31 protein-coding genes and 5 pseudogenes are annotated in these 46,594 nt (G+C 67.2%); 13 read left to right on the forward strand and 23 right to left on the reverse strand.

The genetic code is table 11. The features are described 5' to 3' along the window. Nucleotides 1-849 precede the first annotated feature (849 nt). Nucleotides 850-1,163: pseudogene (locus tag ABFX45_RS46685) on the reverse strand (IS982 family transposase); the annotation flags it as partial. 401 nt (nucleotides 1,164-1,564) lie between these two features. On the opposite strand from ABFX45_RS46685, the gene ABFX45_RS41840 reads away from it, so the two are divergent. After that, on the forward strand, nucleotides 1,565-2,158 hold the full coding sequence (locus tag ABFX45_RS41840) for a hypothetical protein (protein WP_346136505.1): 594 nt from the start codon (nucleotides 1,565-1,567) through the stop codon (nucleotides 2,156-2,158). 56 nt (nucleotides 2,159-2,214) lie between these two features. Beyond that, a complete protein-coding gene (locus ABFX45_RS41845) occupies nucleotides 2,215-4,419 on the forward strand; it encodes an MMPL family transporter (RefSeq protein ID WP_346136506.1) in 2,205 nt (734 codons plus the stop codon). 130 nt (nucleotides 4,420-4,549) lie between these two features. Here the strand turns inward: ABFX45_RS41845 and ABFX45_RS41850 are convergent. Both ABFX45_RS41850 and ABFX45_RS41855 read right to left on the reverse strand, forming a co-directional pair. Beyond that, nucleotides 4,550-5,086: pseudogene (locus ABFX45_RS41850) on the reverse strand (SDR family NAD(P)-dependent oxidoreductase); the annotation flags it as partial. After that, entirely contained in the window at nucleotides 5,083-12,429 is a 7,347-nt protein-coding gene (locus ABFX45_RS41855) for an SDR family NAD(P)-dependent oxidoreductase (RefSeq protein WP_346136508.1), read from the reverse strand. The pseudogene ABFX45_RS41850 and the gene ABFX45_RS41855, both read right to left, overlap by 4 nt. 151 nt (nucleotides 12,430-12,580) lie before the next feature. On the opposite strand from ABFX45_RS41855, the gene ABFX45_RS41860 reads away from it, so the two are divergent. From ABFX45_RS41860 to ABFX45_RS41870, 4 genes and pseudogenes are all read left to right on the forward strand, one after another. Continuing rightward, nucleotides 12,581-14,710: a hypothetical protein gene (locus ABFX45_RS41860; RefSeq protein WP_346136510.1), complete on the forward strand. Its 2,130-nt coding sequence runs from the start codon at nucleotides 12,581-12,583 to the stop codon at nucleotides 14,708-14,710. 200 nt (nucleotides 14,711-14,910) lie between these two features. Continuing rightward, nucleotides 14,911-15,294 (forward strand): AfsR/SARP family transcriptional regulator, encoded by a 384-nt coding sequence (locus ABFX45_RS41865; RefSeq protein ID WP_346136511.1) that lies wholly within the window; start codon nucleotides 14,911-14,913, stop codon nucleotides 15,292-15,294. Nucleotides 15,295-15,366: 72 nt separating this feature from the next. Then, a pseudogene (locus ABFX45_RS46690) lies at nucleotides 15,367-15,945 on the forward strand (transposase family protein); the annotation flags it as partial. A gap of 310 nt (nucleotides 15,946-16,255) precedes the next feature. Next, a complete protein-coding gene (locus ABFX45_RS41870) occupies nucleotides 16,256-17,275 on the forward strand; it encodes a hypothetical protein (RefSeq protein ID WP_346136512.1) in 1,020 nt (339 codons plus the stop codon). Between the two features lie 39 nt (nucleotides 17,276-17,314). On the opposite strand, the gene ABFX45_RS41875 is transcribed toward ABFX45_RS41870, so the two are convergent. The 7 genes from ABFX45_RS41875 to ABFX45_RS41905 form a co-directional block, all read right to left on the reverse strand. Further along, nucleotides 17,315-18,910: a GMC family oxidoreductase gene (locus ABFX45_RS41875; RefSeq protein ID WP_346136514.1), complete on the reverse strand. Its 1,596-nt coding sequence runs from the start codon at nucleotides 18,908-18,910 to the stop codon at nucleotides 17,315-17,317. A gap of 14 nt (nucleotides 18,911-18,924) precedes the next feature. Next, nucleotides 18,925-19,389, reverse strand: coding sequence for a type II toxin-antitoxin system RatA family toxin (locus ABFX45_RS41880; protein WP_346136516.1), 465 nt, complete (start codon nucleotides 19,387-19,389; stop codon nucleotides 18,925-18,927). After that, the gene (locus ABFX45_RS41885) at nucleotides 19,386-20,666 is read right to left on the reverse strand and encodes an aspartate aminotransferase family protein (RefSeq protein ID WP_346136518.1); all 1,281 of its coding nucleotides are present in this window, start codon (nucleotides 20,664-20,666) and stop codon (nucleotides 19,386-19,388) included. The genes ABFX45_RS41880 and ABFX45_RS41885 overlap by 4 nt, the downstream gene beginning before the upstream one ends. Further along, the gene (locus ABFX45_RS41890) at nucleotides 20,663-22,294 is read right to left on the reverse strand and encodes an aldehyde dehydrogenase family protein (protein ID WP_346136520.1); all 1,632 of its coding nucleotides are present in this window, start codon (nucleotides 22,292-22,294) and stop codon (nucleotides 20,663-20,665) included. The genes ABFX45_RS41885 and ABFX45_RS41890 overlap by 4 nt, the downstream gene beginning before the upstream one ends. Then, nucleotides 22,281-28,001: an SDR family oxidoreductase gene (locus ABFX45_RS41895; protein WP_346136522.1), complete on the reverse strand. Its 5,721-nt coding sequence runs from the start codon at nucleotides 27,999-28,001 to the stop codon at nucleotides 22,281-22,283. The genes ABFX45_RS41890 and ABFX45_RS41895 overlap by 14 nt, the downstream gene beginning before the upstream one ends. Continuing rightward, nucleotides 27,998-29,317 carry an acyltransferase domain-containing protein gene (locus tag ABFX45_RS41900; RefSeq protein WP_346136525.1) on the reverse strand — a complete coding sequence of 440 codons (1,320 nt, stop codon included), beginning with the start codon at nucleotides 29,315-29,317 and terminating at the stop codon, nucleotides 27,998-28,000. The genes ABFX45_RS41895 and ABFX45_RS41900 overlap by 4 nt, the downstream gene beginning before the upstream one ends. Nucleotides 29,318-29,457: 140 nt before the next feature. Then, nucleotides 29,458-29,646, reverse strand: a complete 189-nt coding sequence (locus ABFX45_RS41905; protein ID WP_346136527.1) for a ubiquitin family protein — start codon at nucleotides 29,644-29,646, stop codon at nucleotides 29,458-29,460. Nucleotides 29,647-30,217: 571 nt separating this feature from the next. Here ABFX45_RS41905 and ABFX45_RS41910 point away from each other — a divergent pair. Next, nucleotides 30,218-30,418: pseudogene (locus ABFX45_RS41910) on the forward strand (SDR family NAD(P)-dependent oxidoreductase); the annotation flags it as partial. A gap of 355 nt (nucleotides 30,419-30,773) precedes the next feature. Then, on the forward strand, nucleotides 30,774-31,058 hold the full coding sequence (locus ABFX45_RS41915; protein ID WP_346136529.1) for a hypothetical protein: 285 nt from the start codon (nucleotides 30,774-30,776) through the stop codon (nucleotides 31,056-31,058). 27 nt (nucleotides 31,059-31,085) lie between these two features. Here ABFX45_RS41915 and ABFX45_RS41920 read toward each other — a convergent pair whose 3' ends face one another. Further along, nucleotides 31,086-32,657 (reverse strand): hypothetical protein, encoded by a 1,572-nt coding sequence (locus tag ABFX45_RS41920; RefSeq protein WP_346136531.1) that lies wholly within the window; start codon nucleotides 32,655-32,657, stop codon nucleotides 31,086-31,088. A gap of 175 nt (nucleotides 32,658-32,832) precedes the next feature. On the opposite strand from ABFX45_RS41920, the gene ABFX45_RS41925 reads away from it, so the two are divergent. The 4 genes from ABFX45_RS41925 (at nucleotide 32,833) to ABFX45_RS41940 (ending at nucleotide 36,628) form a co-directional block, all read left to right on the forward strand. Further along, on the forward strand, nucleotides 32,833-34,212 hold the full coding sequence (locus ABFX45_RS41925; protein ID WP_346136533.1) for an NHL repeat-containing protein: 1,380 nt from the start codon (nucleotides 32,833-32,835) through the stop codon (nucleotides 34,210-34,212). Between the two features lie 488 nt (nucleotides 34,213-34,700). Next, nucleotides 34,701-35,108, forward strand: a complete 408-nt coding sequence (locus ABFX45_RS41930; RefSeq protein WP_346136534.1) for a hypothetical protein — start codon at nucleotides 34,701-34,703, stop codon at nucleotides 35,106-35,108. A 500-nt stretch (nucleotides 35,109-35,608) separates the two neighbouring features. After that, on the forward strand, nucleotides 35,609-36,019 hold the full coding sequence (locus tag ABFX45_RS41935; RefSeq protein ID WP_346136536.1) for a hypothetical protein: 411 nt from the start codon (nucleotides 35,609-35,611) through the stop codon (nucleotides 36,017-36,019). A 24-nt stretch (nucleotides 36,020-36,043) separates the two neighbouring features. Further along, complete coding sequence (locus tag ABFX45_RS41940; RefSeq protein ID WP_346136538.1) at nucleotides 36,044-36,628, forward strand: hypothetical protein; 585 nt, start codon at nucleotides 36,044-36,046, stop codon at nucleotides 36,626-36,628. 17 nt (nucleotides 36,629-36,645) lie between these two features. On the opposite strand, the gene ABFX45_RS41945 is transcribed toward ABFX45_RS41940, so the two are convergent. Continuing rightward, nucleotides 36,646-36,798 carry a hypothetical protein gene (locus ABFX45_RS41945; RefSeq protein ID WP_346136540.1) on the reverse strand — a complete coding sequence of 51 codons (153 nt, stop codon included), beginning with the start codon at nucleotides 36,796-36,798 and terminating at the stop codon, nucleotides 36,646-36,648. Between the two features lie 164 nt (nucleotides 36,799-36,962). Continuing rightward, a complete protein-coding gene (locus ABFX45_RS41950; RefSeq protein WP_346136542.1) occupies nucleotides 36,963-37,433 on the reverse strand; it encodes a hypothetical protein in 471 nt (156 codons plus the stop codon). A 472-nt stretch (nucleotides 37,434-37,905) separates the two neighbouring features. Between ABFX45_RS41950 and ABFX45_RS41955 the strand changes: the two genes are divergently transcribed. Then, complete coding sequence (locus tag ABFX45_RS41955) at nucleotides 37,906-38,382, forward strand: hypothetical protein (protein ID WP_346136544.1); 477 nt, start codon at nucleotides 37,906-37,908, stop codon at nucleotides 38,380-38,382. 94 nt (nucleotides 38,383-38,476) lie between these two features. Here ABFX45_RS41955 and ABFX45_RS41960 read toward each other — a convergent pair whose 3' ends face one another. The 10 genes and pseudogenes from ABFX45_RS41960 to ABFX45_RS42005 form a co-directional block, all read right to left on the reverse strand. Then, nucleotides 38,477-38,644 (reverse strand): hypothetical protein, encoded by a 168-nt coding sequence (locus ABFX45_RS41960; RefSeq protein WP_346136546.1) that lies wholly within the window; start codon nucleotides 38,642-38,644, stop codon nucleotides 38,477-38,479. Between the two features lie 61 nt (nucleotides 38,645-38,705). After that, nucleotides 38,706-38,864: a hypothetical protein gene (locus tag ABFX45_RS41965; protein WP_346136548.1), complete on the reverse strand. Its 159-nt coding sequence runs from the start codon at nucleotides 38,862-38,864 to the stop codon at nucleotides 38,706-38,708. A gap of 29 nt (nucleotides 38,865-38,893) precedes the next feature. Then, complete coding sequence (locus ABFX45_RS41970) at nucleotides 38,894-39,151, reverse strand: hypothetical protein (protein ID WP_346136550.1); 258 nt, start codon at nucleotides 39,149-39,151, stop codon at nucleotides 38,894-38,896. Further along, entirely contained in the window at nucleotides 39,148-40,149 is a 1,002-nt protein-coding gene (locus ABFX45_RS41975) for a YncE family protein (protein ID WP_346136552.1), read from the reverse strand. Before ABFX45_RS41975 ends, ABFX45_RS41970 begins: the two co-directional genes overlap by 4 nt. A 143-nt stretch (nucleotides 40,150-40,292) precedes the next feature. After that, a complete protein-coding gene (locus tag ABFX45_RS41980) occupies nucleotides 40,293-40,529 on the reverse strand; it encodes a hypothetical protein (RefSeq protein ID WP_346136554.1) in 237 nt (78 codons plus the stop codon). A 227-nt stretch (nucleotides 40,530-40,756) separates the two neighbouring features. Continuing rightward, nucleotides 40,757-41,338, reverse strand: coding sequence for a hypothetical protein (locus ABFX45_RS41985; RefSeq protein ID WP_346136556.1), 582 nt, complete (start codon nucleotides 41,336-41,338; stop codon nucleotides 40,757-40,759). Nucleotides 41,339-41,482: 144 nt separating this feature from the next. Then, a complete protein-coding gene (locus ABFX45_RS41990) occupies nucleotides 41,483-43,060 on the reverse strand; it encodes a cholesterol oxidase substrate-binding domain-containing protein (protein WP_346136558.1) in 1,578 nt (525 codons plus the stop codon). 385 nt (nucleotides 43,061-43,445) lie between these two features. Continuing rightward, nucleotides 43,446-44,678, reverse strand: coding sequence for an IS110 family RNA-guided transposase (locus ABFX45_RS41995; protein ID WP_346136562.1), 1,233 nt, complete (start codon nucleotides 44,676-44,678; stop codon nucleotides 43,446-43,448). Between the two features lie 358 nt (nucleotides 44,679-45,036). Then, nucleotides 45,037-45,797, reverse strand: a pseudogene (locus ABFX45_RS42000) (transposase); the annotation flags it as partial. Nucleotides 45,798-45,891: 94 nt separating this feature from the next. Beyond that, complete coding sequence (locus tag ABFX45_RS42005; RefSeq protein ID WP_346136560.1) at nucleotides 45,892-46,353, reverse strand: hypothetical protein; 462 nt, start codon at nucleotides 46,351-46,353, stop codon at nucleotides 45,892-45,894. Nucleotides 46,354-46,594: the final 241 nt, after the last annotated feature.

The following is a 46,594-nucleotide window of genomic DNA, read 5'->3' on the forward strand; positions in this document are numbered from 1 at the left end:
ATCCAGTCCTACCAGGACTCCCCGTCCTTCTTCTTCCAGGCCCTGCAACCCGTCGCGACGCACGGCCACGCGCTCCCGCGCACGTCAGGCGTTCAGCGCGAGAATCTCCGTTGGTGAGATCACCTCAATGGATGTTCACTCAATTCGAATAATCTCGTCCGAATCGTACCAGTATTCCTCGCCCTCCTTTGGGCCGAACGCCTCGGTGGAGGCATAGAAGTACTTTGAAAAAAGGACTATGTGACCCCCGGCGGAGCAACCGTTCTGCCACTCGCGACCCCATCTTCCCCCGTCCCGTTCCAGGTTGCACGCCCTCCCTTGTCCCCAGTCTGCCGGGGAGACGCCTGCCTTGCTGTCTATACACGACCCGTACGGCCAGACTTCGCCGGTGCGGAGGAAGACTTGATCCTTCCTGGGGTGCTGATACTTTTGCGCCCCGATCTTCAGCTTCGGTGTGACTTGACCGCTTTTGCATTCTGCTTGCGGAGCGTGCTGAGACGGCTCGGCAGCGCTGACCTGTGCTGAGACAAGCAACCCCATCAACACTGTTCCTGCGGCGGCAGCAGTGGCGACACGCTTTCGTTTCATAGAATTCACTACTCCTCGTTGGCCGGGCATCTGCATGCTGACTGGCATTCAAACCGGTTCCGTCAGGCGCGTCCAGGCACGTCGATCAAACGGGTGACGGTGATGGTTGTCACCCCGGTGTACCGTCGATGGTGACGTTTGTTAAGCCGAACCTCGTGTGTATCGGACTTTTGCCGATGATGCATCGCCGAGCGGCCAACCGTGTACGGCGCCAGAATCGATGCGGGTCCCATGAGCTGCTGTTTCGCTTGCGCACGGTGGTCCTGTCATGCTAGGCAATCGTGCTGTTTCGACTGAGCGGGCGCACTTGACCGGCGTCGAGTCGACCACCCAGATCGTATCGGTCCACAGATCGGGGTCGCTGGCGAGCAGCCGGATCACCTTCTTGAGTAGCGGGATTGCTGTGCGCAGCCGCTTGTTGCAGTCGGATTGCTGTGGCAGATAAGCGAAAGCGCCGGGCAGATGTCGGGGCGAGAACCGCAGCCGGCGGGCCTCGGAGCGGATACCGGCAACGCTGGGGCCACGGCGAGGGTGAGCAGCTCGGCGTCGGTCAACCGTGGTGGGCGCCCGGCTCGGGACCATTCTTGATCATTACGGGACAACCTTCAGGGTACCCAGCCGGACCTGATGGTCGCGAGAAAATAGCGGAAAGAAAACAAGATCGCCAGCTGAGAGGTCGAAATTCGAGCTGTTGAGCAGCGTTCGGAACCGGCTGGGCGACTCGCGTTGACGATTCGTCGGGTGCTGGTGAAGATTGCGAAACTGGTCGAGGCTGGAATCTGTGGCAGGGGTTGTGATGCGGGTTGACGCGGGGATGCGGGGTGAATTTTTCTTGCGTTCGTTACCTGGGACGGCGTGTGCGGGTTGAGTCTTTCTCCGGTTCTGGCTCCGGTGTCTTCATGCGTTCGGGTCCCTCCTTCGGTTCGTGATGGGCCGTCCATCGCGCGTGGTGAAGCGAAGTCAATGGGAGGAACAGATGGAAGCAAGACGGGGTTTCGAGCTTCGTTCGGGCAAGGGAGTGCTGTACGTGGCCGCCCTGGGGTTGCTGGTGTTTGCCGTCGGTGGCGTCGTGCAGGCGGTGATACCGCAGGGAGCGACGCCGGCGGCAAGCGCGCGGCCATCAGCCGACTCGGGCACGTGCACGTTCAACATCGCGTCCACGCAGGCGCAGGACCCCCAGGAACCCGGCAAGCCGATCAAGTACAAGGTGACTGGCGATACCACCTCGTGCAAGTCGACGGTCAACGGGTTCACCGGTGGAAGTTTCAGCGGCACGGGAACGCTTTCCTCGACTGAATGCGCCAAGATCGTCGGCAAGTACACGGCCACTTTCAAGAGCTCGTTCGGGAACAGCGCGATCTCCGGCGACTACAACGTCGTGCGGACGGGCGACGGCGGAGTGCTCGTAGGTGCCGGCACCGGCAAGGTGACCAGCGGGCCGGGCACCGGCATCTTCGGCAGCGGAGACGCCACCTCCGTCACGGGCATAGGCACGGCGTGCATCACGGCCGGCCCCGTCGGATCGACCAGCAACGGCAACGGTTCGGCCACGGCGAGCGACGGTAGCTGATCACGACAACGCCGGGGTGGGGCACAGATGTGCCCCACCCCTCCTGTGGAGGTGGCATGTTCGGACGGCTCGGTCTCGCCATCACCAGGCTTCGCCACGCTGTGCTGGCCGTCGCGCTGGGACTCGCGGTGCTCGGCGCACCGGGCGCGCTGAGCCTGCCCGAACGGCTCGCCCACGGTGGGTACCTGGCTGCGGATTCCGAGTCGGCCCAGGCGATCCAAGCGATCCGGGACCGAGTGGGAACCGGCGCCGTCGACGTGGTCGTGATCTACCGCCATTCGCGGCTCCACACCATCGACGACCCTGCATTCCGCGCTGGTGTGGAACGTTCGCTCGCCACCGCGCCTGCCGGGGTGATCACCTCGGCGATGTCCTACTGGACCACACAGAACCCAGGCCTGATCAGCGAGGACTTCCACGCCGCGGCCGTGGTCGTAATGCTCGCCGGCGCCGATGAAGACGCGCGGGCGGCGAGCTACCAACAACTGAGGGACGGCCTGGTCGCCGACGGCTTCGAGCTGTCCTACACCGGTCCGGTCGCAGTGCTGGAAGAAGTGGCTGAGCGCACCACCGCCGATGTCCACCGAGCGGGCCTGATCACCTTGCCGCTCATCATGCTGGTGCTCGTCGTGGTGTTCCGCGGTGTGGTGGCCGCGTTGCTACCGGTCCTTCTCGGCGGCCTCACCACAGTGGTCACCTTGGCGGTGCTGCGCTTGGTCACCGAGGTGACGGCAATCAACTTCGCGGTGCTGAACGCGATCGTGGCGATCGCACTGGCGGTGGGGACGGACGCCGCGCTGTTCGTGGTCAGCCGTTTCCGGGAGGAACTCCTTCGCCGGCCGAGCCCAGCGGCTGCGATCATGCCGACCATGACGACGGCCGGGCGAACGGTGTTCTGCTCGGGCATCGCGATCAGCGCGATCGTGTCGGCCAACCTGTTCTTCCCGTTGGGGTTTGTGCGCAGCCTGGGGATCGGCGCGGCTATCGCCGCCGCGGTGGGTGCCGTGCTCGCGGTCACCGTGCTGCCCGCGATGCTCGTGGTGCTCGGGCCGCGGGTCAACGCACTCGCTTTCGGCCGCAAGCGTGATGCCTTGTCGCTGGCGGAAGGAGGCCCGCGGTGGGCTCGGCTGGCGCGGGCGGTGATGCGCGATCCGCTGCCTTGCGCGGCCGTGGCGATCGCGGTACTGCTGCTGTTGGCGGTGCCGTTCTTCCACACCCGGTTCGCGACCGCGGACGAGACCGTGCTGCCGGAGAAGGCATCCGCCAGGATCGCGGCGACGCAGCTGCGAAGCGAGTTCGGTGTCGCCTCGATGAGTGCGATCCAGCTGACGACGACGTTCGCGAACCCTCTGGACGGTCCGGCGGGTGAACGCGATCTGGACCAGTGGCGGGGCCGGCTGCTGACGGTGCCGGGGGTCGAGACGGGCATGGTCGTGGCCACTCGCGACCGGACGGCGGTGATCTACCTCGCCGCTCCCGCCGGAGGCGACACGCGTGAGGTGATCCGCCGGTTGCGGGCGCTGCCCGCGCCGCCGGGTGGGGAGAACCTGGTGGGCGGCGAAGCCGCCATGTCCGTGGACACCATCGACCGGGCTTTCCAGCGCTTGGGCTGGGCGCTGCTGTACATCGCCGTGATGTCGTTCTTGCTGCTGGCGGTGGCGCTGCGGTCCATCGTGCTGCCGGTGAAAGCGCTCGTGGTGAACGCGCTGTCGCTGGGTGCGGCCTTCGGTGCCGTCACGTGGGTCTTCCAGGACGGCCATCTCGCCTGGCTGGTGGGCGCGACACCAGTCCCGCACATCGACCTGTTCCTCCCGGTGGTCCTGCTGACCATCGTCATCGCGCTGGCGACGGACTACGAGTTGTTCCTACTGTGCCGGGTGCGGGAGGAGTACGACGAATCCGGCGACAACGAGACCGCGGTGGCCGAGGGTGTGCGCCGGTCCGGACCGATCATCACCGCCGCGGCACTCGTCGTGTGCACCGTCGGCGTGGGTTTCCTGAGCAGCGATGTGCTGCTGCTGAAGGAGCTCTGTGTCGGAATGATCGTGGCGATCGTCCTGGACGCCACCGTGGTCAGGCTGATTCTGGTCCCTGCGGTGATGCGCCTCCTCGGTCGCGCGAACTGGTGGCTGCCCTCGTTCGCCGGGCGAGGGGTACCTCGTCGTACACACCGTGAGCCAGGTCGAACGAGTGACGGGCGCGAACAATGTGATCGACAGCGCCGGGAAACAGTCGTCCCAACCGGACAGCGGCGCCGCTGAACGCGGCGGTGCCGACGTCACGGGGCGGTCGCTTCGCGGTCAGCACCCTGAGCAGGGTCCTGACGACGTCCTCCACGCGTTCAGCGGGAACCTTGCCTTCCAACGTCACTCCGGCGCGACGGCTGGCCTCGTGGATGGGGGTGCGGACGTAGCCGGGGCACACCGTGGTGACCTTCAGCCGGTGTCCGTACTCGATGCGCAGGCAGTCCGCGTAGGCGCACATGCCTCGTTTGGCGACTGTGTAGGCGGAGGCGAAGGGCACGCTCACAAAGGCCAGGAACGAGGAAACGAAGACGACGCGGGGGGCGGGACACTTCAGCAGCTCGGGCAGAGCAGCGGCGGTGACCCGCCAGGCGCCGAGCAGGTTGACCTCGATCGTGCGCCGGACGGTGTCGTCGACCGGGCCACCGGCGTCACACGGCAGGCCGACGCCGGCGTTGTTGATCAGGACGTCCACGCCGCCGAGCCGGTCGATCGCCGTGGCCACGCCAGTGCGGACGGACTTGTCGTCGCTGACGTCGCAGGCGATGATGTCGCCGTTCGCGACTCGGCCCAGTTCGGCGACGTGTGCGCCTGCTTCGCGCAGTGCCGCCGTGGTGGCGGCGCCGAAGGCTCCGGCCGCGCCTGTGATGATCACCCGGCTGCCGTGCAGCGCCCGCTTGGTCATCCCGCCACCTCCAGGTTCGCCGACAACCGCTTCAGCACCAGTGCGGTCAGATCGGAGATGGTGGCGACCCCGATCATGTCGGGCGCCGCGAGCCGCACGTCGAGCCGGCGGCTGATGGCCGTGGCCAGTTCCACGGCCATCAGGGAGTCCATGCCGAGCTGATCGAGGCGGCGCGCCGGGTCCAGCCGGTTGCGCTTGGTCTGCAACACTCCGGCGATCAGGTCGATCATGACGGTGGTCACCGCCCCGGCAGCCTCGTCCTGGCCCATCGCCGTCAGGGTTGTGCGCAGGTCTTCGTACTGCGCGTCCTCGGTGTCGGTGCCGACGTGCGCGAGGGTGTCGAAACGCGGAGCGTCGAAGCCGGGGATCAGCTTGCGTGGCCGGCTGCGATCGTGGCGCCACACCATGGCGACGTCGACGCCGTCGACGAGTACGTCCTCCAGGTTGGCGAAGGCGTCGGACGGCGGCAGCGGATGGATGCCGAGACCTTCTAGCACTCTGGCGACCTCGGTGTCGCGGGCCAGCTGACCGACTTCTCCGATGGCGCCCCAGATCATCGCGGTGCCCGGATGTCCTGCCGCGCGTCGTTGCCGCACCAGCGCCTCGAGGAACAGGTTGCCCGCGGTGTAGCTGGTCTGGTTCAGGTGCCCGGTGTGCGCGTGGCCCGAGGAGTACACGACGAAGAAGTCGAGCGGGTGGCCGAGGGTCAGCACGTCGAGCACGCGCCCGCCCGCCATCTTGGGTGCCAGGCCGGTGCGGAATCGCTGCTCGGTCAGTTCGGCCAGGGGAGCGTCGTCCAGGACCATCGCGGAGTGGATCACACCGCGCAGCGGCCTTGTGCCCGTGTCGATGGCGTCGAACACGGCGCGCATGGCCGTGAGGTCGGCGATGTCCGCGGCGTGCACGGCCACCGTCACACCGGAGTCCGTCAACTCCGCGAGCAACCTGGACGCTTCCGGGGACGCCGCGCCCCGTCTTCCGACGAGGGTCAGGTGGCGGGCGCCGCGCTGAGCCAACCAGCGGGCCGTCGCCGCACCGAACCCGCCGAGACCACCGGCGACCAGGTAGGTGGCGTCGGCGTCGAGCGTGAACGGCCGGACCCGTTGTTCGACCGGGACGGGCTCGTCGAAGGTGACGATCACCTTGCCGATGTGCCGCGAGTGCTGGAGCAGCCGGAACGCCTCGCCGACCCGTGTGGCCGGATATGTGCGGTGCGGCAACGGCCGGTAGTCGCCTGCCCACACCCGCCGGACGACGTCCGAGAAGACCAGGCGGGCCAGCCGGGGTGTGCTGGTCGCCATGACGTCCAGGTTGACGGCGAACAGACTGATGTCGTTGCACAGGGCGCGAAGGAGCAGTCGCCGGTTCTCGTAAAGGTCGCGTTTGCCGAGCTCCACGAAGCGGCCACCCGGGCGCAGCAGTTCGAGTCCTCGGGAGATCGCCTCTCCGCTCAACGAGTTGAGCACGACGTCCACCCCTCGGCCGTCGGTGATCGCGGCGACCTCGTCCGCCCACCTCAGGGAGCGCGAGTCGAGAACGTGCCGGACACCCAGCAGCCGCAACAAATCCCGCTTCTCCGGGGTGCCCGCGGTCGCGATGACCTCGGCGCCGGCCAGCCGGGCGTGCTGCACCGCGGCGAGTCCCACGCCGCCCGCGGCGCCGTGGACGAGCACCACATCTCCCGCACCCAGCCGAGCCAGGTGCCCCAGTCCGTAGTGGACGGTCACGAACGCGACCGGGAGGGACGCCGCGGCGGAGAAGGACATCCCGTCTGGCATCCGTCCGGTCGAGGCGGCCTTGGTGACGGCGTGGGAACCGAATGCGGACGGCGCCAACGCGAAGACCCGGTCTCCAGCAGCGAAGCCCGTCACGTTTGAGCCCATCGCGGTGACCACACCCGCGCATTCCAGCCCCAAGGGTCCGGCCACGGTGCCGGCCATGGCTTCTGCCGGAAGGAGACCGGTGGACCACATGACGTCGCGATAGTTCAACGCGGCAGCGCGGACGGCGATCACGACCTCGTCCGGCGCCGGCACCGGCACGTCGGCTTCAGTCCAGTCGAGCCGATAGGACGGCCCCTGGTCCCGCAGGCGCAGCGAGTACGCCGCAGGGTTGACGCAGGTGGTCCGCTCCAGGTCCACCATGCGCGGGACGAACCGCCCCGACCTGGTGAGCACGATCTCGTCATCGGTCGCCGGGTCCAGCAACTCCGTGGCCAGACGCAGGACGTCGGACACCGGGTCTTCGCCACGCTCCAGGGAGATGCGGCGCACCACCAGCCGGGGCTGTTCGTTCGCGAGCGTGCGGGTCATTCCCCACACCGCCGCGTCCACGGGCGACGCCGGGGACTCCGGGCCCGGTTGCGCCCCTGAAGGCCTGGTCACCACCCACATCGTGACCTTGACGTCCTCCGGCACACGTGCGCAGGCGGCGGCGACCGAACGCAGCATCATGGCTCGCCGGGTCGTGAGGTCTGTCTCGGTGAGCCCGGAGACCTCGTCGAAGAGCACCGCAATTCCGAACGAGCGAGTACCGGCTGGCAGGTCCCACTCGTCGGGGATCGCCTCCGCCACGTTCGCGCCCAGCACATCGGCGAGGCGGTGTCCCTGAGCGGAGTCGGAGCCTGGCTCGGCCAGCACGATCCAGTGATCACCTCCGCGGCGCGCGGGCACCGGGAGCCGGACGGGTTCGGCCCGTGCCGGGCGCCGGGCGAGCATGACCCCGAAGTCTTCCGTGCCCGCCTCGGCGTCGACGACGTCAGCATATCCGCGCGCGGTGAGCAGGTCCGTCCAGCCGGTGCGGTTCAGCAGCGGTGAGGACGGTCGGAGGGCGGTGTCGGTGAACGCCCAGAAGTCGTCCAGGAGCCCGAACAACGGGGCGATCATCCGCGTGTCGTAGGCCTCGACCGCCAGCAGCAGACCGTCGTCGCCCAGCAACCTGCCGATGTTGTCCAGCGTTGCACTGAGGTCACCGGCGGTGTGCAGTGCGAGCGAGGCGATGACGATGTCGAAGCCCGCCTCCGGCAGTCCCTGCGCCTCCGGATCCTGGTTGAGGTCGAATGGCTGGTGCTCGAGGAAGTCGTAGTCGGCGAACCTCGCCGCCGCACGCGGAAAACCGGCGGTGGACCGGTCGGTGAACAGGTACCGGGCCCGGTCACGCGGCAGCACCGGGAGCACGCAGGCGGTCAACCCTCCGGTGCCCGCTCCGACCTCGAGGATCCGCAACGGCCTGTCGTGCGACCATCGCTCGGCCGCGGTCCGGCACAGCTCGCGGGCGACCAGGTTGGACAGGCGGATCTCCGGCTGGGTGTCGTAAACGCCCTCGAGGGTGTCCGGCGCGTACTCGGGGAAGATCAGGTCCACTGGGTCGAGCTCACCGCACAGGATGGCGCTCATGTTCCGCGCGCACCGGCCCATAATGGTCAACGTCGGGACACGTTCCGGGAAATCCCGCACCATGTCGGTGAACCGTGCCAAGGCGTCGCCCTCACACGTCGGGCGCCACCGCCCGTCCTTCAGACGCAGCAGACCGAGTTCCTGTGCCGTCGCCGCGCCGTTCTCCAGCAGCCGGCGATACCGCGGTAGCACACCCACGTCGACGAGGTCGTCCACGGACACCGAGTCCCGGTGGGGGAGCAGGTTTCGCATCGTGTCGACGACCACACGTGCGGTGAAGTCGAGCCATCGCGGTTTCCACTCGTCGTACCGGATCACCGATCGCCAGGCCTCGGACACAGCGGCCACGGCGTTCCTGGACGCGGCGGCGATCTCCTGTGGCGTGGGCATCGGACACGCGGGGACGGGCTCGGCCAGGCGAGGCGCCGCCCGCATCACGCCGACGTGCCGCTCGACCCGCACGGAGGTCGCTGCGGGCATCCGCCGCAGCCGGCAGCCGCGCAGCTCCACGGTCGTCTCACCGGACTCCGTGCAGACGATGATGTCGACGGTGACATCTCTGCTCGTGACCGCCCCGCCGCGAACCCGGATCAGGCCGGACGCCGCGGGCTCACGCCACACTCGGACCCGGTCCACCGCGACCGGAAGGCATGCCTGACCGCCGGTCGCGGCGGCCACCAGGGGAGCGGCCGCCTGCAGGGCGCCGTCGAGCACCACGGGGTGCACGTCATGACCGGACTCGGCGGTGGAGAAGGCATAGCGGGCGACGACCTCGTTGTCACCGATCCACAGCTCCCGCAGCACCCGGAATGCCGGACCGTACGCCATGCCGCGTCCTGCCGCCGCGGCGTAGAAGGCGTCGCCGTCGAGCCGGCCGCCGGACAGGGACAGGTCCACTGGTGCGGGTGGTGGTGCGAGCATCCGCCGCACCCGGCCCCTGGCGTGCAACCGCCACGGTCCGGAGTCACCGGTGCGGGCGGCGATCCGGATCAGACCGTCCTCTTCGGACACGGAGGTGTGCAGCCGGACATCCATCGTCTGGTCGGTCCACGGAAGCACCAGCGGTGCCATGATGTTCAGCGCGTCGATCTCCACGGGCGCGTTCACGGCACGGCGACCGGCGGCCAGCGCAATCTCCGCGTAGCCCGCCGCCGGCATCACGACAGCACCGTCGACCACGTGGTCGCCCAACCAGGGCAGTGACACCGGTTCGACGGTGCCGCGCCAGCTCGGTTCCGGCACGTCGTCCCGCTCGCCCAACAGCGGGTGCTCGATCGGGCCGCCATACCAGCGTTCCAGGTCTCCGTGCCAATGCCTCTCGCGCTGCCACGGATAGGCCGGGAGATCCACCACCCGGCCCGCGCTCGGGAAGTAGCGGTTCCAGTCGATTCGCGCGCCGGCGGCGATCAGCGAGGCCACCGTTGTGTCGAGTGCCTCCTCACCGCCGGTGTCGCGGGTCAGGGTCGGCACCACCGCGATCGGCACGTCACCGGATCTCAGCCGGCGCAGGTAGCCGCCGAGCACGGGGTGTGGTCCGATCTCGACGAAGGTGTCCACGCCTACGGCCAGCAGGCGACGCACCGCGTCGGCGAACCGCACGGGCTCGCGAACGTTGCGCCACCAGTAGTCGGCGTCGAGTTCCGGTCCGGGTACCGGCGCACCGGTCACGGTCGAGACGAACGGGGCGTGGTTCATCCCGCCGCGCAGCCCGGCGAGTCGCGCCCGCAGTGGTGCCTCCACGACGTCCATCGCCGGACTGTGGAAGGGATAGTTCACGTCCAGCTCGCGGAAGAAGACCTTCCGCGCGGTCAACTCCTGGCCCAGCCGTTCCAGGGCGTCGGCGTCGCCGGAGACCGTCACGTCCCGGTCGGTGTTCACCGCTGCCAGCCCCAGCCGGCCGCCGTAGGACGCCAGCACCGCCTCCGCTTCCTCCGGGGGGAGCCCGACCGCCGCCATCCGGCCGGCGCCCGCGGTCGGTGCTTGGGCCGCGGCTCGCTCAGCGATCACCTGTACCGCCTGGTCGAGGCTCAACGCCCCGCAGGCGTAGGCCGCCGCAACTTCGCCGACACTGTGCCCGACGACGGCCTCCGGCTCGATTCCCCGCTCTCGCAGGCTTTCCACCACACCGACCTGCACGGCGAAAAGCGCGGGCTGGGCGACGAACGTATCTGCCAATCGTGAACGGTCAGCACCCGCCCGCAGTTCCTCCACCACCGACCACCCGAGCTGTGGCCGCAGCAGGTCGTCGACCTGCTTGACCACCGCGCGGAAGGCCGCGTCACCAGTGAGGAGGTCCGCGCCCATCCCGGCCCACTGCGACCCGTTCCCGCAGAACACGAACGCGATCCGGCCCGCACGCACCGCGTTCGCCGACACAGCGCCGGTCGCCGCCGCACCGTCGGCCACCAGCCGCAGCCGACGAGCGGCGTCACCCGGTGAGGCCGCCAGGACGGCCACCCGGCGGTCGTGCAAGCCACGGCGCCGGACCGCGGTCCAGCACAGGTCGTAGAACTCCTCGTGTGTGGCGGAATCCAGCCGCTCGGCGTAGCGGTCGACCGCCACGCGCAGCGCCGCCTCGGAACGAGCGGAAACCACCAGCGGCAGCCGGGTGGCGACGGACGCCTCAGACGGCAGTGCGGCCGGTGGCGCGGCGACGATCGCGTGGGCGTTGGCGCCACCGAACCCGAACGAGTTCACCCCGATCACGGCCCGGCCGGTCTCCGGGAAAGAAAACGCCCGCACCGCGGGGGCCAGCCGGAGACCGGCGAAGTCGATCTCCGGGCTGGGTGAGTCCGCGTACAGCGACGGGGGAATGGTCCGGTGCCGCAGCACCAGCATCGCCTTGAGCAACCCGACGATCCCGGACGCCGGTTCCAGATGGCCCAGGTTGGTCTTCACCGAGCCGATCGGGAGCGGACCTGCGGTACGCCGCAGCGCCAGCGCCTCCCCGATCGCGCGACACTCGATCGGATCGCCGACCGGCGTGCCGGTGCCGTGCGCCTCCAGGTACACCAGCTCGTCCGGATCCACCCCAGCGCGCCGGTAGACCTGACACAGCAACTCCCGCTGCGCCAACCGGCTCGGCAACGCCATGCCTGCGGTGCGACCGTCCGAGTTGGTCGCCGTGCCAAGCAGCACCGCGTGGATCCGGTCTCCGTCGGCCACCGCGTCGGACAGCCGTTTGAGGACGACGAGGCCGCCCCCCTCGGCCCGCACGTAGCCGTCGGCGTTGCCAGCGAACGTCTGACAGCGACCGCGTTTGGACAGCATGCGTGCCTGGGAGAACGCGACGAAGCTGAGCGGGTTCAGCAGGACGTTGACGCCAAAGGCCAGCGCCGTCCGGCTTTCCCCGGTGCGCAACGCCTGGCATGCCTGATGCAGCGCGACCAGCGCTGACGAGCACGCGGTGTCGACAGCCATGCTCGGCCCACGCAGATCGAACACATAGGACACCCGCAACGCCACGTTGCCCAGGGTAGTGCCGAGAAGGGTGTGCGAGTTGATCTCCTTTGGCGCGGACTGCTGCAACACGCCGTAGTCCAAACTGGACACACCGGCGTAGACACAGGTGTCCGTGCCCGCCAGCACACCGGGGTCGAGGCCCGCGTCGTCCAGCGCTTCCACGGTCAGTTCGAGAGCCAGCCGCTGCTGCGGGTCCATCCGGCCCGCCTCGCGCGGCGAGATGCCGAAGAACCCGGCGTCGAACTGCGCCACGTCGTCGAGGAAACCGGCGCTGACGCTGTAGGTCTTGCCCGGTCGGCCCGGTCTGTCCAGGAATCTGCCCGCCCTGAAGCGTTCCGGCGGTTCGTCGCTGATCAGGTCCCGTCCGTCGCGCAACGCCGACCAGAAATCCGCAGGTGACGCGACGCCACCGGGTAACCGGCAGGACGCTCCGATGATCGCGATGCTCTCGTCAGTGCTGATCCGGTCACCGGATGCCCCGCCCATTCGCTGCTCCGTTCCCATCGAACGTCCACAAGCGCCAAATCAAGACACAACCCGATGGGCTGATGCCGATCACACATGTTCAGTTGGCTTCCTGCTGTAGGTTCCAGATTCTGGGTGCATCCGCGGCACGGGGCAAACGGAGGGAAGCGACATGAGCGAGCAGTCCTCCGTCCCCAGGCCCGGCATCGTGGGGATGGCTTCCTGCGCGGGTAGCGGCACATCGATCGACCAGGCTCTGTGCGACGCCGGGCTGGAGCCGTCCGCGCGAGACCGTTGCGCGGTGGTCACCGTCGCCGGTTCGCCTGCGGATACGTCCTCGGCGCTGGTGGAGGCCGTGAACCTCCTGCGCCGCGGGGACACCGACGCCGCCGTCATCGCCGACGCGGACGTGGCGTTGGTCCTCGCGACCGAGGGCCGCCAGGTCTATGCGTTCCTGGACGCGCTCTGTTCGGACGACGTGTCCGATCCGGACACGACGGCCGCCTCTGTCAGGTCCACATTGGACGAGGGTGAAGTCGCGGCGGGAGAAGTCGAGTACGTGCTCGTCACACCGACCGACACGCCCGCCGTGGTGCTGTCGGGCCTGGCACGGGTGTGGGACGCGTGCGACATCGGTACTGCCCACACCGTTCTAGATGTTCTGCCGCCTGGAACCGGGATGCTCAGCGCCCTGCTCCGTGCGGCTGATGCACTGCACCACACCTATCTGCCCGCGGTCAGTCAGGTGGTGGTGCCGCAAGGGTCGAGCTTCTACCTGCCCAAGGGCAGCAGACCGTGGTTGCGCGCCGACCCGAGCAGGCCCCGCCGCGCCGTCGTGAGCGACGCCGCAGGCACCTTCGCGGTGCTCACCGGGGCAGCTGTGCGGGGTGAAGTCGTCCAAGTCGACTGGGACCGGGCGGGCGGAGCATTCCTGCTGCCCGTCACCGGAACGGGCCCGGCGGACCTGCTCGCCGCACTGGCGGAGGTGAGCGCCGAGTTGCGGCGTGGCACGCACCCGGCCGCCCTCGCCGACGAGAACCGCCTCCGTCAGGGACATCTGCGGGTCGTGTTGTCCGCGGGCAGTGGTGACGCCCTGGCCGCCGAGGCGGATTCGGCCAGACAGCGCCTGTCCGAGTGTCATCCGCGGGGACAGACCTGGTCGACTCCGGCCGGCAGCTTCTTCACACCACGCCCGATCGGCGCCGGCGGCAAAGTGGCGCTGATCTATCCGGGAGTCCTGACGGCATACCCGACCGTCGGCGCGGACCTGGTCCGCTGTTTTCCCGCCCTGATGCCGTGGTTGGAGTCAACCCTGGGCGTGGTGCCGGAAACCGCCCATCGCCACCATCGCCGCATCTACGAACGGGGCAACAGACCGACCTGCCAGGAAAAGTCGGCGCGATTGCTCGCGGACCTGCTCGCGGACGCGCCCGCCGCGGTCTCCATCGCCGCGGCCTTCGCCTGCGTGCAAACCGAAGCGGTCGCGGGGCTGCTGGGCGTGCCGGTGCACGGCACCGTCGGGTGCAGCCTCGGGGAGATCAACGCGTTGTTCGCCACGGGACGCTGGTCTCTGGCGGACGACGGCCGGCTGCAGGATGAGGTGACCAGGCTCTACCTCGAACGCCTCGGCGGCCCCATGCACGCTGTCCGGGAACGGTGGTCCGTGCCACCGAGTGTGCCCGACACGGATCTGTGGCTGAGCATCGTCGTTTTCGCCGAGACCAGCGTCGTCCGCGAACTCGTCGGCCAGTACGACAGGGTCTTCCTCACCCAGATCAACACACCGGCGGAGGCCGTGATCGCGGGAGATCCCCAGCAGTGCCGGCAGCTCGTGGCGAAACTGGACCGGCCGGCGATGCCGTCGGCCACGCGATACGTCATGCACTGCCCACTCGTGGACCCGGCCGACCTGGCACCCCTGCTGACCCGCCCGCAGGCGGCACCGGCCAGAGCCCCGCAGCTGTTCAGCATGGTCAGCTACGACACGCTCACCACCATCGATCCCGCACGGCTCGCCGCGGCTCTCGCCACGCGGACCGTGGACTTCCCCCGTCTGATCCGCGCCGCTTACGCCCAGGGATACCGATACTTCCTCGAAGTGGGGCCAGGAGGTACGTGCACCCGCTGGATCGGTGAAATCCTAGCCAACAGCCCTCATCTCGCCGAGACCTTGGATCGCGTCGACACCGTCACGACCCGGACACTTGGGGGTGTGCTCGCGCAGCTGATCAGTCACGGCGTGGTGGCGCAGCCACCAGCACCGCTGATGTGGTGGCGGGAACCCGTCGCTTCCGCAGTCTGACGCCGTCGCACTGGACACGGGCGTTGCTGCTGCACCTATCCATACCTGCACTCTGCCCGCGCCGATGCCCTAGTGCGGTCGATGCGAGCCTGCCTGGGCCCTTACAGCCGTGCCGTCCCCGCCGCCCGACGCCTGCTCGCCCTGAGCAGGGCGACAGACTCCGCTGCGACTGGTTCGGACACACGCTCCGGAGGAAGGCGTTGACCGCGGCTTTCGGTGGTCAGGTACGCGGTCGTCTGTGCCGGGCGGCACCCGCGGCGTACGACGAGGCGCGTCTGATCGCGTTGGAGTGGTTGTTCGACAACGAAATGCGCCTCGGGCATGACATGGAGATCGTTCCGAGGCTGCGCGAGAGCGTGGCGAGATATCCGTCGCACGAGCACTTCTGGCGGCAGCTGATGATCGCGCTGTGCCGGTCCGGCAGACAGGCCGACGCCTTGCGGGTCTATCGCGAGTTGCGTCAGTGGTCGACGCAGGAACTGGGCCTGGAACCGTCACCTGTCGCACAAGAATGCGAGCGTGCCATCCTCACCCAGGACGTAAGTCTCTTTTTCCGGTTTCAAGCCGGGTGCACGCCGGCCTGACTTGGCTCAGGCCGGTAGGTGCCGTCGCGCCTGGTGGACGGCGTCGAGCGCGTCGTGGAAGCCGGCTGGTAGCGGGCCGACGAGCTGGTGGCGGGGCTGCCGAAACGCGCCTGGCAGCGCCTTTGGCCGGGCAGGGCGCGGATGGGCACCGGTTCTACGACTGGGCCCGGATCACCATCACCGACACTGGCCACACCATACCCGTGGGGATCCGGTCGCTGCTGGTACGCCGACACCGCCGCACCGGCGAGCCGGTCTTCTACCGCTGCTATTCACCCCACTGGGTAGCCCTGCCGGTCCTGGCGCGCGTAGCCGGGCGCTGGTCGACGATCGAGGAGTCGTTTCAGACCTCGAAGGGCCAGACCGGCTGGATGAACACCAGCGTCGGGTCCGGATCTCCTGGTACCGCTGGACGCGACCCTGGTGCTGCTCGCGCATCTGTTCCTGGCCATCACGACCGTCACGGCTCGCGCCAGTCCACCCCGGCCAGACTGATTCCGTTGACACTCGACGAGATCCGTCATCTCTACACGTGCCCACGCTCGCCCGACCGCGAACATCGGGCACGTCCTGCGGTGGCCGTACTGGCGCAGGCGACACCAATACCGAACCCAGCAAGTCCACCACCCGCGGCAATTGGGCCACGAACCGTCAAGATCACGATCTACGGCTGGAGTACCAGCTCGTGCGAAACGGTGGTCCCTTCAACCTGGCAGGCGTAGCCGGGGTCGAGCCGAGCTGGTGGCGCATAGGTCGTGAAGAAGTTTTGTGAACAACATTCACCGCAGCTATATCACCAGATCGGCCCATAGACTCCGGGAGCTGGCAACCGTACATTTTTGATTCGCCCAAAGAATTCCGGCCGCCGACCATTAACGGACGTAACCCAGTCAGCGCTCAAAAATCCTGAAAAGAACTCACATTCCGTTTCCGTCACAATCAGAGATCAAGAGGATCAATCATGACCGGTGCCAGAACGACAAGACGAAGAGGCGAGCGGATCGCGGCGATGATCGGTGCGGGGTTGCTCGGGCTGAGCCTGTCCAGCGCCAGCGTGGCCAGCGCGGAACCAGCGTCCGCAGGGTCGACCACACCCTCGACCCAGGTATACCTGACCTGCGCGATCGAGATCGTTGGGATGTTCACCCCGGAGATCAGCTGGCGCCCGCAGCTGGTCGAATTCGACGGCAGCCACGCCGACGCCTTCAACTGCACGTCGACGAACCCGGCCTTTTCCAACATCGGCGGCGCACACTTCGTCGCCAGCAACGACTCCGAGGGTGTGAACAACTGCTTGGAGTTGCAGGGTGCCGGAGGGGGCACGGGCTCCTGGCACAACAAGGACGGCAGCCTCGCGGGCACCAACACGTTCGACTGGCACATCGTCGCCAGCAGCAACGGCTTCGAATTCGAAGGGGTATCCCTGAGCGGTGTCCTCGCTGGAGTCCCGTGGAAAATTGAAATCGCCACCATCGAGCAGTTCGACCGCAACGGCAAGCAGCACAACGGAGGATGTTTCCTCAACAGCTCCATCAAGTACGACGTCATCCGGGGCACGATTCAGTGGTACCAGGACCCCGGATTGCCTCGCATCACGTCGAAGCCGAGCGCGTGCAAGATCACCAAGGGCCCTGGCAACGACCTGACTGTGTCGTGGACCAACACGATCACCGGCGTGCACTGGCCGAACGGAACAGTGAACCTGTCCGACACCGGCGGACTGCACACCGTTGACCTGTCGGGACAGAACGGTCAGGCCGTCATCGTCATTCTCGCCACAGAGGCACCTCGAACGGCTGACGCGACCGCATCAGGAGGCACGTTCACGGCCAAGATCGCGCACAGCATCACGTTCCCCAACGGTCTCACGACCTTCAAACCCGGTACCACCTTCGAGAACACCGACAACGTGATCGCCAGCAACGCCGAGGATGGTGTGGCCACCGCCAGCGGCGGCCCCTCCATCTGCGAACTCAATTGATCATCAGCGGTGACGAACACGGGGCTGCGGAATCGACGATCAACCCGCAGCCTCCGTGTCGCGTATGAAGTCGGCGGCGCGTTCCGCGATCATCACCGTTGGCGCGTGCACGTGCCCCCGGGTGATGCGCGGCATGACCGAGGCGTCCACCACGCGCAGGCCGTGGACCCCGCGGACCCGCAGCCACGGGTCTACGACCGCGTTGTCGTCTGTGCCCATACGACACGTCCCAACCGGATGGTACAGGGTCTGCGAGTGCGCCCGGATGTACTTGCCCAGCTCGTCGTCGCCGACCGGACCGGGGTAGGGATCCATGGGCGCGCCGGCGTAGAGGCGAAGTGCGTTGGTGTTGAGCAGCCGTTCGGCCAGTCGGACGTTGACGATCAGCGTGTCCAGGTCCGCCTGATCCTCGAGGTAATGCGGATCGATGACGGGAGAGACGGCCGCATCCGGGCTGGCCAGGGTGATCCGGCCGCTGCTCTTCGGCAGCATCAGCACCGCTCCGATGGAGATTCCGTGCGTCGCGGGTGATCCGAAGCCGTGGTCGATGTAGGGCAGCGGCGCGAACGCCAGTTCCAGATCCGGCGCCGACAGGCCGGGATCGCTGCGGATGAACGACACCGCTTCACCGATGTTCGACGTGAGCTTGCCGCGCTTGGCCAGGTAGTAACGCAGGAGACTCAGCACGCTGTCCGCGCCGACCGCCGCGGTGACCGGTCTCGGGCAGTGCCGGTAGACACCGACGGCGAGGTGGTCCTGCAGGTTGCGGCCGACACCGGGCAGAGCACACCGGACCGTGATGCCGATATGTCTCAGGTGGGCGGTGTCACCGATGCCGGACAACATCAGCAGCTGCGGCGAGCCGATGCTGCCCGCGCTCAGGATCACCTCCCGTCGCGCGCCCACCCGGCGGATTTGGCCGTCGGTGTCCCGGTACTCCACGCCGATCGCGCGAGTTCCGTCGAGCAGCACCCGCTGTACGTGCGCGGTCGTCACGAGGTGGAGGTTCGCGCGGCTGAGCGCCGGGCGAAGATATGCGTCGGCCGTGCTCCACCTGCGGCCGCGGCGCTGCGTCACCGGCGTCGCGAAGAACCCGGTGTTGTCGGGCTGGTTCAACTCTCCGGACCGGGTGAGCCCGAGGTCCTCGGCCGCTCGGAGAAACGCCCGCGTGACCGGACTCGGGCTGCGCAGCTCGGAGATCCACAGTGGACCCGAGGAGCCGTACACGCCGTCGGCGTTGCTGCCCGCGCGTCGCTCCGCCCGCCGGAAGTAGGGGGCCACGACGTCATAGGACCAGCCTGGGCAGGATTCGGCCCAGCCGTCGAAGTCCGCACGGTGACCGCGGATCCACATCTGGGCGTTCAGCGACGAGGATCCGCCCAGCGTCTTGCCCCGGGGCCAGTACAGCTCGCGTCCACACAGCTCCTTCTGCGGGGTGGTGGTGTAGTTCCAGTCGTACTCCGTCTTGAACAGCTCGTGGAAGGCGAACGGAATCCTGATCTCCGGCGCTGTGTCGGGTCCGCCGGCCTCGAGCAGCGCGACGTGCGGAGCGCCGGTGCCCTCGGAGAGCCGGTTCGCGAGCACGCAGCCCGCCGAGCCCGCTCCGGCGATCACATAGTCGAAGGTTCGCTGCATCGCTGTCTCCATGATCATCTTCCGGCCTCAGCGGGTAGCGGGACCACCGATTCGAACAGGCACGACAGGATCCGTTCGATCGTCTCGACCAGAAGGCGTTCGGCCATCGGCTCAATGATGCTGTCCAGGCTCGGGACACCGAAGTCGAACCGCGCGGTGAACGTGACGGCGGCGCCGCCGGGCAACGGCTCGATGTGCCAGGCGCCGCGAAACTCGTCGAAGTCTCCGTCCACCTGGGCGAAGTCGATCCGCAACTCGTCTCGGCGGAATCTGTCCTCCTCGGTCCAGACGAGGATGCCGTCGTGGAAGTACACCTCCCACGCGCTGAGCGCGCAGCCGGAGCCGGTGTCGGGCTCCACGACGTCGACGGACCGGATGACGTCCACCAGCTCCCCGTAACGTTCCAGGTCGCTCAGCTGGTCGAAGACTGCGCTGGTTTCGGCTTCGGGCAGGAACGCCCGCACCACGACACTTCTCATCGTCGGCCTGCCGCGGTCGATCCGGAGGGCCGGTGCGTGGCCGCGATCCGGCGGCAGGCCGCCTCGAACGCGGTGAGCAGGAAGTCCGTCTCCGCGGTCGTCATGATCGCCGGAGGAGTCAGCCGCACGACACCGTGCGAGTTCAACGAGTGGTTGACGATCACCTGTTCGGCCAGCAACGCGGTGATCAGCTCGCCGGCCGTGCCGGGGTCGACGAGTTCGACGCCGAGGAGCAGACCGGCCCCACGCACGTCGCGAACCAGGTGCCCGCAGTGCGCGTCGACCGCGTCTCGGAGGCCCGCGAGCAGCCTTTCGCCGAGCACAGCGGACCTCTCCACCAGGCCCTCGTTCCGGATCACCGTAATTGTGGCGCGAGCCGCGGCCATGGCGATGGGAGCGCCCGAGAATGTTCCGACGTGCAGCAGCGGATCCCGGTCGAACTCGATGAACGCCTCGGTGGTCGCCAGAGTCGCGGCGACCGGGACGATGCCGCCCGACAGGGTTTTGCCGACCACCACGGCGTCGGGACGGACCCGTTCCCGGTCGGCTCCCCACCAAGTACCGACCCTGCCCAGTCCGGTGAGGATCTCGTCCAGGACAAGGAAAGCACGATGCTCACGGCACAGCTGCTCAACCCTCGTCAGGTAGCCCGCCGGGGGAATTCGGACCCCCGCCTCGCCCTGCACCGGTTCGACGATCACGCACGCCTCCGGTCCTCGCCGCAACTCGGCCGCGAGCGCGTCGGCGTTGCCGAACGCGACACTGGTGGCGTCGGGAAGCAGGGGCCGGAACGGCGCCTGGTACATCTCCCTGGCACTGACGGTCAACGCGCCCATAGTCCGGCCGTGATAGCCGTCGACCGCCGAGATGAGTCGACGCTTTCCCTTGGCCCGCGCCATCTTCAAGGCGGCTTCAACGGCCTCGGCCCCGGATGTTCCGAAGTAGACGTGGCACATCCCGGCCGGGGCGACCGAGGTCAGCGCGTGCGCGGCTTCGGCGATCGCCGGTTCGAGCAGCAACCGGCTGGACAGCGGCAAGCTGCGGATCTGGTTGACCACCGCCTCCTCCACGACGGGATGGCGTGCCCCGAGCAGGAAAACGCCGTACCCGCCTGCATTCAGGTACCTCGTGCCGTTCTGGGTGTAGACCCATGATCCCTGCGCCGACACCTCCAGATGCGGGCCGAACAAGGCGGCCACCTTCGCCCGTCCCCGCGAGAGGACTTGGCGGGTGACCTCGAGCACCTGGCCGAAGTCGGGATCTTCCCCGGTGGTCAACCCCTAACACCGCCCGGTCCCGTTGGCATGCTCATCGGGCGCAGGGGCGACTCGAACACGGCCCGGCCCGGATCGATGCCGGTGCCCACGCTGATCCCCTGCAGGTGCGAGGTGCGCAGTGCCACGTAGTTCAGCTCTCCGCAGGAATCGCTCGACAGGCCCGTTCCACCGTGGCTCGCCAGGTAGGGCACGCAGCCGATGTGCGAGTCGTTGACCTTGACCTGGCCGCAGTTGGTCACCCGCTTCGTGAACTCCTCGATGACGGCCGAGTCGGCGGCCCACAGCGAATTCCGCAGCCCGTACCTGTTCGAGTTGACGAAGTCGATGATCCGGCCGAGCAGCGATCGGTCGTCGTCGGGCTCGGGCACGACCACGGGAAGCAGCGGGAAGAAGGTCTCCTCGATGACCGCCTGGACCCGGCTCGCTCTGGCCAGACCGTCGAGGCGCAGCACCGTTGGTTCGATGAAGGCTCCCGTGGTGGAGCGCTGTCCGTCCACATCGATCCTGTTTCCTCCACAAAGGACAGCTGCGCCAGCGGCGACGGCGTCGTTCAGGTACGCGAAGTACATGTCGCTCTTCACGACCGGCGAGAGCAGGGTTCCGGCGTCTTCGGGATACCCCGGACGGATCCGGCCGGCCAGTACTCGCAACCGGTCGAGCAGCTCCTCGGCGACCGCGGGATGGACGACGGCGTGCTTCGGCACCATGCAGATCTGCCCCGAACCGTAGAAGCATTCCGTCAAGGCCTCGGCCGCACGGTCGAGATCTGCGTCGCGCCACACCACGACCCCATCATTACCGGACAGTTCGAGGATCACCTTCTTGTTGCGCCTGGCGGCCTCCACGCCGAGCGGGAGGCCCTGTTCGGTGCTTCCCATGAAGAAGATGTCGTCGATCAGCGGACTGTCCAGCCACTGCCGGATGATCGCGCTGGGATTGCCGCAGACGATGTTGAGGGTTCCTGGCGGGGCGCCGATCTCGTCGAGCAGCGGGGCAACCACGTCCCGCCAGAAGTACATGACCCCCAGCGGAGTGCTACGCGGCGCCTTCATGACGAGGGTGTTGCCTGCGGCCAGCGCGTAGATCGCCAACGCGGAGTTGGCCGCCGCGGCGTTGCGGGGCGGGCTGAAGGCGACCACCCCGTCCGGCCTGCGGATCAGCGCCAGGCGCCTGGACTGCGAGCGGTACTCGCGGTGCAACTCGCCGCGGACCCACTCGCGCGTCTGCGCACAGGATTCCTGCAGCACGCACGCCACCTCCCATTCGGCGAGCAGGCGCGGATGTCCCTCCGCGATCAGCACGTCCACGAACTCGTCGTGCCGGTCTCTGACCTGGTCATGGAGGTCGCCCACGAGACGCATGCGGACGTCCAGCGGGTACGCGGCCCACTCGGGGGCGGCCGCCGCCGCGGCCTTGATCGCCTCCGCGACGATTGCCTCGTCGGCGACCCCGCAGCGCGCGACGACCGACGGATGGTTCTCCGCGTCGTGTCGCCTGCCCCGGTCGAGCTCGCGCTTCAGCACGAGGCTGGGCAGGAAGTCGCGCAGCATCACCGAGGCCCGCAGACAGTGCACGGTCTCCCTGACGCGCAAGTCGGCACCGCCGACGTAGGGGTCATAGCTGCGCATTCGCCACTCCGCCGGCGCTGGTGCCATCACCCTGCCCGGCCGGGCGCGGGACGTAGCCGCCGGTGCCCCGGTCCACGTGCCCGGTCACCAGTCCGGTGGTTTCGCGCATCTCCACGAGAACCCTTCCGTCCTCGGTGATCGCACGGCAGCCCCCGCCGTCGAAGCGAGCATCGTCGCCACCGCGTGCCCATGCCCACAGGGTGATCTTCGAGTTCTCCTCGCGGTGCAGCCGCACGTCGTTGTGATCGGTGAACAGGTCGATCCGGCCGATCGAGGCGACCACGGCGAGCGGCAGCAGGCCGTCCGCGACGACACGCACGACCGACACCTGGAGCATCGCGTCGAGGAGCACGGCGGGCACCACGAACCCGGTGAACGGTTCCTGTCCGTCGCAGACCGACCGCACGAGCACGGCCGCGGCCTGATCTCCCGAGACCCGCGCGTCCGTGATGCTCTGGAACGGGCCTCGCAGACGGAACTCGGCGTCGGGTGGTGCGAGGTAGTAGCCGACTGGAACATCGGTCCAGCCTTCCGTCGAGGGCGGCGTCCAGGTCGGTGCCGACGGCCGCCGGGCGGTCAGCAGCACCGTCATCTCGGCGTGCACCCGGCCCGTGACGACTTTCCCGCGGCTGCGGACCTCGCTGTTGACCGTGACCAGGACCCGGTCCACGTCCCCGGTCGCCTCGAGCCGTGCGGTGATGCGGAACGGGGTGACTCCCCGGCTCGGGTGCGGGCGCAGGAACCGTTGGAAGGACGCGGATTCGACGGCTGTCGGAACTCGATGGGGCCGCAGCGCCGCGGCGGCCTCGACGGCGGCTTCGATTAGGCACACCCCCGGCAGGGTGGGCCGCCCGCCGACGATGTGGTCGGCAAGGTAGCCGTCGCGCAACAGGTCCAGGTCCCGTTCCCACACGAGTTCGGTAGCACTGCGACGCGCCTCTCGGTCGAGGTGGAACGGCCGGCCGCGGCCGGCCGTTCCGATGCTTGCCCGCAGTCCGGGATACCAGGACTCGAACGTGCGCAGCTCGGTGCCGCCGAGGTGCAGGGCAACGGGTTCGGGCCGCAGGCGGCGCAGGGAAGCCAGGAACCGCGCGACCCCCTCCGCCGTGCTCATGCCCTGCGACAACCCCTGTCCCGCCATGAACGCACGGGTGATGGGCTTGGCAGCGAAACCAGCGCTGTCCCACAGGGTCCAGCCAATAGTGCACTCGGACTCGCCACGTGCCAGTGCGGCGTGCGTGGCGCAGGAGGCCAGGAAGTCGTTGCCCGCCGAGTAGTCGGTTTCCCCGACCTGACCGGTGAATCCGATCACCGACCCCATGTTCAGCCACCGCGGCCGGCGCTTGCCCAGTGCGCGGCGGAGGTTGGCATAGCCCCGTGCCTTGACGTCTCGGACCCGGCTGAACGTCTCCTGGGTCTTGTTCGTGAGCGCTGCGGTGCGGCTGATCCCGGCCGCGTAGATGACCAGGTGCAGCTCCGGGTCTTCGGCCAGGATCTTCTGCACCGCGGAATCGACGGCGTCGGCGTCGGTCAGATCGCAGGTGAGGTAGCGAACGCGGTCCGCGCCGCAGCGAGCGCGCAGGCGGTCGAGGACGGCACAGGCGTCGCGCGCGTCGCGCAGCCTGGCGTGTTCACGCCCCGCCTCGGCGAGGCTCACCCCTTCGGCACACCGCCGTCGCAGGTAGTCCACCCTGCCCTTGGCGAACTCCTCGTCACTGCCCTCGAGTACCCGCGACGGGTAGTCGTCGAGCGGATTCGACCCCAAGATCCAGATCTTGGGCGCGACCTCGTCCGCCAGCGCGGTCAGCAACTCCGCCGTGATGCCACGGGAACCGCCGGCCGCGAGCACGACCGACGTACGGTCGATGGGCAGCGGTCCGTCCGCGACGCCATCTCGGCGAACCAACCGGGGAACCAGCCGTCGGCCGCAGTGGTAACCCGCCACGGGAAGCAGCCTGCGGTTGCCCGCCTCGGCGGCCAGCTGATCCAGTCCCTCGCGAAGGTCGCGTTCGGAGGAAAGCACGGCGTACGCCGTGGCACGGGGATGCTCTCGGGCCAGCGCCTTGACGAACCCGGTGAACAGACCCGTTGCCGCCCTCGGTACACCGATGTCGAAGGCGTCGAGGAGCAGCACGAGGTAGGAGCCGCCCTCGGCGAGGCCGTCGCCGACCAGCTTCGCCGCGACGAACGCGGCGTCGTTCAGTGCCAGCAGCTCCGCGAACCCGTTGGCGCCGGGCTCGCGGTCGGGTCCGCAGGACACGATCACCCGCACATGCCGGGGTCGCCAGCCCGCCGCGGTGACGTGTGCGTGCAACGTCTCTAGGTCCGGAGCCGCGGTGACCAACGTCTTCTCGGGCAACGACAAGGCGTGCACCGCGCCGGGATCGTCGGTGACGATCAGGCATTCCTCCGGGAACGCCAGGGGAGAAGCGGATGAGGACGCGTCGGTCGGGCAGGGGACCCAGATTACGCCGTACTCGGCGAGAGCCGTGTCCGCGTCCGGGTCGGTGGCCGGGGATTCCGTGCGCGCCGAGGTGACTCCGACGGCGCTGCGGCGCCCGGTGAGCGGATCGGTGTGTCGGATGGTGCACGACCGGCCGGTCAGTACGGTCCTGAGGATCGCGAGCGCGGAATCCGCGGCGAGGTAGCTGCGTCCTGGCACGGTCAATGCGGACAGGTCTGTCCCGTTCTGGGCGGCCGTGCTGTCGGGCCGCGGATCAACGGTCGCCAGCACGGCGAAACCCTCGCGTTCGGCCACGCTGCGCCGGGTGACAGCCAGCACCACCGCGCCCTCGGCGAGCTCGATTCCGTCCCCTGCCGCCGACCGCATCTCCGGCGTGCTGTTTCCGTTGCAGCCCAGCACCAGCGCCAAATCGACGTCACCGGACCCGAGATAGCTGGCGGCGGCGCGCAGGGCACTGAAGGTCGAGTCGGCACCGGTGTCGAGGAGCATGTTGGGACCGTGCAGGTCGAAGTAGTTCGCCACCCGCCCGGAGATGATGTTGCCCAGCAGGCCGGGCTCGGAGTCCTCAGAGGACGGTGGGATCAGATCACGCACCTCCTGTGCGAACGCGGCGAACGCGCGTCGCCAGTTCTCCGCGTACTGCTTCCCGGCCGCGGACACGACGTGGTTTTCGAGGTCGGCGAGGCGAATCCGCAAGCCGTACAGGGTCGCCATGCGGGTCGGACCGGTGTTCGCGCCGAACACGCCGGTCTTGTCGCGCAGTCGTTCCCACGCGGGTCCAAGGCGCTCGGTCAGCGTCAGTGTGCAACGCAGTGCCATGATCTGAGAGCGGTCGATCGCGCGCAACTGCGGCGGTGGTATCCGGATCCGCGTCACCGGTGGTGTGGCGGGGTGATCACCAAAGCCGCGAGCGGGATTCTCGCCGCCACCGGTGAGCCACCGCGCCACCTGCTCGCGCTCCCACTCACCGGGAAGATCGACGCTCCAGTCAACGATGACGATCGGATCGTGCTGATCGGGTACGCCGGTGGGGGCGGGCGGGATGTGGCGATCGGCGGCCTCGGGACCGGACACGATCACGTGCATGTTGGTGCCGCCGAAACCGAAGGCCGAGATCGCGACGTTCCTCGGCCGGTCGTCTCGTCGGGGCAACGGGGTGTCGGCCGTCGGCACCCGCAGCGATCCGGACTCGAGCTCGTACTCCGGAGCCGGACCGTCGAAGCGGTGCTGAGCGGGCACCGTGCCGTGCTCGAGCGCGAGCAGCGCGTGGATCAGCGAAATCACACCCGCGGCGTACGCGCCGTGGCCGACCAGCGACTTGTTGGACACCACCAGCCTGTCGCGGTTCTTGCCGTAGACGTCCCGTAACGCGGCGAGCTCGGTCGCGTCCCCGGCTCGGGTTCCGGTGGCGTGCGCGATGATCAGGTCGATGTCGTCCGGCTGTAGCCCACTCGTGTCGAATGCCCGCCGCAGGGCTCGATGCTGCCCTGTCTTGCTGGGTGCGTAGATCGCGTGCCCCTTGCCGTCGCTGGAGGCGCCGACGCCGGTGAGGATGCCGAGCACGCGGTCACCGTCGGCGCGTGCCCGGTCCAGTGTCTTGAGCACGACGACACCGGCCGCGTCGCTGAAGAGAGTGCCGTCAGCACGGCGGTCGAACGCGCGCACGTCGCCGTTCTCCGACAAGGTCCGTGCCTTGGCGAACAGAACCATGTCGCGTGCCGTGACCACGGAGAGGCCACCGCAGACGGCCACGTCGCAGTGGTCCTCACGCAGCGCGCGCATGCCGAGATCCACGGCGTACAGCGCGGACGAGCACGCGGTGTCGACGGTGAGCAGCTCGGCGTCCGCAGGTACCAGGCCCGCCATCGCCTCGCTGACGATCACGTGCGGCAGGTACCGTTCCGGCCGGGTACCCGCCGCACGGAGGTGTTGCCGGACGACCTCGTCGAGCACGGCTGCCTGTTCCGGCGAAAGGCGCGGCGCGCAGCGCTTCGCGCAGCCCAGAGCGATCTGCGACTCCTCCATGCGCTGGCTGCCGGCACTGCCGTAGCCGACCAGCACAGCGTGCCGGTCACCGGTGCGGCGGCGCACGCCGGTGAGCGACTGTCGAAGCGCCCGGCGAAGCCAGGCACACGCGTGGTCGGCGCCGTTCTCGAGGTCCTCGGCATCCAGCTCCTGGTGGATGAAGCCGGACAGCCGGATCGGCGAGCGGTCCTCGGCCTCCGGATCGGTGGCGAAGATCGACTCCACGTCGAACCTGTCACCCGGTTCGCTGAACATCGGCTTTCCCGCGCGCAGCACGTCCCAGAAACCCCGTGGGTCGGCGGCGCCCGGAACGACGATTCCCACACCCACCACGGCGATCGCACTATCCGCAGCGGCGGGTGCCACCGGCATCACGCCGGTGACGGCCGGCGCCGGGCGGCGCTCGCCGGAGACGAGGGTGAGCGATGGCGGCCGCACCTGCTCCAAGGACGAGACGGCGTGGTTGCCGACGCTGAACCCACCATCGGCGAGGAGCACCTGACCGGTGATCCACGAGGAGTCGTCGGAAGCCAGGAACAGGACCAGCTTGACGTACTCCTCCTCGCTGGGGAGCCTGCCGAGCGGGGTCGCGGCGGCGAGCATCTGCCAGATCCGCCCATCTTCGGCGAACCGGGCGGTGGCGCGCCCCGGAACGGGGCTGCACGAGGCCGCGTTGACCCGGACGTTGTCCGGGGCGTACTCAACCGCCAGGTATCGGGTCAGCGCCTCCACGGCCGCCTTCGACACCCCGAGCATGAGGTACTTGTCCAGCACGAACGTCGAACCCAGCGAGGAAAAGTTGACGATGACACCGCCTCCTCGCCCGCGCATCAGCGGGACGGCGTGCTGGGAACACCACACGGTCCCGAGCACATTGGTGTTAATGGTGCGGGCCCAGTCCCGTTCGGTGAGCTCGTCGAGTTCGTGAAACCCGCCCGCGGCCGCGTTGTTGATCAGCACGTCGAGGTGCCCGTGCTCGGCGCGGACGCGCTCGAACATCGCCGCGATCTGATCCCGCTTGGCGACTGAGGCGCGCAGCAGGGACGTGCGCGAGCCGCTGCCGATCAGCTCGGCCGCGAGCTGCTCGGCCTCCTCCCTGGAGTGGAAGTAGTTGATCAGCACGTGTGCGCCACGCCGGGCGAGTTCGCGCACGACGACTCGTCCGATTCCCCTGGCGCCACCCGTGACGAGCACCAGCTTGCCGGTGAAGTCCGTCACGCTCCGCCCCGCAGGGACAGCACCAGGTCGGCGATGTGGTCCAGCGTCGGGAAGTCCGAGATGCGGAAGTCCGTCGGAAGCGGGCTCAGCCCGAAGTGCTGCCAGGTGTTGGCCAGCAACGTTGTCTGCTTGAGGCTGTCCACACCGAGATCCGCCTCGAGATCTGCGTCTGCCTCGACCAGCTCGAGAGGGTATTCCAGCGCGGCGGCGTAGATGGCGCGCAACTCCGCCAGCACCCCTGGCCGGTCGGGCGGATGCGAACTCCAGGCCTCCCGCGGCGCCGGACCGGGCTGTGGTTCCTCCGCGGGCACAACGACTTCGGTACGGGCCGGAGCGGGATGGTCCCCGGCGTCCGCGGATTCGCCGGTCAGCACGCCGGCGACCCGATCGAGTTCGTCGCGCAGTCCGGTCCTGCGGGTGAGGCAGGGCAGTACGCGGACGTTCGGCACCGTGTCCAGCACCAGCTCGGTGAGGATGTCCCGGGCCCCGCACTCCACGAAATCGGTGACGTTCCGGGCGTGCAGGAAACGCACCGTTTCCATGAAGAGGACGGGGCGCCGGAGATGGTCGACGATCAACCCGACGAGATCGTCGTCGTCGCGGCAGGGGCGGCCGAGCACGGGTGAGAGGACGGGATGGCGCAGTGGTCGCTGCCGCAGATCTGTCAACGCCTCCCGCAGTGGTTCCATCGCGTCGATGAGCACAGGGCTGTGGTAGGCCTGAGGGGCGTTGAGCTGGCGGGACCACAGACCCAGGGCGGTGGCCAGCGCCACGACCTGTCCGACTGCCGCCGCTGGACCGCTCACGACCGTCTGCCGCGGCGCGTTGTGGCAGGCCACCACCAGTCGCGGATCGTCGACCGCGCGTACGAGCGCCTCGACCCGCTCGGCATCGGCGCCGACCGCGGCCATGACGCCCGCAGCGCCGTACTTGCTCAACACCCGGTTGCGAAGGTGCACGACGCGTGCGCCGTCAGCGAGATCGAACGCACCCGCGCAGGTGAGCGCGGCGATCTCGCCGACACTGTGGCCGACCAGCACGTGCGGCTCGACGCCACGCCCGCGCAGCTCGGTGAAGAGCGCGACCGAGATGCCGAACATGGCCAGTTGCAGGCCGGTCGGCTCCTCGACGACGAGCTTTTCCAGCGGGCGGTCGCCGAGGATCTCGGCGGTGACGGTCGGCTCCCCCAGCGAGCGGCCCACCTCGTTGATGGTCGTGAACACCGCTGCCGTGTCCGGACTGAGTTCCGCCAGTGCCGACAGCGCGCCTTTGACGTAGGAGCCCTGTCCGGGAAAGAGAAACGCCACCCGCTGCATGAGATACTCCTGTCGCTCGACCAGAAGTCCGGCACGGCTGCGCGGCGCAGACCTGAGCGGCCCGGAGCTGCGGGATGAACGAGTCCTGCAGTGATGTCGGGTGACGCTGCTGACGACGACGTCGACCGGTCGGCCCCGGCCTACACCTGGTCGATGGTGTCCGAGGACTCGACCTCGAGAGTGATGGTCGTTCCGTTCAACGTCTTCACGAAGATCTGCATGGCTCGGGCCGAGGTCGTGTGAGCCTGGGCGAGTGCGGTGCCACCGACCAAGCCGGTGATCAGGGCAGCCGCGAAGGCCAGCACGGTGATGATCTGACGACGCTTCACTGTTGCTCCTAGCGGGTCATCGTGGACAGTACTGATCCAACCACCGGGACTGCCACGCCGCATCTCCTGTCACCTGACCAAGTGACACTGCCGCGCATTGGTGAAACGGCGCCGGTCGTTCAGTGGATCTGTCCGGAACAAGCCTGTTCTTCATTTGAACACCGGGTCGGCCGGGACGACCGTCCACCTGACTGTGGGGGTCAAGAAGGCCCACCGGATGAGCCACCGCTGCGCGGTGATACGCCAACGTTGCTCTGGGATGCCGGACAGCGGCCGGGTCACACGTCGGCGGTGTCCAAAGTCGCTGAGTTGCTCAGAAGTCTGCGCACCAACGGCAGGTCCGACAAGCGCATCAGCAGATCGCGCACGACGATCCGCCGTCCGGCTCGACGGCGCCGGCCACTCGATGAACCTGCGGCCGAAGCGCTGGGTGCGCACGATCACCGGTCCGGACGCGGTGGTCACGCCGGGCACGCCGCCGTAGGACGCACCCGGTGCCGCACCGTGGCCAGCCGGGTGCGGTGGTGCGAAACCTGCGTGAACGTGACATCGGCCCACCCCCTCCACCGCGATCACCGACCGCCACAGAGGGCTGACCGGCGTCGTCACCGCTGCGGGCATCGACGCGTGCGGCCGGCTCGAGGAGGTGCCGGTCGCCGACTGGGAACGCGTGGTGCAGGTCAACCTGCTCGGTACCGCCGCGGTGATCCGGGCCGCGCTGCCGCACCTCGCCGGAGGCCGGGTTGTCACCATCCCGTCGACTCTCGGCATCGAGGGTCGTATGCCGATGCCGATGATGCGCTGCAGGACACGTTGCTGCGCGCGTGGCAGTCGTTCGGCACGTTTGCCGGCTGGGCTTCCCTGCTGCATTTCATTGACGCTCTCACAGGCCCGAAAGGCCGATCAGGAATCGACGCTGGTCGCCGCATCGGCCGCGCGCAGGGACAGCGGCATCGCTCGATGCGGTGATGCCTGTGCTCACCGAACAAGCCCGTTCCGGCAAAGCCGCACGACCGCCGCCCGGCTCGTTGCCGAGGAGTTCAGCGTCCGCGAGGACCGGAGTGGGGTGTGGCGGGTCCGCGTTGTGACAGTCGTTGTTTGAGCGCGCGCACTGTTCCATGGACGTCATGCCCGCAGCTTTACGGGCGCCGAAGTCGTTTCCACGGCGACCTGGGGGACGGGTGCGACACCCGCGCCCGGAGGAGCACTGGGCATCGCTCGCCGCCGATCTGCTCATTGCCGTCTGCACGCCGGCGCCCGGCAGCGCAGCAGCCGACAAGCCGCAACGGCTGGCCGTGCTGGCGGATGTCGCGAAGCAGCTTGCCTTTCGCGGCTTGAGGTTCTTCCTGCCCGCCCGGCGAGACCTGGCGCTGGTGTGCACCTGTCGGCAGCGACGGCCGGGACGACCCTGATGCGATCACACCCGGCCGTCGCACTCTTCAGGCGCTGTGCTCGACGAGCAACCAGCGGTAGGTGTCCTCTTCCTTCACGTCACCCATGAACGGCCAGGACTTCTCGGTTATCGGGTTGTCTCGGACGTTCATCAGTTGCTTGGGGTTGGTGCGCTCCTGGATGTAGAAGGTCCGGTCCTGATGCAACAGCAGATGGAACCTTTGGTCCATCCAGCTTTCGGTGCACTCCCAGTGCTTCACCACCGGCCAGTCGAAGTCGAGGCAACGATCCGGCTTGGAGATGTTCCGGAACGTCCAGACGCCGTCCTCCCGCGTCTCGAGCTTCCACTTGGCCGCGGGATCGACCGCGTCCGCGACCTTCACCATAGTCACTTCGTTGCCCTCGTTCAGCTTCACCGCCCAGGTGGAGTCGGCCGCCGACTGCAGCGAGACGACGGTCCCCGCGCCCCAGCCCGGCAGCGGCTTCGGCTTGCCGTCGGAGTCGGCGATCTCGTCCTCAAGCACCCACAGGCCCTTGAAGTCCGCCGGTTCGAGCACTTCGCGGTAGAGCTCGCCAGTCTCGTCGTTCACCCGGCCGCTCAGCACCAGGCACACCGGGACCTTGTCTCCGCCAACGGGCTTGAGGCTCTTCTTCTGCGTGAAGACGGTGAACTCCTCGGGGAACGGATACTCCTCGTCGTCGACGAGCTCCATGGTCGTCTTCTCGTACGCCCACGGGTCCTCACCCATCGCCTGGTTGGGGCACTTCGTCTTCGCTGTGTCCTGCGCGCCGGTCGAGATGTACTCGCCGATCAGCCTGACCTCGGTGTTCTTGGGCATGATGATCGTGTCGAAGACGGCCGTCCGGTAGCACCCCTGTTTGCGCACCTTGTACCAGCGCGCGAAAGCCCCGTGGTCGTTGCCGGCGTAGATGAACGATCCGTACTCGTACCACTTGGCTCGCCACGGTTGCTGCTGCATCGCGACGACATCCCGGTAGATGCCGCTGTTGTACACCCTCGTGTACTGGGCGCTGGGGTTGGTCTGCTCCTTCGTCTCCTTGGTCACGGACGTCACCGAGAACTCGTACTTGGCCTCGAACTTCGCCTCCATCTCGCCCTTGATGGCGCCCATGGTCATCCCCTGGGTCATCCTGACGCTGTAGCTCACGCTCGCGGAGTGCGTGCGGCTGACGGTGGTCTCGTAGATCCGTTTTCCGTTGGGAGGCAGCTCCATCGGGGTCCCGGTGAGGACGAACCTGTTCTTCTCCCGCATGTACACAGGGTTCAGCTTCCCGTCGAACCGGAACCGCTTGATGTCGATCCTGTTGCGCTCGTCCTCCTTCCTCCACTGTTCCGTGAACGTCTCACACTCGTCTTTCTTGATCTCATCCTCTGGGTAGTAGTAGATCAGCGAGTAGTCCCCGTACTTCGTCTGGTCGCCTGCGACGAATCCGTCGTACACCTGGTAACCGCCCCGCCGGTCGTCCGGGACGTGCCACGCACCCAGTACGGGTGCCGCTGTGCGAGCGGGCGGCGAGGATGTTCCCACCGCACTCGTCACGCCACCGGACACGGTGGCCAAGACACAGGCGGTCGCGATCACGGTTTTCGTTCTCATGGCGGTCCGCTCCTTCATCGAATGCGCATGTCACATTCGCTAGCGCACCCGCATTCCGCCTGCCATTTTTGAGCCCATTCGCCACTCATGTGAGTGACACTATTTCATGGTCAACTGGCTGATCGTGCAGGTTGCCCCCTACCGTGACGACACTCTTTCCGGACGGGGAGCAGACATGAAGGCGATCACACGAATTCTTGCGATTCTGCTTCTCGTATCCGGAATCACGTTCCGGGTCGACGCATCGAGCTCTCGGACGGACGACGTCGTCATCGGCGTCGCGATGCAGGGACAGCAGATCGTCGTCGCCGGAACCACCCGTGCTGCCGAAGGCGCGCCTGGGGACCTTTTCGTGCTCAGATACGACTACGACGGATCGCCGGACACCACGTTCGGCCCGAAGCGCGACGGCAAGGTGGTCTTCGATCTCGGCGGGGACGACAACGCGGTCGGCGTCGTGGTCACCGGAGCCAGGATCCTCGTCGCCGCCACGAGCCGTGCGGCGAAGGACGCCGACAGCGACATCGCGGTCGCGCGTTTCAGCTGGGACGGCAACCCCGACAAGGGATTCGGCCGCGACAACTCGGGCAAGGTCATCACCGACGTCGCCACGGTCTCCAACCCGAACGCCGCGCGAAGCGAGGACACCGCGGCCAACCTCGACGCGTGGGTACGGGACGAGAACTCCCCCAGCGACTCGCTCGCCCTCGTCGCCGGGACCACCCGCGCCACCGCGGAGAGCGCCGGTGACGCGGTGCTCGTGCGTTACGACGTCAACGGCCACCTGGACACCTCTTTCGGCGCGCGCAACGGCGTGATCACGACCGATTACGGAGCGGACGACCACGCGGCAGGCGTGCTGTTGCAGAACAGCGGGAGCATCGTGGTCGTCGGTGGAACGAAGGTGAGCACGGAAGCCACCGAGATGCTCGTCCTGGCCACACATTTCGACAGCGGCGCGCTCGACAAGAGGTTCGGCGGGGCAGGTACCGGGATCGCGATCAGCGGGGACAGCGAGATCCCCGGCTCGGGCGTCGTGCTCGGCCTCATGAAGACGGAGGAAATCGTCATTGTGGGCGTGCGCGACGACGACCTCTCGGTCAGCCGGTACATCAGCGCCGGCAAGCTCAGCGGCCAGCTCGACCCCCGGTTCGGCACCAAGGGCAAGGTTCGCACCGACCTGGTCGTCGACGGCAAGAGCGGGCTCGACAGTGCGGGCGGCGTGGTGCTGGACAACACCGACCGCGTTCTGGTCGTGAGCACCACACGCATCAGCAAGGAGGCGCCGGGACGGCTCACCGTGGTCCGTTACAACGCTGACGGCCGGTTGCACACCGACCTTGCCAAAAAGGGCTACCTCGTCGACCTGGCGATTCCCGGTGACACGGAGGGCACGGGCGTTCTCGCCGACAGCAGCGCCCAGATCGTGGCGGTCGGCACGACGCGTGCCCCCGGAAGCGCGGACCGCGACGTGCTCGTGGCGCGGTATCGCTTCACCGGCGATCCGGATCCCGGCTTCAACAAGACCGGCAGGATCGTCACGAACATCGGCTGAGGGCCAGCCCCAGGTGCCATCGGGGCCCCGCGTGGTCAAAACGGGTCGGACCAGTCCCAGCCCGGTGGATCAAGGCATGCCAGCTCCAAGATCCATGCGATGAGCGAGGCATCGCCTCCACTCGCGCCCGCTCCGCCGTCAGCGCTCGCTTCGTCATGGTCACCACCGTGCAGCGCCCGGCGACCACGCGCGGTGGCGCACTCGGACGAGTGAAAAGTGCTGGTGTCGGGAATCGATCAGTACTGCGACCAAACCGGCAACTGCGGGCCAGGTTTGTGCCGGAGATCGGCCTGCCGGACCGCGACGTGCGGCACCGTCGGGTCCGCGTCAAGTGGCTGAGGCTCGTCACCGGTCTTAAGTTCCCAGGTGTGACTACTCCACATGGATCAGGTGATCAAGAGTCGAGGATTCCGGCGCCACCGCCGCTCTCCGAGTCAGAACTCCGCGGCCGGGCTGAACCGGCCAGTCCCGCACCAAGGGAAGTCCAGGTGTCGTTCTGGCTGTGGATCGCCGGAGCGGTGCTGTCCGTCATCGGTGCCCTGTTCGGTTTCACTCAGCGCGACACGCTGCTGGAAGAGGTCCGCACCCGGCCGGATGCCGGACAGTTCAGCGAGGCACAGCTCGACACGCTGGTGACCACCAGCCTCATCGTCGGTGTCGTCATCGCCCTGGTCTTGGCCGGCCTGTTCGTGCTGTTCGCGTTCAAGGCGCGAGCGGGGCGCAACTGGGCCCGGATAATTCTCACCATCCTCACCGTCCTCGGGGTGCTGGCGTTGGCCATCGGCGGATTCTCGGTCGCCGGCGTTGTCTCCACGGTCATGACGGTCGTAGCGGCCGTACTGCTGTTCCTGCCGGCCTCGAACCAGTACTTCGCCGCGCCGCACACCCGACAGTGACGGATTGATCACCTGACGGTCATTCACCCGCGGGCGACCTGCAGCACCAGCGCGCCGACAACGGTTCACCACGCGCTGCTGCTCATCGGTCAGCTCATGCCACAACCCAGAATCGAACCAGGTCGCGCCGGCGGACTTGTAAGACATGATCCAGCGGTGGCCTGCGTTTGTCTCCTGAATGAACGCGCGAACGTGTGATGTCGCCCCAGAGCTGAGAACTGGCTGCGATCTGGTCCTCGAACGAGTAATAGAGCGTCACCGCATTGTGTAACTATTCGTCTGCGCACGTAATCCGTACAGTAAGTTCGGATTACGTGTGCACGCTTTTTGGTGATATCGGTACTTCCCTCTTCGAGGAGGTCATCATGTCATCCCCAGGCGCACAAGCCGCCCGGCGGCGACTTTGCCTGACTTTCGCCGCGCTCAGCCTGTTATCGCTTCCATGGGCTCACGCGTCCGCGCGTGCCGAGACACGCGCCCCCACGCTCGTACTGGAGAACGTGCTGTGCAGCATCAAGAACTACGAGATCGAGGTCGAGGGCGAGAAGCGCAGGGCGAGCTACGCCGCGTTCCACGCGAAGTTCGAGGGTAGCGGGTTCACGCCTGACAGGTATGTGCATGCGGCCCAGTGGACTTGGATGACCAAGGACGGCGAGGAGGTGCCGAACTGGGCCGTCATGAAGCAGGGGAACATGTTGGCGGAGAAACCGGATGGCACGATCTCGGGCGGGCTGGGCATGGAGAACGTCCTTGGCCACAACATTCCGGTGGGCACTGAGTACGTGCGCAAGAACATCGTTGTGGTGTGGGACATGCGTGGTGACGAGCTGGCCAGAGCCACCGCGGAGGGGACCTGTTCGGTGCCCGACACCGTCGAGCCCGGCGAGCCGCCCCGGCCTGGGACGAGGTGAGGTGTGATGTACCGGAAGCGACTCGTGTTCATGGTGGTGCTCGGACTGGCGATCGCCACAGTGGCGCCGGTTCCGGCGCATGCGTTCGACAGCGGTGCTGGGTTCCCGGCGATCGGCAAGAAGTTCCAGATCAAGAACCTGGGCAACGACAAGTGTGTCAGCGTGTCACCGGACTTCCGCGGTGCCTACATCGGCTACGCCGACTGCAGCGCCGAGGACGTGCTGCAGCAGTTCCGGATCGAGAAAGGTCCTCGCTTGAAGGAACAAGAGCACCTCGACGAAGACGATCCAGCTCTCAACATCCTGCGGACGGCAGTGGACAAGAGTCCGGGCATCCCCGACCTTGCGACCTTCTACTGCCTCTACAGCAACGGACTCGATGACACCGCCGTGTACCGGAGCAAGTGCTACGGCTACCCGGACGGCCAATGGCTCTACAAAAAGAGCGAAAAGCTGATCTTCGGTGGTGTCGCAGGTGTGGAACTGCGACGCGGTTGCTGGCGGGCGGACAAGTGGGGCCCCAACCAGGGCGGGGGGCCGAAGGTTCGTGTCGTCGAATGCAAGGCGGATGACACTGCTCAGCAGTGGCAGGTGGACCCGCTCGACTGAGCGTGACGATTGCCGTTTCACGTTGCCCTGGACGGAGGGGAGACGAGCAGTTCCGCGCTCACAAGCCTGAACCCCTGGTTGCCCTCGTCCACTTCGGCGATGTCGACGTTTGAGTGGGTTGCGCAGATGATCTGCGTACCGGACGTGCCGAGGTAGTGAATGAGGTACATCAGGCGCAGCGGCGACGAACTGGTTCCTCGCCGCCTTATTCGACGATGAAGCGGACGCAGTCGTCCTGTGCACCGTGTTGCGCCACCGGCATGACTACGGGCTGGTGCGAGTTCGACGTGTTCATCGTGCAGACGCGATACCGGCCGGCCTGGGGCAGCCCGTTCTACACCGTCACCGAGAGAACACCGTTGACGGCGGCGTCGTTCAACCCCTTGAAGAAGGCGAAGACCCGGGGATCCGGGACGTTCGACCCGTTGAGCCGCTGGATCACGACGTGGCTGTGCCCCTGGATTGTTCCGTTGTCATCCAGCGTCTGCTGGATCTGGTAGTAGTCGAACTCCGGGTCGGTGAAAAAGCCGGTAGCCAGGTTCGCGACCTTGACCTCCACCGTGAACGGCACGCCCTTGCGAATCGTCTGAGCGTTCTTCGGGTTGACGATGACCGCGGAGACCATGTTGTCGACCGACGGGATCTCGCCGATCTCCAGACTGACACAGTTGGGCTGCTTGATCTGTGTTCCGTCGGCGATGGTCAGCCCTGAGGCCTGACAGAACTCCGATGCCTGAAGCGGTGGGATTGTGTCCGCGCTGATAGCCAGGAACAAGCCGATCAGCAGTACCGGGACACCTTTCATCGCACCCAACACCTCTGCGGGAACTGCTGCTCGTCGGCTCCGATGTTCCCGCAGCGGATAGAACCCGCATGATCACCGGCCGTTTTGCACCCGATCAGGTCGTACTGGGTGAGGGCCGCAGGGTCAACGCCCACCCAGCTACGGCACTCATGCACGATCTCCATGTGACGCCGGAAGCGTTGCCGAGGCCCGGCTTGGCGAGGCGGTGGAAAGCCGGTTTGCTCAGGAAGCGGGTCGTTGTTCGGGTTGGAGCTGGTCCACCAGACGGGCGAGATCGCAGCCAGGCTCTGGTTTTTCGTTGATGACTGTCGGCAGGCGCCGTGGCCGCTGTCGCCGTACCAGGTCATCGGGATTCGTGGAAAGAGGCTCGTTCGGCGCGCAGATCGGATCGAAAGGGGTGGGGCCGCACCATCACCTACCCATCGGGTGACGCGGCCTGCGATCTTCGCACCCCAGGCGCATCCTGCGGAACATGAACCGACGTGGACTGTTCAAAGGCGCTGCGGCAGCGGGGATCATGTCGACGGCGTTGCCTGCCGTGGCCGCCGCCGACGGCATGGTGACGATCTACGCACAGCGGGCGGGCCTGACATTGCCCCAGACGCCGGTACCCGGCCTGGTGTACTGCTGCAAGCTGAAGCTGTTCTCCGACAAAGAGCTGAAGACGCCAATCGGCACCGGATCAGCCTCGGCGACCGTCATCGAGCTGGACCTCATCACGCCGATCGTCCAGTCGAACCTCGTGCTCACCAGCGACGGCACACCCGCCGCGGTCACCCTCACGGCGCTCCTCCGCCGCGAGAACAAGTACCCGCGCAGCTATGACGCCGTCGCCCTCGGCGGCTACGGCGTCTGGACGCCCAGTGCGGACAACTCGCAACCGTCCGCGAAGATCACCGCACACGGGCCGGGCAACGGCGACTATCTCAAGATCGAGCTTCGCACCTAGCTAGCTGGAGTCCACCCCCGTTCGTCCGGCGGCACCCGGCAGGCCGGTGTATACCGTCTCAGAGAAGGGAAAGCCAGAGCTGGGAAAGTCCACATCAGACAGTGACGACCCGGGTGGCGAGTCTTGGTGCCGGCCCAGCCCGGCGCGGCGGCTCGACGAGGACACACTTCACGACCTCGGCCGTCCGCTCGTCCACGGCCAGCTTTCCGGGCCCCTGTGCGTTCTCGGCCATCTCACGGGGGTGCACCAAGATCAGTCTCATGGAGTGGCACATCCTCGCCAGGGAGGTGGGAACGTGTGCGCCTGGCTACATCGGCAACCACTCACGCCACATCGAGTTCGAGGCCGCGTGGCGTCATGGCCGTCGAGGTGTCCGCCCGGCTCACGACGATCCAGTCCTCGATCCGGTCGAGGAACGTCACTTCGTCGACGGTCGGCGGTGCCGCGCACTCCCAGTACACGCCTTCGAGCTCGACTGGCAACTTCTCGCCGTCGACGGTGAACGTGAGCTCTACCAGGATATCTCCGGCTCTGGTAGCGAGGCCTGCCCCTCGCCGGTCAGCGCGCCGTCAGGGGTGTTGACCGTCGCGGTCGACGCTCCCGTGGTGCCGACCGTCAGCTCGACTTCGAGCAGTCCATCCATGTCGCCGCCGGTGTACTTTCCGGCGAAGTGGACGACCTCGGCGCCGCAGTCGTCATCCGCGGCGGATGCCGCCGGAACGTGGATCAGCGCGGTCGCCAGCACCGCGAGCAGCACACGACCTCTCACGGCCCCTCCTTCGCCTTCGCCCACCGGAAGGCGATCGTCCGCACGCCGGGGCCGAGATCGACCTGCCTCAGCCCCTCGCCGGTGGAGCTCATCCTGAACACGCCACCACCCTCGTGAACGGGCTTGATCGCGTAGAGGCATCCGCCGTTGGGCGAGAGCACGAAACTGCCTATCAGGCCGAACCGCGTTGCGGCCGACATCGTGGTCGTATCCACTACAGCAATCGATTTGGCGTCTCTGTAGAACAACCGCGAACCATCGGGACTCGGCACCAGATTGTCCGAGAAGCTGTCCACGGTGAGCTCCGCCACGAGCCGAAGGTCCTTCGCGTCGTACTTGGCGATCTTCGGCGACCGGCCGCCGATGGCGACGTAGACGAACGCGCCATCGGGACTGACCACGGGGGAGGAGGGCACACCCCCCGTCACCACGTCTGTGACGTGCGCACCGTCGGCACTCAGGTACTGCACCAGCTTGGAAGTAGACGTGGTGACGTACAGCCGCGTCCCGTCGGGGCTCACAGCCATCGTGCTGATGCTCTTGAGCGTCAGGACCGTCTTCGTTGTCCCGTCGGCAAAGGTGAAGACCCGTACATCGTCCAGCCCCCGCAGGTAGGCGCGGCTGCCGTCCGCGCTCACGACGGGCGGCCGCGTCAAGATCAGGGCAGGCCGGAGTGTGGACACGGAGTCGTCGTTGAGCGACACCGCCGTGAAGGTCGGCCGCTTGAGCCCATAGGTGTCCGACTGGTGGACGTAGATGTGCTCACTGGTGGCGGGCACTGCCGCCGTGGTGAAAAAGCCCGCGTACCTGAACGGCTGTGAACGTCGGATCACCTTGTCGGTGTTCGTGTGCACCGTCAGCGCCGTTACCGATTGATCGGCGTTCGCGACGGCGTAGATCGGCTCCGACTCGCCGCACGGGTTCGCCGCGGCGTCCGCTGGGATGGGGCACACCAAAACCACCAGCAAGGTCGCTGCTGTCGCGTGCAAGGCCCTCATGCGGCCACTATCCGACGGTCCGGTGACCACCGCGCACGACGCCACCCGATCGAGCTGCACCTTTGCAAAACCCTACCGTTGGTCGTCCACGAAATTGACGTGGACCCTGCTTGGCCGACCTGCTTCGACCGCCCGGTCCACGATCACCGAACCGGAAGTTTCACGCCGTCGGGCGAGCGATCGGGGCGTGGCCCGCGCCACGAGGAGTGCCGCAGTTGGCGGTCGCTGGTCCAGGCGCGGTGCCCCACTTCGCCACCCGTTCGGGGCGGACCCATCGCGCGGCGGCACACGACCTCGAGCTTGAACTCGAACGTGTACAGCCGTTTGCCCGGCTTGTTCATCAGCGCTCCCGCGCTCCACAGCCTCCAACGATCATGCAAGCGTCGCACCGCGGCAGCGGACACTCCCAACCGGGTCGCGGCGGCGTCTCGGCCATACCTGGCCTCGAACAACGCGACAGCGGTCTCCCGCTGCCGCTCAGACAACGAGCTTCGTGGATGCAACGAACCACTCCCCGAGAGTCAGAACTGGATTCCCAGTCCAACTTCCGGGGAGCGGTTCGGAGGATGACGGCCCTTCCTTCACATGCGCCGCTCCAGCTTTCCGATCACCGGATCGACGTGATCGTGATTTCCGTGTCGCCGCCGACTTCCGTGAGTTCGCCGCTGAAGACATCGTTCTGCGGGAACAGACACTGGTACCCGTCCTGGTTCCAGGACGTCACCTGCATCACCTTCCTGGCCGAGTCGCCCTGGAAACGGCCGGACGCGACTTTGCCTTCCCAGATGACGCTTGGACCGTCGACATCGACCTTGTTGTAAACGATCTTGCTCTGCTTGGGCTCCTCGCTGTAGTCCCAGGTGATCGTTTCCTCCACCGGAGCAACGGTGGTGCGGACGCTCTGGCACGACACTTCGTTCGTCGAAGAGTTGTGCCCATCGCCGGGCCGTCCGGTCACGCAGTCGTTGTACTGGCTGTTGGTCGTGCTGGTAACCGACCTCACCGTCGCGATGATGGAGGGAGAGAACGTCGATCTGAACGAGCCTTTACAACTCGCGTTGACGCCGGCTGCCGAGGCAGGCGTGATCAACACCGTGATCGAGCCTGTGACCAGCGCCGCGGCACAGGCCACCATGGTGAATCGTCGTCGGTTCATGACTGTTCCCTTCTCATCCGATTGATATTCCATTCACTCGATCCGTGCGTGTTCGACGAAGCACGGCGTCGAGGAACGCGGTGGTGAAGGCGGTGCCGCTGCACCGGCCACGGTGAAGACGCCCACGAGCTCATCCGCAATGGACTGTCGCCCTCGTTCTTCCGCCGGAGCTGCGGATCAGCGCAGCATCGTGTCGAGGAGTGAGTTGGTGAACACCCGGTGTGGATCGAGCGTGTCGAGCGCATGCACCGCCCAGTTCCAGTCCACGTCCGAACCCGTGCGGTAGCTTTCCGGGATCCTGTGCGACAGCAGGGTTTCGCTCGCCCAGCGCGCCGAGTCGGTGTAGCCCCAGCCCTTCGACCATTCCACGCGCACCATCGCGTCCACGCCGCAGTAGCGGCTCAGCAGGAACTCCTCGAGCTCGCGGTAGAACCGGTTCGAGCTCGCGGTGCCGGGGTGGGTCAGGATGTCCAGCCACACGGCGATGTCCCACTCGGGATGCGCGTCATGCGGCCTGGCTGCCGACAGTGCGGGTGCGCGGGCACCGGCGACTCTCACGTCCCCTGGCACATCGAGACCGGTCACCCGAAAGTCGGCAGGCCCGTTGATCGGGTAGTCGCCCCGAGCCGCGTACTCGCCGAGCAGTTCGGTGTAGCGGGTGGCGATCTCGTGCAGCACCTGCTGAAGGTTCGCGCGTCGGGTGAGAATCGCGTACCCGTTGGCGTGCAGGCGTGCCGTGGTCGGCTTGATGTAGAGCTGAAGGTTCTTCGACCGGCCCCACAGATCCGCCGACCGCGTCGTGACGAGTCCGGTGGCGACGACCTCGTACTGCAGTTGGCCCAGAGTCGGCGCGAGAAACGTCGCGCCCTCCGTGATCTGCCGGTAGAGCTCCGCCATCTCCTCGGGTATTGAGTCCGAGAACGGGTAGTTGTAGGGCTCGCGCGTTTCCCGTGACGACTTGGGTTTGATCGGACTGACGGTCCACACCTTCAGCCAAGGGGCATCCGTGAACGGGAGCCAGATGGCGTCGACGCGCCCCGTCTCCTCCACGAAACCTGCGAACGTTCGTGCTCCCGGTGTGCCGGGCGCGGCGAACAGTTCCGCGGCGGAGATGTCCACCGTGCTGACGCACCGCAGGTTGCTGTTCACACCGACCCGGAGCACGGCCTCCGTGACGAATCCCCGGCCCAGACAGGTCAGCAGCGCAGAGCACAACCGTTCACCACGGTGGAAGGTGCGCAACGCATAGCGACGGCGCGCGTTGTCCCAGACCACCGCGGTCAGTGAGACCACCAGGTTGCTCAGTGAGCCGAACGTGTGTCCCTCGCTCAACACCTCGTCGGCGGCGGGCAGGGAGCTGCCGTGACCGTTGATCGCCAGCACACCTCCCAGCGTGAGATCACCGGGGGCCGGTGTGTTCGTGACACCCAACCCGTTGTCTTCCAAGAACTGCAGCAAAGCGTCCATGGAGATACCGGTCTGCGCGCGCACCGCCGACGGCGACGCGTTCACGACCTCGACGGCGGTGAGGTACGTCCTCGTGTCCAGCAGAACGGTTTTGGCGGAGGTCTCCACGCCCGGGACCGTCAGCGGCGCCCAGCCGTGCCGGAAGCCCTGCGCCCGCAACGTGTACCCGTGCACGTGCGCCCAATTGGCCAGCAGGACGACATCCTCAGCGGTGCGGGGCTCGCACGTCCACACGCCGTCGACCTCGATCTCATGCGCCCAGTTCCGGTATGCCTGCCGGTACACCACGATGGACGACGGAAAGCCGGGCGGTGGCTCACCCCCCTCCGCAGCACCCGCGAACAGCCGCCCGATCGGAATCAGTGACGCGCCTGTCCCGAGCGAAGCCGCCAGAAACCGTCGACGGGACCAACCGGTGTCCTCCTCCGACGCGTCGCACACAGCGCAGTCCTCGCTTCCTCGGCGGTCAAGTCCGTCACACACAACATCGCGCATTCACCAGGTTCGTTATGGCCCATACGGGTGTACACATTGCTCTTAATGGGTCATGTTCTCGCTGTGTCCGAACTTCGGCCGATGTCGTTTTTCTCGGGACTGTTCCCTAGATTCATCCGCGCGGTCTCCTGGGTCTGTTCCCTAAATAGCCCCAGGGCGACTTCTGGTGTTCGTGTGGTCAGGCGGCGTGGTCGGGGATCAGCTGGGAGACGTCGTAGCCCTGCTCGATCAGTTCGGCGATGAGCCTGCGGGCGCGTTGTGCCTGGTGTTGGAGCGAGCGGGGCTTGTGGTCGAAGTAGTCGAGGCCGAGGTCGTGGTAGGCGACGTCGTGGGTGAGCATGTGCCAGGTCGCGGTGAGGATCTTGTGCTGGACGGCGACTTGAGCGCGTAGCGGACCGCGGCGTTTCCGCAGCCGGTGGTAGTAGCTCTTCAAGTAGTTGGGGTGGCTGCGGGTTTGGGCGATGATGCCGGCTGCGATCCCGAGCCAGCCCCGCAGATAAGGATCGCCGTGGGTGGTGGCCGAGGACAGCTCCCGGCCGGCGGAGCGGTTGTTGCCTGGGCAGACCCCAGCCCAGGAGGCGAGATGACCTGGAGTGGGGAAGACGGTCATGTCGGTCCCGATGGAACCGATGATGCCGCAGGCGATCCGGTCAGAGATCCCAGGGATGGTCATCAACAGTTCCTTGGCTCGCGCAAAAGGACGCATCGCCTGCTCGATCTTGACCGCGTAGGCGGCCAGCTGCGCGTCGAGCATGTCGATCTGGGCCAGCACTTGGCCGATCATGAACGCCGAGGCGTCGCTGAACCGGGCGATCTGCAACGCCTCCCGCAGCTGCGGGATCTTCGCCCGCAACCGTCCTTTGGCCATCTCAGCCAGCGTGGCCGGATCGCGCTCGCCGGCCACGATCGCCTCCAGCATCGCCCTGGTGGAGGCGCCCAGCGTGTTCGAGGTGACCGAAGAGATCTTCAGGCCGCTCTCCTCGATCAGCTTCTCCAACCTGTTGATCACCCTTGCTCGATCGCGGGCCAGATGCGTGTGCTGACGCGTCAGCTCCCGCAAGTCCCGGATCGGTGGTGGCGGGACGAAACAGGAACGGACAAGGTCGTGCTGGACCAGCTGGGCCAGCCACTGGGCGTCCTTGACATCGGTCTTACGTCCCTTGACCTGCTTGACATCACGCGGGTTGACCAGCTGTGCCTCGAACGAGGCTTCCAGCAGATAGAACACGGGCTTCCAGTACGCGCCGGTGGCTTCCATCGCCACCACCTGCACTCGATGAGCGGCCAGCCACCCGGCCAGGTCCAGCAGCCCCCGCGTCATCGTCGAGAACGTCTTGGTCTGGGAACGAAACCTGCCGTTCTTGTCCGGAACCCGAACGCAGGCAACAAGTTCTCGCTTGCCGATGTCCAGACCGGCGACCCGTGAGAAGCGATCTCCATGCCGTCATCGACTGTCACGGTCTCGCTCATAGCGGACCTCCACGAGCTGCGAAGTTTCATGTCGTTCTTGCGGCGGGCCGAGCCGGGAGGGATCCGGTAACAGAACGCACTCTGTTCCACGTGCTCACTGGCAACAATTCACGGGCCCACAACCCACGATCCCCGCGCCAGGCTGTCAAACGGGCTCGCTCGGCACCACGGACCCTCGGCGTCACCCAGCCCGGCCCGCACCAATTTTGTCCGCTCACCACGCCCGCACGCCAGGACGGGCTCACACACTGTCAAACGAGCGGCTCTGGCTCGTAGTCGGTGGTGACGCGGAGTGGCCGTCAGGGCAGAAGGATGCGGTGGCGGAGAAGGTTGAATCCCGCGCGTCCGTGCATCTGTCTCATGATTCTTTTGGTGCGGGTGTTGACGCCTTCGGTGCGGCCGTTGTGGTAGGGCAGGGTGACGGCACCGTCCACTGCGGACCGGTCGATCTCGATGCCGTTGGTGAGACTGCGTAGATGCGGCAGATCGACGGCGCGAGCCTCCGCGATCCACTCGGTGAGCTTCACGTCGTTGCCCGCGGCCGGTGTCAGCAGTGTGGCGAAGCCGCGTATCAGCCTGGCGAGTGCGGTCATCTCTGGGCAGGCTGCGGCGATTTTCTCCAGCAGGGTCGTGTCCTTCGGGCGCAGGTTCTCAGGTTTGGTGAGCAGCAGGCGACTGGCGTGACGGGAGGTCGTGACGGGGCGGTCGCCTTCGGCGCGGCCCTGGTTGAGGTAGCGGACCAGAAGGTTGGCGCTGCCGGTGTAGCCCAGTTTGCGGATCTCCGCGAGCAGTAGGGTGACAGGGATCGCGGGATCGGCCGCGCGGCGGCCGCGCAGATGTTCACGGTAGGGGTCGGGCGGTAGGTCGGGGTGATGCGCAGGGCCTGAGGTTCGGGCATGCGGGCGTAGCGTTTGACCGTGTTCAGAGCCACGCCGAGGCGGCGGGCGCAGTCGAGCAGCCCGACTCCTTGGCCGAGTAGATCGTGGACCTTGTTCCAGCGTTCGCGTGTGGCCTGCTCGTGAACGCCGCCGGGGCGGGGCGGGTTGACGGTGGCCCAGCATCCGGTGAGTTTGTTCGCCTTCTGTGACGGCGGTTGTTCATGAAGCCGGACGGCAGGGCTTGATCGCCCAGGTCGATGTTCGCGAATTTTGACGTCAGGGTTGCCTGCGGTGGGAGCATGGTGGCTTCACGTGTGCCCCCAGGCTCCATCGGCCGATCGTCGTGCTCGCGTTCTCCCAGCCGAAGAGGCCGAAATGCTCGTCGTAGAACACGGTCCAGTCGAGACGATCAGCTGATGTGGGCGCGCGGTCGAGCCGGAGACTGGTGGTTCGGAACGAGTACAGCACCGCGAATCGAAGCCGCCGAGGATCGCCGGTGTCCGCGGCCGTGCGCTGCAGCAGCAGCGGAATCGCGAGCAAGCGCCTCCAGAACCAGCGCGAGAAGAACAAGAACACGCCGAGGACGGCGCGAGCTATCACGTAGTCGGCGCATACCACCACAACGAGCCAAGGCCAGGCAGCCGTCCCGATGAGCAGGTTGTCGTGCCAGGCGTCAACTCTGTGCCACCACGTGGACATCATCGGCATCACTCGGTCGAGGATCTGGTCAGTGGTCACCGGATGCCGTCTCTCGCGCATCGAGTGTCGCGATGTCCTCGGCCGCCAAACGGAGGGCTTCGCCGTAGTGCATCCCGCCAGCCTGATCTCCACGCGCGATTGGAGCAGTGCCCACGACCAAAGCTACTGGCCGGGGCACTGCCATGCAGGGCGCGCACCATCCCGCAATCGATCACCGCACCGGCCAGACGCAAACCGGGATCGTTCAGGTCACTACGGCGCGAGTGCGAAGGTAACCCGA

It is taken from the genome of Lentzea roselyniae (assembly GCF_039537795.1).
GTDB classification, from domain to species: domain Bacteria; phylum Actinomycetota; class Actinomycetes; order Mycobacteriales; family Pseudonocardiaceae; genus Lentzea; species Lentzea atacamensis.

What these genes read in the sequence shown, in the direction of transcription:
- ABFX45_RS41870 (WP_346136512.1), top strand. Translation starts at nt 16,256, where the DNA reads ATGACCGGTGCCAGAACGACAAGACGAAGAGGCGAGCGGATCGCGGCG.
- ABFX45_RS41945 (WP_346136540.1), bottom strand. Translation starts at nt 36,798, where the DNA reads ATGTACCTCATTCACTACCTCGGCACGTCCGGTACGCAGATCATCTGC.
- ABFX45_RS41880 (WP_346136516.1), bottom strand. Translation starts at nt 19,389, where the DNA reads ATGAGAAGTGTCGTGGTGCGGGCGTTCCTGCCCGAAGCCGAAACCAGC.
- ABFX45_RS41900 (WP_346136525.1), bottom strand. Translation starts at nt 29,317, where the DNA reads ATGCAGCGGGTGGCGTTTCTCTTTCCCGGACAGGGCTCCTACGTCAAA.
- ABFX45_RS41860 (WP_346136510.1), top strand. Translation starts at nt 12,581, where the DNA reads ATGAGCGAGCAGTCCTCCGTCCCCAGGCCCGGCATCGTGGGGATGGCT.
- ABFX45_RS41845 (WP_346136506.1), top strand. Translation starts at nt 2,215, where the DNA reads ATGTTCGGACGGCTCGGTCTCGCCATCACCAGGCTTCGCCACGCTGTG.
- ABFX45_RS41890 (WP_346136520.1), bottom strand. Translation starts at nt 22,294, where the DNA reads ATGCGCAGCTATGACCCCTACGTCGGCGGTGCCGACTTGCGCGTCAGG.
- ABFX45_RS41955 (WP_346136544.1), top strand. Translation starts at nt 37,906, where the DNA reads ATGAACCGACGTGGACTGTTCAAAGGCGCTGCGGCAGCGGGGATCATG.
- ABFX45_RS41960 (WP_346136546.1), bottom strand. Translation starts at nt 38,644, where the DNA reads ATGAGACTGATCTTGGTGCACCCCCGTGAGATGGCCGAGAACGCACAG.
- ABFX45_RS41915 (WP_346136529.1), top strand. Translation starts at nt 30,774, where the DNA reads ATGCCCGCAGCTTTACGGGCGCCGAAGTCGTTTCCACGGCGACCTGGG.
- ABFX45_RS41950 (WP_346136542.1), bottom strand. Translation starts at nt 37,433, where the DNA reads ATGAAAGGTGTCCCGGTACTGCTGATCGGCTTGTTCCTGGCTATCAGC.
- ABFX45_RS41875 (WP_346136514.1), bottom strand. Translation starts at nt 18,910, where the DNA reads ATGCAGCGAACCTTCGACTATGTGATCGCCGGAGCGGGCTCGGCGGGC.
- ABFX45_RS41855 (WP_346136508.1), bottom strand. Translation starts at nt 12,429, where the DNA reads ATGGGCGGGGCATCCGGTGACCGGATCAGCACTGACGAGAGCATCGCG.
- ABFX45_RS41840 (WP_346136505.1), top strand. Translation starts at nt 1,565, where the DNA reads ATGGAAGCAAGACGGGGTTTCGAGCTTCGTTCGGGCAAGGGAGTGCTG.
- ABFX45_RS41985 (WP_346136556.1), bottom strand. Translation starts at nt 41,338, where the DNA reads ATGGAATATCAATCGGATGAGAAGGGAACAGTCATGAACCGACGACGA.
- ABFX45_RS41920 (WP_346136531.1), bottom strand. Translation starts at nt 32,657, where the DNA reads ATGAGAACGAAAACCGTGATCGCGACCGCCTGTGTCTTGGCCACCGTG.
- ABFX45_RS41975 (WP_346136552.1), bottom strand. Translation starts at nt 40,149, where the DNA reads ATGAGGGCCTTGCACGCGACAGCAGCGACCTTGCTGGTGGTTTTGGTG.
- ABFX45_RS41925 (WP_346136533.1), top strand. Translation starts at nt 32,833, where the DNA reads ATGAAGGCGATCACACGAATTCTTGCGATTCTGCTTCTCGTATCCGGA.